The organism is Micromonospora sp. NPDC051227 (genome assembly GCF_044455385.1).
Classification (GTDB): Bacteria; Actinomycetota; Actinomycetes; order Mycobacteriales; family Micromonosporaceae; genus Micromonospora.
Genome location: NZ_JBITET010000024.1, coordinates 1 through 50,917 on the forward strand (window position 1 = coordinate 1; position 50,917 = coordinate 50,917).

Annotated in this window: 50 protein-coding genes and 2 tRNA genes; 18 read left to right on the forward strand and 34 right to left on the reverse strand. The window is 70.8% G+C overall.

What is annotated here, in order from left to right:
• Positions 1-525 precede the first annotated feature (525 nt).
• Positions 526-750: a hypothetical protein gene (locus ACIA47_RS31915; RefSeq protein ID WP_112584164.1), complete on the forward strand. Its 225-nt coding sequence runs from the start codon at positions 526-528 to the stop codon at positions 748-750.
• A gap of 3 nt (positions 751-753) precedes the next feature.
• Here ACIA47_RS31915 and ACIA47_RS31920 read toward each other — a convergent pair whose 3' ends face one another.
• From ACIA47_RS31920 to ACIA47_RS31945, 6 genes are all read right to left on the reverse strand, one after another.
• Positions 754-1,551, reverse strand: a complete 798-nt coding sequence (locus ACIA47_RS31920) for a carbon-nitrogen hydrolase family protein (RefSeq protein WP_396712123.1) — start codon at positions 1,549-1,551, stop codon at positions 754-756.
• A 138-nt stretch (positions 1,552-1,689) separates the two neighbouring features.
• Positions 1,690-2,985, reverse strand: coding sequence for an ATP-dependent Clp protease ATP-binding subunit ClpX (clpX, locus tag ACIA47_RS31925; RefSeq protein ID WP_030333537.1), 1,296 nt, complete (start codon positions 2,983-2,985; stop codon positions 1,690-1,692).
• Positions 2,986-3,194: 209 nt separating this feature from the next.
• Positions 3,195-3,857: an ATP-dependent Clp protease proteolytic subunit gene (locus ACIA47_RS31930; protein WP_030333536.1), complete on the reverse strand. Its 663-nt coding sequence runs from the start codon at positions 3,855-3,857 to the stop codon at positions 3,195-3,197.
• Positions 3,858-3,867: 10 nt separating this feature from the next.
• Positions 3,868-4,509 carry an ATP-dependent Clp protease proteolytic subunit gene (locus ACIA47_RS31935; RefSeq protein ID WP_007464111.1) on the reverse strand — a complete coding sequence of 214 codons (642 nt, stop codon included), beginning with the start codon at positions 4,507-4,509 and terminating at the stop codon, positions 3,868-3,870.
• Positions 4,510-4,731: 222 nt separating this feature from the next.
• Positions 4,732-6,078, reverse strand: coding sequence for a trigger factor (gene tig, locus ACIA47_RS31940; RefSeq protein ID WP_203120587.1), 1,347 nt, complete (start codon positions 6,076-6,078; stop codon positions 4,732-4,734).
• Between the two features lie 138 nt (positions 6,079-6,216).
• Positions 6,217-6,290, reverse strand: a tRNA-Pro gene (locus tag ACIA47_RS31945).
• Positions 6,291-6,609: 319 nt separating this feature from the next.
• Here ACIA47_RS31945 and ACIA47_RS31950 point away from each other — a divergent pair.
• Both ACIA47_RS31950 and ACIA47_RS31955 read left to right on the forward strand, forming a co-directional pair.
• A tRNA-Gly gene (locus ACIA47_RS31950) sits at positions 6,610-6,683 on the forward strand.
• A gap of 220 nt (positions 6,684-6,903) precedes the next feature.
• Positions 6,904-7,296 carry a hypothetical protein gene (locus tag ACIA47_RS31955; protein ID WP_203120600.1) on the forward strand — a complete coding sequence of 131 codons (393 nt, stop codon included), beginning with the start codon at positions 6,904-6,906 and terminating at the stop codon, positions 7,294-7,296.
• Positions 7,297-7,407: 111 nt separating this feature from the next.
• Here the strand turns inward: ACIA47_RS31955 and ACIA47_RS31960 are convergent, their stop codons facing one another.
• Together ACIA47_RS31960 and ACIA47_RS31965 are read right to left on the reverse strand one after the other, a co-directional pair.
• The gene (locus ACIA47_RS31960) at positions 7,408-8,238 is read right to left on the reverse strand and encodes a hypothetical protein (RefSeq protein ID WP_396712126.1); all 831 of its coding nucleotides are present in this window, start codon (positions 8,236-8,238) and stop codon (positions 7,408-7,410) included.
• Positions 8,235-8,744: a SigE family RNA polymerase sigma factor gene (locus tag ACIA47_RS31965; protein ID WP_396712128.1), complete on the reverse strand. Its 510-nt coding sequence runs from the start codon at positions 8,742-8,744 to the stop codon at positions 8,235-8,237. The genes ACIA47_RS31960 and ACIA47_RS31965 overlap by 4 nt, the downstream gene beginning before the upstream one ends.
• Before the next feature lie 179 nt (positions 8,745-8,923).
• Here ACIA47_RS31965 and ACIA47_RS31970 point away from each other — a divergent pair, with 179 nt between their 5' ends.
• Both ACIA47_RS31970 and ACIA47_RS31975 read left to right on the forward strand, forming a co-directional pair.
• Complete coding sequence (locus ACIA47_RS31970) at positions 8,924-11,071, forward strand: M14 family zinc carboxypeptidase (protein WP_396712130.1); 2,148 nt, start codon at positions 8,924-8,926, stop codon at positions 11,069-11,071.
• Between the two features lie 94 nt (positions 11,072-11,165).
• On the forward strand, positions 11,166-11,432 hold the full coding sequence (locus ACIA47_RS31975; protein ID WP_203120603.1) for a hypothetical protein: 267 nt from the start codon (positions 11,166-11,168) through the stop codon (positions 11,430-11,432).
• A 165-nt stretch (positions 11,433-11,597) separates the two neighbouring features.
• Here ACIA47_RS31975 and ACIA47_RS31980 read toward each other — a convergent pair whose 3' ends face one another.
• Positions 11,598-12,143 carry a hypothetical protein gene (locus ACIA47_RS31980; protein ID WP_203120604.1) on the reverse strand — a complete coding sequence of 182 codons (546 nt, stop codon included), beginning with the start codon at positions 12,141-12,143 and terminating at the stop codon, positions 11,598-11,600.
• 140 nt (positions 12,144-12,283) lie between these two features.
• Here ACIA47_RS31980 and ACIA47_RS31985 point away from each other — a divergent pair, with 140 nt between their 5' ends.
• The gene (locus tag ACIA47_RS31985) at positions 12,284-12,625 is read left to right on the forward strand and encodes a hypothetical protein (protein WP_203120605.1); all 342 of its coding nucleotides are present in this window, start codon (positions 12,284-12,286) and stop codon (positions 12,623-12,625) included.
• A gap of 11 nt (positions 12,626-12,636) precedes the next feature.
• On the opposite strand, the gene ACIA47_RS31990 is transcribed toward ACIA47_RS31985, so the two are convergent.
• The 4 genes from ACIA47_RS31990 to ACIA47_RS32005 all read right to left on the reverse strand — a co-directional run bounded on the left by ACIA47_RS31990 (position 12,637) and on the right by ACIA47_RS32005 (position 15,804).
• Entirely contained in the window at positions 12,637-13,104 is a 468-nt protein-coding gene (locus ACIA47_RS31990; RefSeq protein WP_112584153.1) for a ribose-5-phosphate isomerase, read from the reverse strand.
• An 87-nt stretch (positions 13,105-13,191) separates the two neighbouring features.
• On the reverse strand, positions 13,192-14,391 hold the full coding sequence (locus ACIA47_RS31995; RefSeq protein ID WP_203120606.1) for a DUF1015 family protein: 1,200 nt from the start codon (positions 14,389-14,391) through the stop codon (positions 13,192-13,194).
• Positions 14,392-14,480: 89 nt separating this feature from the next.
• The gene (locus ACIA47_RS32000) at positions 14,481-14,996 is read right to left on the reverse strand and encodes a hypothetical protein (RefSeq protein WP_396712134.1); all 516 of its coding nucleotides are present in this window, start codon (positions 14,994-14,996) and stop codon (positions 14,481-14,483) included.
• Positions 14,997-15,177: 181 nt separating this feature from the next.
• Entirely contained in the window at positions 15,178-15,804 is a 627-nt protein-coding gene (locus ACIA47_RS32005; protein WP_396712137.1) for a disulfide bond formation protein DsbA, read from the reverse strand.
• Between the two features lie 223 nt (positions 15,805-16,027).
• Here ACIA47_RS32005 and pepN point away from each other — a divergent pair, with 223 nt between their 5' ends.
• Entirely contained in the window at positions 16,028-18,577 is a 2,550-nt protein-coding gene (gene pepN, locus ACIA47_RS32010) for an aminopeptidase N (RefSeq protein WP_396712138.1), read from the forward strand.
• A 174-nt stretch (positions 18,578-18,751) separates the two neighbouring features.
• On the opposite strand, the gene ACIA47_RS32015 is transcribed toward pepN, so the two are convergent.
• The 14 genes from ACIA47_RS32015 to ACIA47_RS32080 form a co-directional block, all read right to left on the reverse strand.
• Positions 18,752-19,159 carry a DUF5130 family protein gene (locus ACIA47_RS32015; RefSeq protein ID WP_091405419.1) on the reverse strand — a complete coding sequence of 136 codons (408 nt, stop codon included), beginning with the start codon at positions 19,157-19,159 and terminating at the stop codon, positions 18,752-18,754.
• The gene (locus tag ACIA47_RS32020; RefSeq protein WP_203120608.1) at positions 19,146-19,442 is read right to left on the reverse strand and encodes a hypothetical protein; all 297 of its coding nucleotides are present in this window, start codon (positions 19,440-19,442) and stop codon (positions 19,146-19,148) included. Before ACIA47_RS32020 ends, ACIA47_RS32015 begins: the two co-directional genes overlap by 14 nt.
• Positions 19,443-19,516: 74 nt before the next feature.
• Positions 19,517-20,980, reverse strand: a complete 1,464-nt coding sequence (locus tag ACIA47_RS32025) for an amidase (protein ID WP_396712140.1) — start codon at positions 20,978-20,980, stop codon at positions 19,517-19,519.
• A gap of 180 nt (positions 20,981-21,160) precedes the next feature.
• Positions 21,161-22,162 (reverse strand): amidohydrolase family protein, encoded by a 1,002-nt coding sequence (locus ACIA47_RS32030; RefSeq protein ID WP_396712141.1) that lies wholly within the window; start codon positions 22,160-22,162, stop codon positions 21,161-21,163.
• On the reverse strand, positions 22,162-22,686 hold the full coding sequence (locus ACIA47_RS32035; RefSeq protein WP_091405434.1) for a 3-hydroxyanthranilate 3,4-dioxygenase: 525 nt from the start codon (positions 22,684-22,686) through the stop codon (positions 22,162-22,164). Before ACIA47_RS32035 ends, ACIA47_RS32030 begins: the two co-directional genes overlap by 1 nt.
• Positions 22,683-23,105: a RidA family protein gene (locus tag ACIA47_RS32040; RefSeq protein ID WP_396712144.1), complete on the reverse strand. Its 423-nt coding sequence runs from the start codon at positions 23,103-23,105 to the stop codon at positions 22,683-22,685. The genes ACIA47_RS32035 and ACIA47_RS32040 overlap by 4 nt, the downstream gene beginning before the upstream one ends.
• On the reverse strand, positions 23,102-23,875 hold the full coding sequence (locus ACIA47_RS32045) for a fumarylacetoacetate hydrolase family protein (protein ID WP_203125845.1): 774 nt from the start codon (positions 23,873-23,875) through the stop codon (positions 23,102-23,104). Before ACIA47_RS32045 ends, ACIA47_RS32040 begins: the two co-directional genes overlap by 4 nt.
• Entirely contained in the window at positions 23,872-24,936 is a 1,065-nt protein-coding gene (gene dmpG, locus ACIA47_RS32050; protein WP_396712146.1) for a 4-hydroxy-2-oxovalerate aldolase, read from the reverse strand. Before dmpG ends, ACIA47_RS32045 begins: the two co-directional genes overlap by 4 nt.
• Complete coding sequence (locus ACIA47_RS32055; protein ID WP_203125844.1) at positions 24,933-25,868, reverse strand: acetaldehyde dehydrogenase (acetylating); 936 nt, start codon at positions 25,866-25,868, stop codon at positions 24,933-24,935. The genes dmpG and ACIA47_RS32055 overlap by 4 nt, the downstream gene beginning before the upstream one ends.
• Positions 25,865-26,662 carry a 2-keto-4-pentenoate hydratase gene (locus tag ACIA47_RS32060; protein ID WP_112584140.1) on the reverse strand — a complete coding sequence of 266 codons (798 nt, stop codon included), beginning with the start codon at positions 26,660-26,662 and terminating at the stop codon, positions 25,865-25,867. The genes ACIA47_RS32055 and ACIA47_RS32060 overlap by 4 nt, the downstream gene beginning before the upstream one ends.
• A 20-nt stretch (positions 26,663-26,682) precedes the next feature.
• On the reverse strand, positions 26,683-28,164 hold the full coding sequence (locus ACIA47_RS32065) for a 2-hydroxymuconic semialdehyde dehydrogenase (protein WP_396712169.1): 1,482 nt from the start codon (positions 28,162-28,164) through the stop codon (positions 26,683-26,685).
• A 23-nt stretch (positions 28,165-28,187) separates the two neighbouring features.
• Positions 28,188-29,525: an FAD-dependent oxidoreductase gene (locus ACIA47_RS32070; RefSeq protein WP_396712149.1), complete on the reverse strand. Its 1,338-nt coding sequence runs from the start codon at positions 29,523-29,525 to the stop codon at positions 28,188-28,190.
• Positions 29,522-30,829 (reverse strand): kynureninase, encoded by a 1,308-nt coding sequence (gene kynU, locus ACIA47_RS32075; RefSeq protein ID WP_203125842.1) that lies wholly within the window; start codon positions 30,827-30,829, stop codon positions 29,522-29,524. Before kynU ends, ACIA47_RS32070 begins: the two co-directional genes overlap by 4 nt.
• 20 nt (positions 30,830-30,849) lie before the next feature.
• Entirely contained in the window at positions 30,850-31,752 is a 903-nt protein-coding gene (locus ACIA47_RS32080; RefSeq protein ID WP_203125848.1) for a tryptophan 2,3-dioxygenase family protein, read from the reverse strand.
• 148 nt (positions 31,753-31,900) lie between these two features.
• Between ACIA47_RS32080 and ACIA47_RS32085 the strand changes: the two genes are divergently transcribed.
• The 3 genes from ACIA47_RS32085 (at position 31,901) to ACIA47_RS32095 (ending at position 34,014) form a co-directional block, all read left to right on the forward strand.
• Entirely contained in the window at positions 31,901-32,365 is a 465-nt protein-coding gene (locus ACIA47_RS32085) for an Lrp/AsnC family transcriptional regulator (RefSeq protein ID WP_396712151.1), read from the forward strand.
• A 272-nt stretch (positions 32,366-32,637) separates the two neighbouring features.
• Entirely contained in the window at positions 32,638-33,162 is a 525-nt protein-coding gene (locus ACIA47_RS32090) for a hypothetical protein (protein WP_396712153.1), read from the forward strand.
• 75 nt (positions 33,163-33,237) lie between these two features.
• The gene (locus ACIA47_RS32095; RefSeq protein ID WP_396712172.1) at positions 33,238-34,014 is read left to right on the forward strand and encodes a class F sortase; all 777 of its coding nucleotides are present in this window, start codon (positions 33,238-33,240) and stop codon (positions 34,012-34,014) included.
• On the opposite strand, the gene ACIA47_RS32100 is transcribed toward ACIA47_RS32095, so the two are convergent.
• Positions 33,957-34,703 carry a MerR family DNA-binding transcriptional regulator gene (locus ACIA47_RS32100; protein WP_396712154.1) on the reverse strand — a complete coding sequence of 249 codons (747 nt, stop codon included), beginning with the start codon at positions 34,701-34,703 and terminating at the stop codon, positions 33,957-33,959. The genes ACIA47_RS32095 and ACIA47_RS32100 overlap by 58 nt on opposite strands.
• A gap of 81 nt (positions 34,704-34,784) precedes the next feature.
• On the opposite strand from ACIA47_RS32100, the gene ACIA47_RS32105 reads away from it, so the two are divergent.
• A complete protein-coding gene (locus tag ACIA47_RS32105; RefSeq protein WP_396712156.1) occupies positions 34,785-36,380 on the forward strand; it encodes a DUF6194 family protein in 1,596 nt (531 codons plus the stop codon).
• Between the two features lie 15 nt (positions 36,381-36,395).
• On the opposite strand, the gene ACIA47_RS32110 is transcribed toward ACIA47_RS32105, so the two are convergent.
• Complete coding sequence (locus ACIA47_RS32110) at positions 36,396-36,932, reverse strand: HNH endonuclease (protein ID WP_030333470.1); 537 nt, start codon at positions 36,930-36,932, stop codon at positions 36,396-36,398.
• A 590-nt stretch (positions 36,933-37,522) separates the two neighbouring features.
• Between ACIA47_RS32110 and ACIA47_RS32115 the strand changes: the two genes are divergently transcribed.
• From ACIA47_RS32115 to ACIA47_RS32125, 3 genes are all read left to right on the forward strand, one after another.
• On the forward strand, positions 37,523-38,581 hold the full coding sequence (locus ACIA47_RS32115; protein ID WP_396712158.1) for a mechanosensitive ion channel family protein: 1,059 nt from the start codon (positions 37,523-37,525) through the stop codon (positions 38,579-38,581).
• Positions 38,582-38,814: 233 nt separating this feature from the next.
• Positions 38,815-40,200 carry an MFS transporter gene (locus tag ACIA47_RS32120; RefSeq protein ID WP_203123473.1) on the forward strand — a complete coding sequence of 462 codons (1,386 nt, stop codon included), beginning with the start codon at positions 38,815-38,817 and terminating at the stop codon, positions 40,198-40,200.
• Between the two features lie 162 nt (positions 40,201-40,362).
• Positions 40,363-40,752: a globin gene (locus tag ACIA47_RS32125; RefSeq protein WP_396712160.1), complete on the forward strand. Its 390-nt coding sequence runs from the start codon at positions 40,363-40,365 to the stop codon at positions 40,750-40,752.
• A gap of 19 nt (positions 40,753-40,771) precedes the next feature.
• On the opposite strand, the gene ACIA47_RS32130 is transcribed toward ACIA47_RS32125, so the two are convergent.
• The 4 genes from ACIA47_RS32130 to ettA form a co-directional block, all read right to left on the reverse strand.
• On the reverse strand, positions 40,772-41,356 hold the full coding sequence (locus ACIA47_RS32130; RefSeq protein ID WP_396712162.1) for a YbjN domain-containing protein: 585 nt from the start codon (positions 41,354-41,356) through the stop codon (positions 40,772-40,774).
• A 131-nt stretch (positions 41,357-41,487) separates the two neighbouring features.
• Positions 41,488-42,225 (reverse strand): hypothetical protein, encoded by a 738-nt coding sequence (locus ACIA47_RS32135; protein WP_396712164.1) that lies wholly within the window; start codon positions 42,223-42,225, stop codon positions 41,488-41,490.
• Entirely contained in the window at positions 42,222-42,668 is a 447-nt protein-coding gene (locus ACIA47_RS32140; RefSeq protein WP_112584127.1) for a thioesterase family protein, read from the reverse strand. The genes ACIA47_RS32135 and ACIA47_RS32140 overlap by 4 nt, the downstream gene beginning before the upstream one ends.
• A 12-nt stretch (positions 42,669-42,680) precedes the next feature.
• The gene (gene ettA, locus ACIA47_RS32145) at positions 42,681-44,357 is read right to left on the reverse strand and encodes an energy-dependent translational throttle protein EttA (RefSeq protein WP_366332946.1); all 1,677 of its coding nucleotides are present in this window, start codon (positions 44,355-44,357) and stop codon (positions 42,681-42,683) included.
• Positions 44,358-44,566: 209 nt separating this feature from the next.
• On the opposite strand from ettA, the gene ACIA47_RS32150 reads away from it, so the two are divergent.
• From ACIA47_RS32150 to otsB, 4 genes are all read left to right on the forward strand, one after another.
• Entirely contained in the window at positions 44,567-44,851 is a 285-nt protein-coding gene (locus tag ACIA47_RS32150; RefSeq protein ID WP_203123456.1) for a hypothetical protein, read from the forward strand.
• On the forward strand, positions 44,848-45,240 hold the full coding sequence (locus ACIA47_RS32155; protein WP_203123454.1) for a hypothetical protein: 393 nt from the start codon (positions 44,848-44,850) through the stop codon (positions 45,238-45,240). Before ACIA47_RS32150 ends, ACIA47_RS32155 begins: the two co-directional genes overlap by 4 nt.
• 146 nt (positions 45,241-45,386) lie before the next feature.
• Entirely contained in the window at positions 45,387-46,787 is a 1,401-nt protein-coding gene (locus ACIA47_RS32160; RefSeq protein ID WP_030333449.1) for a trehalose-6-phosphate synthase, read from the forward strand.
• A 41-nt stretch (positions 46,788-46,828) separates the two neighbouring features.
• Positions 46,829-49,393: a trehalose-phosphatase gene (gene otsB / locus ACIA47_RS32165; protein ID WP_396712174.1), complete on the forward strand. Its 2,565-nt coding sequence runs from the start codon at positions 46,829-46,831 to the stop codon at positions 49,391-49,393.
• Between the two features lie 74 nt (positions 49,394-49,467).
• On the opposite strand, the gene ACIA47_RS32170 is transcribed toward otsB, so the two are convergent.
• Complete coding sequence (locus ACIA47_RS32170; RefSeq protein ID WP_396712167.1) at positions 49,468-50,754, reverse strand: hypothetical protein; 1,287 nt, start codon at positions 50,752-50,754, stop codon at positions 49,468-49,470.
• Positions 50,755-50,917: the final 163 nt, after the last annotated feature.

A 50,917-nucleotide genomic window follows, 5' to 3' on the forward strand; every position in this document is an offset into this window, starting at 1 on the left:
ACCAGCGCTATCAGCGCCAGGCACTTTTACTACGTTACCCGCTCGTTTCCGCCGTGTCAAACCGATATTTCGCGGTTCGTCGTGCTTCACCCGAAGAATGCGGATAGTGTTGCTTGCTCGAGTCCACGATGACGCACGTCGTTACCGACGTTCGTTTCTGTCGTGGGAAGCCGCAGACCGGCCGATCGCCGCTTCGCGGCTCTCCGCCCGGCTCCTGCCGGCTCCGAAACTCTACCCGGTCGGCTCCGCGTTCGCAACCCCGTTACCGGAGTAGTTCCGCACCGCCCGATCCTCAGTCCCGCTCGGCGTTCCCGCCACGGGCCTGGCGCCCGTTCTCGGCCGGTTTGTCCGGCCTCCCCCGTGCAGAGAGAAAGTTACGCGGACGGCCCGGAGAAGGCAAATCAGGGTTCATCACTGGTTCGAACGAAGAGCCCCCACCGCCCCCGGCACTGCCGAGGACCGAGCACCTCCACTCCCCGCCACAGCCGAGGACGCGGGCCACCTCGACGTGTCAGAGTGTCAGTCATGGATGAGTCCGGGCACGGCGCCAGGGTGTTCGCCGAGGAGGCGCTGCTCGGCCTCATCGGGCCGTTCTGGCAGGTGGTGATCGGCGCTGTCGTGCTGGTCGTACTTGTGCTCTCGGTGGGACGACTGGCCCGACGGGGCAGGTCCCGGATGACCACGGCGCTGCTGGTCACCGCGGCGGCCATCGCCGGGTTCGCGGTGATCGGCGTCCTGCTCGAGGGCTGAGGTTCAGAGCCGGCGGTTGGCCAGGCTGGGCAGCTCGGCGCGGATCGTGTCGAGCCGGTCCAGGTCCAGGTCGACGACGGAGACCCCGGGGCCGTCCGGCACCTGGCCGATGACCGTCCCCCAGGGGTCGACCACCATGCTGCGGCCGAAGCAGGTGCGACCTGGCTCGTGGTCGCCGGTCTGACCGGCCGCCGCCACGAAACACTGGTTCTCGATAGCCCTGGCCCGCAGCAGGACCTCCCAGTGGTCCCGGCCGGTGTGCATCATGAACGCGGCCGGAACCACCAGCAGCTGCGCGCCGCCATCCGAGGCGAGCAGCCGGTACAGCTCCGGGAAGCGCAGGTCGTAGCAGATCGACAGGCCGACCCGCAGCCCCTCGACGTCGACCACCACCGGTTGGACCCCGGGCGCGACACTCGCCGACTCCCGGTAGGAGACCCGACCGGGGATCTCCACGTCGTACAGGTGGATCTTGCGATAGCTCGCGGCCAGACTGCCGGAACGGTCGAAGACCAGGGAGGTGTTCCAGGTGTGGTCCGGGTCCGGGCCGGCCTCGTGGAACGAGCCGGCCACCAACCAGATCCCAAGCCGCCGGGCGACCCCGGCGAAGAAGCTGCCCACCTCACCGTCGACCGACTCCGGTTCGGGCAGCCCACCGGCAGGACCCAGATAGTCGACGTACTCCGGAAGGACGGCGAGATCCGCGCCGCCGGCGGCGGCGCGCTCCAGTAGGGCCTCCGCGGCCGCCAGATTGGCCTTACGGTCGTCCCGGGCGTTCAGCTGGCAGACGGCGACACGCATGAGCAAAGGGTACGGCTGGAGGGCTCTGACGGACAGCGACACAGTTCGGCCAGCACGGCCGGTGGTCACGGGCGAACAGCGCCGAACACGATCACGCCGGCCGCTCAGGATCGAACGGCCGGCGTGACGCGGGAAGGATCAGGCGGACTTCTCTTCGCGGTCGCGCCGAGCCCGGCGCCCGGTGAACTCACGCGGCACGATCGTCGGGTTGACGTTCTCCAGGACAACCTCGCGGGTGATCAGCACGCGGGCGGCGTCGGGGTTGCTCGGCACCTCGTACATCGCGGAGAGCAGAACCTCCTCGATGATGGCCCGCAGACCACGGGCACCGGTGCCCCGCAGCATCGCCTGATCGGCGATGGCTTCCAGCGCCGGCTCGTCGAACTCGAGCTCGACACCGTCCAGCTCGAACAGTCGCTGGTACTGCCGGACCAGGGCGTTGCGCGGCTCGGTGAGGATCCGAACGAGGGCGCTGCGGTCCAGGCTGCGAACGTTGGTGATCACCGGCAGCCGGCCGACGAACTCGGGGATCAGCCCGAACTTGAGCATGTCTTCCGGCATGACCTGGCTGAAGATGTCGTCGGTCGACCGCTCGGAGACCGACCGGAGTCGGGCGCCGAAGCCGGTGCCGCCCTGCCCGGTGCGGGACTCGATGATCTGATCGAGGCCGGCGAACGCGCCACCACAGATGAACAGCACGTTCGTGGTGTCGATCTGGATGAACTCCTGGTGTGGGTGCTTACGGCCACCCTGCGGCGGCACGTTGGCCACCGTGCCCTCGAGCATCTTGAGCAGGGCCTGCTGCACGCCCTCGCCGGAGACGTCCCGGGTGATGGACGGGTTCTCCGACTTGCGGGCGATCTTGTCGACCTCGTCGATGTAGATGATGCCGGTCTCGGCGCGCTTGATGTCGTAGTCGGCGGCCTGGATCAGCTTGAGGAGGATGTTCTCGACGTCCTCGCCCACGTAGCCCGCCTCGGTCAGCGCGGTGGCGTCGGCGATGGCGAACGGGACGTTCAACATCCGGGCGAGGGTCTGCGCCAGGTGGGTCTTGCCGCACCCCGTCGGGCCGAGCAGCAGGATGTTGGACTTGGCCAGCTCGACGGCGTCACTGCCGGAGCCCGGCGCGCCGGCCGCCTCGGCCTGGATCCGCTTGTAGTGGTTGTAGACCGCTACTGCGAGCGCCTTCTTGGCCTGATCCTGACCCACGACGTAGGTGTCGAGGAACTGGCAGATCTCCATCGGCTTGGGAAGCTCTTCCCACTTCACCTCGCCGGACTCGGCCAGCTCCTCTTCGATGATCTCGTTGCAGAGATCGATGCACTCGTCGCAGATGTAGACCCCTGGGCCCGCGATGAGCTTCTTGACCTGCTTCTGCGACTTGCCGCAGAAGGAGCATTTCAGTAGGTCGCCGCCGTCACCGATCCGTGCCACCTACGTTCTCCCTGCACTCATCGGCCGGAGACCCGGCCCTGACCTGCGGACGTTGCGCGCCGCCCGGCTTAGTTCGCGCCGCCGGCCCAACCGGCGAAGCGGTACGGACCCGACGTTACCCGCTGGCGGGGCATTCTCCGACCCCCAAAACGGGTGTGTCAGAGGTCGGCCGGGAACGGAGCCCCGGCCAACCTCTGACCCGGTACAGCTCAGCGGGCGGCGTTGGCCGCCAGCAGACCCTTCTTGCGGCTGGTCAGGATCGTGTCGACCAGCCCGTACTCCTTGGACTCCTCGGCCGTCATGATCTTGTCACGGTCGATGTCCTTGCGAACCTGCTCGATCGGGCGGTTGCAGTGGCGGGACAGCATGTCCTCCAGCTGCGTACGCATCCGCAGGATCTCCCGGGCCTGGATCTCGATGTCCGAGCCCTGCCCGTAGCCGCCCTCGGTGGCCGGCTGGTGGATGATGATCCGCGAGTTCGGCAGGGCCATCCGCTTACCCGGCGTGCCCGCCGAGAGCAGCACGGCCGCCGCACTCGCCGCCTGCCCGAGGCAGACCGTCGAGATGTCCGGGCGGACATACTGCATGGTGTCGTAGATCGCCGTCATGGCGGTGAACGACCCACCCGGCGAGTTGATGTACATGATGATGTCGCGGTCCGGGTCGGTGCCCTCGAGCGTCAGCAGCTGGGCCATCACGTCGTTGGCCGACGCGTCGTCCACCTGGACGCCGAGGAAGATGATCCGGTCCTCGAAGAGCTTGTTGTACGGGTTCGACTCCTTGACCCCGTACGACGTGCGCTCGACGAACGACGGCAGCACGTAGCGGTTGTGCACGGCCGCGAACTGGGGCGGCAGGCTCAGATCGGTCATCGTCAGCTCCTCAGCTCAGGGTCCCGGCGCCATCCGGAACCTGTGCGGCCCCGATGATCACCTTGTCGATGAAGCCGTAGTCCATGGCCTCCTGGGCGGTGAACCAACGGTCCCGGTCCGAGTCGGCCTCGATCTGCGACTGGCTCTGGCCGGTGTGGTGCGCGACCCGCTCCTGGAACATCCGCTTCGTGTAGAGCATCTGCTCCGCCTGGATGGCGATGTCGGACGCCGTGCCGCCCAGACCACCGGACGGCTGGTGCATCATGATCCGTGCGTGGGGCAGGGCGTACCGCTTGCCCTTGGTGCCCGCGCAGAGCAGCAGCTGACCCATCGAGGCAGCCATGCCCATCGCCACGGTCGACACGTCGTTGTCGATGAACTGCATGGTGTCGTAGATCGCCATGCCGGAGTAGACCGAGCCACCCGGCGAGTTGATCCACAGGTTGATGTCGCGGTCCGGGTCCTCCGCGGCGAGCAGCAGCAGCTGCGCGCAGATGCGGTTGGCGACCTGGTCGGTCACCTCACTGCCCAGGAAGATGATGCGTTCCTTGAGCAACCGGTTGTAGACCGAGTCGTCGAGGTTGCCAATGGAGTCGCCACCGCGCGCGTCAATCGCCCGGAGCGACTTCTTGGGGATGTGCATGTCGGTCATGGCAGCCCTTCGCTCTCCGTACCGTCTTTCCCGACACTAACCGCTGTGCGAGGCGGCAGAGTCCCGGTCGGGGCAGTGTTCGCTCTCAGCGCAGCTGTGTCGGGCGTACCCGCGGCGCGGGCTTCCGGGCGTACCCGGCAGTGCTTGCTGCCCGGGGCGTACCCCGGAAAGGGAGACGGCCGCCGTCCGCCGCTGAGCGGGGACGGCGGCCGCACCCGACGATCAGTGGTCGTGGTTGTGCTCCGCCTCGTTGGCGGCGCGCAGGGCGTCGAGGGTGATCCCGTTGCCGGCCGAGTCCTTGATCGTGATCTTCTCCATGACGGCCGCGAGCGCCTTGCCCCGCCGCACGTCGCCGAAGACCGCGGCGGCCGCGCCGGAGCGCACCAGCTGGTCGTAGTACTGCTGCGGGGCCATCCCGGCACGCTGCGCCCGGTGCACGATCTCGTGCCCGAACTCGTCGTCGGAGACCTGCACGTCCTCCGCGTCGGCGAGCGTGTCCAGCAGGAGCTGCACCTTGACGCCCTCGGTGGCCGCCTCGGTCAGCTCGGCGTCGATCTGCTCCTCGGTCTTGTCCTCGGCCGCGAGGTACTCCTCCATCGAGGCGCCGATCCGCTCCAACTGGTCGACCATCGCCTGCTTGCGGCTCTCGACCTCCTCGCGGACGACACCCTCCGGAGCCGGGATGTCGGCGGCCTCGACGAGCTGGGCCAGGGCCTTGTCCCGGGCGGCGTAGATCTGCTCGACCTGCTTGCCCTGGGTGACCCGGTTCCGCAGGTCGCCGCGCAGCTCCTCGATCGTGTCGAACTCGCTCGCCATCTGGGCGAACTCGTCGTTCAGCTCCGGCAGCTCCTTCTCCTTGACCGTGCGCACGGTCACCGCCACGTCGGCGTCCCGACCGGCGAAGTCGCCGCCGACCAGCTGGGTGGTGAAGGTGGTGTCGTCGCCGGCGGCGAGGCCGACCACGGCCTCGTCCAGGCCCGGCAGGAGCTGCTTGCTGCCCACCTCGTGGGAGATGTTGCTCGCCTGGCCGCCCGGCACGTCCTCGCCGTCGACGGTGGCGTTCAGGTCGATCTGGACGTAGTCGCCCTCGGCGGCGGCCCGCTCGACGGTCTTGAGGGTCGCGAAACGCTCCCGCAGGTTCTTCACCTGCTCGTCGATCTCGCTCTCGTCGATCTGCAGCTCGTCGACGGTCACCTCGATGGTGCTCGCGTCCGGGATGGTGATCTCCGGACGGACGTCGACCTCGGCCGTGAAGTTCAGCGAGTCGCCGTCGTTGAACTCGGTGATCTCGACCTCCGGACGCCCCAGCGTCTTCAGGTCGTGCTCACGCACCGCGGCGAGGATGTTCTCCGGGATGGCCTCCTGGACCGCCTCGTTCAGGACGGTGCCCCGGCCCACCCGCTGGTCGATCACCGCGGTCGGCACCTTGCCCCGGCGGAAGCCCGGAACCTGGACCTGCGAACCGATCTCCCGGTACGCCTTCTTGAGGCTCGGCTCGAGCTCGACGAACGGCACCTCGATGGCGAGCCGCACGCGCGTCGGGCTCAGAGTCTCGACGGTGCTCTTCACAGGCGTACTCCTTGACGGATCTCAGTTGAGTCTGGGCGTGATTCAGCCCATCGAGTGTAGGCGAGCCGGCCTGACGCTCCGGCATCGCCCGGGGGCCGCACTGGGCGGCACCCGGGGCGGCCCGGCCGCGGACGACAGTCGGGGTGGCGGGATTTGAACCCACGGCCCCTCGCTCCCAAAGCGAGTGCGCTACCAAGCTGCGCCACACCCCGTGGCGACGTGCAGTCTATGCCGTCGCCACGCCTCAGTCGGTGCCGGGGCATCCCCCACCCGGACACATCACCCGAAAATTACCATTCCGCTCCGTCCGCGTGCCGCCAAGATCCGCAGGGCGGCTTCAAATCCGCACACTTCACGGATGCAGGGGTCTCCTGGCACGGCGAGGCCACTACATCCCGCAGGTCGTGCGGATCTTGGGTCGCGGTACCGCCGGGTCGCGGACGACGCGGCACCGCGAGGCGGCGACGCGGTTACGCGTCGGGCGTCGACATTGGGTACGCTAGGGGCGCGTCCTGCTTCGGCGGGATGCACGCGGGCGTAGCTCAATGGTAGAGCTTCAGTCTTCCAAACTGACTACGCGAGTTCGATTCTCGTCGCCCGCTCCACGCACGAAGGCCCAGGTGGACCGCATGATCGCGGCACCTGGGCCTTCCCGTCTCCCCCATCCTGGATCTTGCGTGCCGCTACCCGGGCCGCGACCGGCTGCATTGTCGGTGAGGAGCAGCCCCTTGCCCCGCTGACAGCCGACCAGCCGCGGCGCCAGAAGTTCGGAGTTCGCCGATACGGCTCCTGTGCAAACGATGACGGGCGGCCGAGACTGTAGCGATGTCACCCGATGGTGAGGACGCCCCGCGCAGGCAGGTCCACACTGCCGCTCTGCTCATCGTCGCCGGCGTGCTCGTCCTCTTCGTCCCGGCAGGCGACGAGGGCAGGGTCCTCGTGCCCATCAGCGAGGGTCACGGGCTGTCCGCCGTCGACGGGATCGGCGCAGGGCTGCTGGCAGTGGGCGGCACCTGGCTGGAGGTGCTGGTGGTACGACGCCTGCCGCACCTCGCCCTCCCCCCGCGGGCCCTGTTCGCACTCGGCCTGCTGGCTGGCCTCGGCGTGGGGCTCCTGGTCGCCTCGGTGTTCGCCGGGTTCTTCTGGTGGTGGGCGGTCGGCGCCACCACCCTCGGAATTGCCCTCCTCGTCCTCGTGCCCCTCACTGCGCGCCGTTGAGAGAGACGCGCCGCAGCCCGTACGGGTCACGGCGGTTTTGACACACGGCAAGGCCCAGGTGGGCCGCCGGCGGCGGCACCTGGACCCACTCGGCGAGGCCGAGTCGCCGTGTCACTTCAGGTGGAACCGTTCGTCGACAGCGAGGGCCGCCAACTGCGGCACGGAGAACGGCAGCTTCGTCAACGCCGGCCGGCTCTCGTCCAGCCGCACGCCCTGTGCCACGAAGACCACCACGCCGTCCGGGTGCCGGTACGCCGACCACTGGTCGAGCCGGTCGTCGCTGCCCGGTCGGACCACCACGCCGACCCGGACGGCTCCGACGGTCTCGACCTGGCACTCGCCCCGCATGCCCCAGAATTTCTGGGCCAGGTCGCACGGCTCGGTCGGCAGTTGGTTGCCGGCGCCGTGCACCTCGACGATCACGCGACCGGTGCCCGTGCCCTGCGCCACGGCCACCGAGGACAAGTAGCTCCACACGTCGACGCCGTCCACCTTGGCCTCGAACTGCGCCTGGTGGGTCCGCAGCGTCCGCTCCTCGGCGGACCGGCTCGACGGGTCCTCCGGCGTGGTGTAGCCGGAAGGTATGACCGAGACAGCCTCGGTGAGCAGGTGGGCTCCCTGCTCGTACCTGGACCCGGCCCGCGCGGTCCGGTCCTCCTGCGGTCGCCCGTCCGGCCCGGTCGGCCACGGCTCCTTGGTGTCCGAAGAAGCCAGTGGCCCCTGGCCCGCCGGTTGGTAGACGTGGCCGTCCGGAGTGGCGACCGCCGCGAAGCCGGTGACCGCCAGCACCACAGCCGCCGATCCGAGGGACGCCCACAGCGCGCGTCGACGGAAGTGCGTCCGCCGTGCCGCGCCGAGCGCGGCTGTCGTACTCAATGGTGGTGGCGGGGTTGTGCCCGCCATCTCGCTGCGCAGCCCCTCGCGCAACTCTTCCTCGTTCATCGCTCCCCCATCTCGATCCCGCTGTAGGTGGGGCTCAGGAGGCCGCGCAACGTGTTGAGCCCGCGTGCCGCCTGACTCTTCACCGTCCCTGGAGAACACTCCAGCAGCGCCGCGACGTCCTCGATCGACAGGTCCTCCCAGTACCGCAGAACCAGCACGGCCCGCTGACGCGGTGCCACCCGGGCCAGCGCCTGCAGCAGCACCAGTCGGCTCTCCGGCGAGTCGGGCGGGGCCACCTGCTCGGCGTCCTCGCCACCCACTCGTTCACGCCGCCACCAGCCGCGACGGCGCTCGTCGAGGAAGGTCCGGATCAGGATCTGGCGCACGTAGCTGTCGAGCACCTCATGCCGGGAGATCCGGTTCCAGACCCGGTAGAGCTTGACGAACGCGGTCTGGACCAGGTCTTCGGCACGGTGCCAGTCGCCGCACAGCAGGTACGCGGTGCCGCGCATGGCACCGGACCGTGCCGCGAAGTACTCGGCGAACGCCTTGTCGCGATCGCTCATTCAGGCCTCCGATCCCCGTTTCGAGTTAGTCACGCGGGGTCTGGCTCCGGGGGTTGCTCCGGATCTCGCGGACATGTCACGGGATCAACGCCGGGAAGCCGCGAAGGACGCCTTGACAGTTGTCGATCTGTGCACTGGTGTAAGGACCAAGCACATCGACGTCCGTCACAGGAGGGCACATGATCGTCCGACGACGGTGGACAGCTGCCGCCACCACAGTGATCCTGTTCAGCGCAGTGTTGTCCCATCCGGCTTCCGGAGCGGCCGCACCCGCCGACCCGGCCGCCCCGATCTCTCTGAGTGCCACCGAAACCGCACTGGTCCGAGTCCAGCTCCGCGATCAGGCCCAACTGGACCGGCTCGTCGCCACCGGCGCGGACCTGGCCAACCGGCCCCGGGCGCGGGACGGCCGGATCCTCGCCGACCTGGTGCTCAGCGGCACGCAGCTCGGCGAACTGACCGCGCAGGGCGCGACGGCCGTGCAGATCGTGCAGCGCGCCGGGGACGGCAACCGGCACTACGCCGACAGCGTCCGCGCGGCTCAGGCCCGCACCGCCGCCGGGCTGCGCGCGCCGGCCGCAGGCCAGCGGTCCACCGCCGCCGCCACTGCCGTGGACACCCTCCAGGTGCAGCAGGCGTACTGGTGGACCACGACCGGACAGACCTTCCTGCAGGCCCAGGTGGCGACCACCGCCACCGACGACCCGGACGTGGAGATCACCGTCAGTTGGCGCACGGCGGACGGCGCCACCGGCTCGTTCCCGCTGTACCGGTTCGAGGACTCGGGCGAGTACCAGTACCACTACAACCTTCCCCAGCCGGTGCCGAACCGGCCGGTTCAGTTGACCGCCACCTCCAGCCTCGGCGGGGTCAGCCGGGTGGTCACGCCGGCGCTCTGGCCGAACGCCTCCCCGCCCCCGCTGCCGGCCGGCTACCAGAAGGACTTCATCGACGCGTACCTCACGCCGATCGACATCCAGGCGCGGATCAAGCGGCTGGCCCGCCAGTACCGGGACCTGGTGGACGTGATCGACCTGCCGAACAAGACCCAGGGATACCGACGCAACGCCGTCGGCTACCTGGGCGACCCCGCGGTGGCCGCCCTGGTGGTCGAGTCGGTCCGCTTCGGCGACCAGAACATGAACGGCGTACAGGTGCGAACGGTCGACCCGGGTCGGGCGAACCGGCCACTGACCGTCGGCTACCGCGACCGCGTCCTCACCGTGTCTCTGGCCACCGACACCGCGGGCAAGACGGTGAGCACCACCGACGAGGTCGCGGCGGCGATCAACGCCCGTCAGCCGGACCGGTTCCGGGCCACAGTCGAGGACGGCTCGGCCGGGCTGCCGATGCCCGTCGCCGGCCCCACCCGACTCGACGACGGCCTCCAGGGCACCGAGGTGCCGGCGCGGCCGTGGACGGTGCAGGCGCTGCGCCTCGGCGTACACCGCGACGGCTCCCGGGTCGGGGTGCTCGCGTACTCCCAGGAACACGCCCGGGAGTGGGCCACCCCGCTGGTGACGCTGGAGTTCGCCGAGCGGATGCTGGCCAACGCCCGGACCGACCCGGCCACCCGCGAGCTGCTGGAGCAGGTCGACATCTTCGTCATCCCGATGGTCAACCCGGACGGCGCGAACTACTCGTTCAACGACTTCAACTTCCAACGCAAGAACCTCGTCAACCACTGCACCGGCGCGGCCCGCGACCCGAAGAACCGCACCTCGTGGGGCGTCGACATCAACCGCAACTACACCGTCGGGTCGTACTTCGACGGCTACGTGGGCGCCAGCGCCAACTGCCTGTCCGGTAACTACGCGGGCACCGCCGAGCTGTCCGAGGCGGAGAGCGGCAACGTGATCGCGCTCGCTCAGGACCACCCGAACATCAAATTCGCGATGAACGTGCACTCCTACGGCGGGTACTTCATGTGGCCGCCGGGGGCGTACCGGGCCGACGGCAGGGTCACCCTGCCGCGACCGTCGATCGACGAGTCGACGCTGTTCCTCAACAGCGCCCGGCGGATCGTCGGCGCCATCGCCCAGGAGCGCGGCACCGTCACCTGGCCGTCGCAGACCGGACCGGTCGCCGACGTGCTCTACTCGGCCGCCGGCAACTCGGCCGACCAGCTCTACTACGAGCTGGGTATCTTCGCCTGGGACTTCGAGGTCGGCAACGACCGGTGGAACCCGGCGACCAACCAGTGGGAGGGCGTCGGCTTCCAGCCGCCGTTCGACGAGGCGCACGGCGAATCCCAGGAGTACGCCGGCGGGCTGGTGGAGATGGTCCGGGTGGCCCGCGACTACGCCGCCGCCGAATCCGCCGGCTGATCCCTCAGCGATGCCGCGTCCACTCGTCGGGGCGCGGCATCGCTGGCCGGGTTTCACCCGTTTCCGCCGGGTGCCTGGTGGGTAGGGCCCGTTCATGGACACAAACACCACGGCCCACCTGGCGGGCGGCCCCCGTGACGGCAGCACCCACGAGACCGGCAACGAGGCACTCGTCGAGGTGGAGATCGACGGCCTGATGCACCGCTACATCAAGACCACCAAGCAGCACGACGATGGTCGACCGCTCTACAACTACGACGGGGCGGTCGCCCCGGACGGCGGCGAGCCCGGCGTCGAGGATCCGGCCGCCCGGGTCGCGTCGCCCCGAGCCGACGCCGAGGGGCACGGCGGCACCCACTGACCGCCGCACCAACGGGATCACGCAAGCCCACGAAGGAGGTACCGGTCGGAGCGGCCGGCCACGGATGAACCGCGGCCGGCCGGGTAAGCGGCGACCTTGCCTGGTGGGGAGACGACCGGGTGCACGGGTGGGCGGTCTCGGACCGGCCCGCCCGTGCACGCCCGGTCAGTTCGAGGAGATCCAGTTCCAGACCGAGACAACCCACTCGGTCTGCTGGAGCCACGCCACGCCGAGGCCGACGAGGAACACCGCCGTCGCCAGGTGGGCACCTCGGGCGCTGCGCCGGACCCGGCCCAGCTGCCGCTCCAGCACCACCCGGCCGACCAGTCGGAACAGGGCGAACAGGCCGACCGCCACCAGCAGGCTGAGCACCAGCACCAGCAGCGGGCCGCTCAGGTCACCCTGACCGGCCAGCGCCCAGATCCCCCAACACACGAACGCGAAGAGGCCTGCCGCCGCGCTCCACTCACCGCCGCGCCGCAGCTGCGCCATCCGCGAGCTCAGTGAGCGGCGGGGCACCGGTTCGCCGGGCCAACCGGTGCCGGTCGGCTCCTGCTCGACCACCGGGAACGGCTCCGTCCGCGGGGTGCGCGGCTCGCCCACCGGAGCGACCCCCCGGCGGAACCCGTCACGCTGCGGCGGCACCCCGACGCCGGCCTGCGGTGGCACCTCCACGGTCCGCTCCGCCCACGGCTGCGTCTGGTCTGCCATCTCGTCCTCCCCCTGACCGACGGCAACAGCACCGCCTTGATTCGAGGGTAGCCAGCCGGCAAATCGGTCGCCGACCCCCGTCCGGGACCCGCGGCCCCGCGACGGTCCCGGATCGAACCCGACCAGGGTACGGTCGGCTGATGGGTGACCCCGACCGACGACGGCGACGGCTGCGCCACCACGCCGACACCGAGACGGCCAGACCGGGTGCGGACGGCCCGACGGTCAGCACGCCGGGCGTGCACGACGGTGACGAGCCCCCGCCGCGACGCAGAAGCACGGGCAGCGACGAGCGCGACGGCGAGCGGGGGCTGCGCGGGTTGGTCGGTTCCGGCTCGTCCCAGGTGGGGCTGAGCGCGGCGCTACGGGCCCGGGACGCGGCCCGCCCCACCGACGACGACCTGGCCGAGGCGGAAGCCCGGGTGGTGGTCGTCCGGCGAAACTGGGTGCCCCGCGAGGAACTGCCCCGCTCGCCGCGCTGAACGCCGCACAGTCAGGGCAGGTCGGGCAGCTTCCGGGTCCGCTCGTACTCGGCCACCTGGGCGATCCGACGAGCGTGCCGCTCGTTGCCGGAGAACGGCGTGTTCAGGAACGCCTCGACGATGCCGGTCGCCTCGTCCAGCGTGTGCTGGCGGGCACCGATGGCGACGACGTTCGCGTCGTTGTGCTGGCGGGCCAGCTGAGCGGTCTCGACGCTCCAGGCCAGCGCGGCGCGGACGCCGGCGACCTTGTTCGCGGCGATCTGCTCACCGTTGCCGGAGCCACCGATGACCACTCCGAGGCCCGTCTCGTCGGCCACCACCTGGTCGCCTGTGTGCAGGCAGAAGGTGGGGTAGTCGTCGTCCGGGTCGTAGCTGTGCGGGCCGACGTCGACCACGTCGTAGCCCTGCATGGCCAGGTGGTTGGCCAGGTGCACCTTCAACTCGAAACCGGCGTGGTCGGACCCAAGGTAGACGCGCATACCGGGCAGTCTGTCAGGCCGCGCTCGGGGACGTCACAGGGGCGGCGTCCCCGAGCCGGGTTCGTCACACGGTCGTGAGGATGGCACTCAACGCGGCAGCTCGGCGACGACCAGACCGCCGCGCGCCTTCGGGGTGAACCAGGTGCTCTTGCGGGGCATCTTCTCCCTGGCCAGGTTGACCGCGACGAAATCCGCCACGGTCACCGGCGCGATCAGGATGGCCAACTCGGCCCGACCGGCGTCGACCTCACCGGTGAGCCAGCTCGCCGGGTAGTCACCGCCGACATAGGTGATCCGCTTGTCACCCGGGTCCAGACCGAGCGCGTCGCGCAGCACCAGCCGCTCGACCAGGGCGTGGTCCAGGTTTTCCAGGCGGGCGGAGGCGGTGGCGGGCAGGCGCACCGCGTACCCCTGGCCGTCGAGGCGGAGGTGCACGGTGCCGCCGGCCGCCGGGACCTCGACCGGGCCGTCGATCGGCTCGACCTCGGCGCCCGCGGCCCGCAGCCGGTCGAGCAGCTCGGCCGGGGTGGTGGTCAGCTCGCTGACCAGTCGGTTGTACGGCTGGATGGCCACCGACGCGGGGGTGGTGACCACGGCCAGGAAGCGCGGCAGCCCGCCGGTCTGGGCGGCCAGGCTGCGGTGGTTGCCGTCCGCGACGACCAGGTCCCCGCCACCGGCGAGAGCGGTCAGTGTGGTCTGCTCCGGGCCGGGGCCGAGCAGCCAGATGGCGTGCGTGCGCCCCGCCTGGTCGGTGTCCGTCGCGGCGGGCGCGCCGGCCGTGTCGGTCGCCGCCGCGAGCGCGGCGTGCAGCTCGTCGCCACGCCCGGTCTGGAGCAGGAGTACGGGTGAGAGCAGGTGGCCCAGCGCGTCGGCCAGCGCCACCCGCTCGCGCACCTTTGCGATGAAGACGTCCTCGTTGCGGATGACCAGGCCGGGCTCGTCCGCCCGGGTGGAGATCTGGTCGGTGTCCACCATCGCGAACAGCCCGTACGCCGACTCCTCACCGGGTGCGCTGATCCGGTAGAGCACCACCACCTGCTCGGCGGGGGTGTAGCTGCCGTCGGCTTTGGCCTCGACGAGGCGGGCCACCGCGTCCGGCAGCGCGTCGAGGAACGACTTGCCCAGGCTCTGCGGGGCGCGGTGCGGCATCTCGATGCCGAGAGCGCTGTGCGGGTTCGACTCGATGATCGCGGTGATTTCCGCGTCGTCGGCGAACTCGTCGTAGTTTTGCGCGCCGGTGCCGCCAGTGGTGACCCAGGCCCGGGTGATCGGATGCACGACCGTCATGCCCACTGACGCTACCGGCGACGGTGTCGCCGCCGACGGGGACCCGCGGGGCGTCCACCAGATGAAAGCGCCCAATGGGGTCCCGGTGGTCAGCCGGCGCGGTCGGAGGTGCCCCGGCGGTGCCTACCCGCGCTCACCGGCCCACCGTTGCCACGCCGACCGGTCCCGATCGGCCCGGTGTTCAGGGCGCGGCGGGGCGACGCGGGCGGCCCCGGCACCGGACGGTCGGGAGGAGGCGTCGGAACGGGCCGCGGGCTCAGCGGCGGCGTCGGCACCGGGCGAGCAGGAGCCGGCGCCGGCGGCGGGGGCGCTGGTTCGGCCGGCGCCGCCCCCGACGGCACCAGCGCCGGCGCGTCGGTCGGCACCGCGTCGACGGGCGACGGCAGAGAGTCGACCGCCCTGGGCGGGGTGAGCCGGGACGTCACCGGGACCCGGGCCACGCCCACCACGATGGGCGGCGCGAGCAGATCCACCAGATGGGCGGGCAGGTCCGGGCGGACCGTCGGCCAGCGGGAGTCGTCGACGGACCAGTAGTCCCTGCCGGCAGTCTCGATCACCCCCTGCCGGGTCAACTGATCGTCACCGGACGCACGGTGCTTGGCCATCGGGATTTGCCTCCACGAACTGCGGCGTGCGGCCCTGAGGGTCGCTGCGGCGGACACCGAGGGAAACGACGCCGCCCGCCTCCCGGTGACGCCACGACCCTCCGCCGACCTCGGCACCCGACGAGAAACGCCCCCGTCCGCGCGACTGACGAAGCACGGACGGGGGCGCGCCGGTCGCCGCTCAGTCGAAGATCGGGTCCTGCTCGCGGGTGCGCTTGAGCTCGTAGAAGCCCGGGGTGCCGGCGACCAGCAGCACGCCGTCCCAGAGCCGGCCGGCCGCCTCCCCCTTCGGAGCCGGAGTGATCACCGGGCCGAAGAACGCGACCGGGGTGCCGTCCGGGCCGGGCGCGTGCACGACCGGCGTGCCCACGTCCTGCCCGACCGGGCGCATGCCCGCCTCGTGGCTGGCCCGCAGCGCCTCGTCGTAGTCGGTGCTGTCGGCGGCCGCGGCCAGTGCCGGGTCGAGGCCGGCCTCGGTGAGCGCGGCCACGTACAGCTCCGGACCCCGCTCCTGCTTCTGCAGGTGGATCCGGGTGCCGAGCGCGGTGTAGAGCGGGCGCAGCACGTCATTGCCGTGCAGTTGCTCGGCGGCGATGCAGACCCGCACCGGGCCCCAGGCGGTCTTCAGGAACTCCTTGTACTCCTCGGTCAGCTCGTCCCGGCCGTCGTTGAGCACGGACAGGCTCATCACGTGGAAGCGGATGTCCACGTCCCTCATCTGCTCGACCTCGAGCAGCCAGCGGGAGGTGATCCAGGCCCACGGGCAGGCCGGGTCGAACCACATGTCGGCGGTGACACGCTCGGTCACGGTGAGATCCTTTCGCGACGGGTGGCGCCGGCAGCGGTCGGCGTCTCAGGAGAATCCTCACCCCGCAGCGCATCGACCGGCACCCGAATGAGAGCGTGACCTCGGCCACCGCGGGCTGCCCGTACATGGAAGACTCGAATCGGGCCAGCCGTCACGAGCGGTAGGCGAACGGGCGCCGCCGGGCGTACGGCGACATGTGGGATGGAGACGAACAGTGCCGGGAGTGCGCAACCTGACGCAGGTCGAGGCGACCGAGCGGGCACGCCTGCTCAACGTGACGGGGTATGACATCAGTCTGGACCTGTCCAGCGCCGTGCTGGCGGCCGACGGCCGCACGTTCAGGTCGACGACCGAGGTCCGGTTCCGCTGCTCCGAACCGGGCGCGAGCACCTTCATTGAGCTGGCCGCCGAGTCGGTGCGGTCCGCGACGCTGAACGGCACGCCCGTCGGCCTCTCCGACTGGTCCGCCGAGAAGGGCCTGACCCTGTCCGGGTTGGACAGCGACAACGTCCTGGTGGTCGATGCCGACTTCGGTTACTCCAACAGCGGCCAGGGTCTGCACCGGACGGTCGACCCGGTGGACGGCGAGACGTACCTCTACAGCCAGTTCGAGACGGCCGACGCGCAGCGGGTGTTCGCCTGCTTCGACCAGCCCGACCTGAAGAGCGTCTACACCTGGCACGTCACCGTGCCGGCGCACTGGCGGGCGGTCTCCAACATGCCGGTGCAGCGGGAGGAGTCGGCGGGTGAGGCGCTCAAGACGCTGCACTTCACCGAGTCGCCCCGGATGAGCACCTACATCACGGCGATGTGCGCCGGGCCGTACCACGAGGTGCGCGACACGCACGACGGCATCGACCTGGGGGTGTTCTGCCGGGCGTCGATGGCACAGTACCTGGACTCCGACGACCTGTTCCTGATCACCAAGCAGGGCTTCGACTTCTTCCACGAGAAGTTCGGCGTCCGCTACCCGCTGCCAAAGTACGACCAGCTCTGGGTGCCCGACTTCAACGCCGGCGCGATGGAGAACTTCGGCTGCGTGACGCACGCCGAGTCGCACTACCTGTTCCGCTCGCAGGTCACCGACTTCGAGTACGAGCAGCGGGCCAACACGATCCTGCACGAACTGGCCCACATGTGGTTCGGTGACCTGGTCACCATGCGCTGGTGGAACGACCTGTGGCTGAACGAGTCGTTCGCCGAGTGGGCCAGCCATTGGTGCAACACCAACGCGACCCGGTTCACCGAGGCGTGGACGACCTTCCTGTCCATCCGGAAGAACTGGGGCTACCGGCAGGACCAGCTCTCCTCCACCCACCCGGTCTACACCGAGATGCCGGACATGGAGGCCGTGGAGGTCAACTTCGACGGCATCACCTACGCCAAGGGCGCGAGCGTGCTCAAGCAGCTCGTCGCGTACGTGGGTGAGGAGCCGTTCGTGGCCGGGCTGCGGGCCTACTTCGGCAAGCACGCCTGGGGCAACGCCACCTTCGACGACCTGCTCACCGAGCTGGAGGCCGCTTCCGGGCGGGAGCTGCGCAAGTTCGCCGCGCAGTGGTTGGAGACCGCGCAGGTCAACACGCTGCGGCCGGAGGTGACCATCGGGGCCGACGGCACGTACGAGCAGGTGCTGGTGCGGCAGGAGGCCCCGGCGGCGTACCCGACGCTGCGGACCCACCGGATCGGCGTGGGCCTGTACGACCTGACCAACGGACGGCTGGTCCGTCGGGAGCGGTACGAGGTGGACGTGACCGGCGACCACACGGATCTCGCCCCGCTGCGTGGGGTCCGGGCGGCCGACGTGTTGCTGCTCAACGACGACGACCTCAGCTACACCAAGCTGCGCCTCGACGAGCGCTCGATGGCGACAGTGGTGCAGCACATCGGTGGCTTCGACTCGTCGCTGGCCCGCGCTCTCTGCTGGACCGCCGCATGGGACATGATCCGCGACGCCGAGCTGTCCGCCCGCGACTACGTGGCGCTGACGCTGAGCGGGCTGCCCGCGGAGACCGACATCAACCTGGTCACCGCCACCCTGCGGCAGGCGACCACCGCGCTCACCCTGTACGCCGACCCGGCCTGGGCGCCGACCGGCTGGGCCGACCTGGCCCGTACCGCCCGCGACGCACTCGCCGCCGCCGAGCCCGGCAGCGGGTTCCAGTTGGCCTGGGCCCGTGCGTTCACCTCGGCGGTCCGCTCCGAGGAAGACCTGGCCACGCTGCGCGGTTGGCTGGACGGCACCGGCATGCCGGCCGGGCTGACCGTCGACACCGAGCTGCGCTGGTCGGTCCTCGCCGCGCTGGTGGCCAACGGTGCCGCCGGCACCGCCGAGATCGAGGCGGAGCTGAGCAGCGACCGCACGGCCAGCGGCGAGCGGGAAGCCGCGTACGCGCACGCGTTGATGCCGACGGCCGAGAACAAGGCCGCCGTGTGGGCCCTGCTCACCGGCCCGGACGCGCTGCCCAACTGGCGGCACCGGGCGCTGTTGCAGGGCTTCGCCCACCCGGCGCAGGTGGAGCTGGTCGCCCCGTACCGGGAGCGGTACTTCGCGGCGGTCGGGCAGGTGTGGGCCACCCGGGACAGCGAGCCGGCGCAGGAGTTCGCCCAGCTGGCGTACCCGACCTACCTGGTGGAGGACGACACGGTCGCGGCCACCGACGCGTGGCTTGCCGGTGACGGGCACCCCGCCCCGCTGCGTCGACTGGTGGCCGAGGGCCGCGACGGTGTGGTGCGGGCGCTGAAGGCCCGCGCGAAGGACGCCCAGAGCGCCTGAGCAGCGGTTGTCCCGGCCCCGGGGCCGGCGTGGGTGTGAGCCCGCGCCGGCCCCGGCCTGTCAGTTGGGAAGATCGTGCTCGAACATGGAAACAGGGGCCTCAGCCGCAGCCGAGACCCCTGTTTCCTGGATCGAGCACGATCATCGTGCCTGCCCGCACGCCGTTTGTGCAGATCAGCCCTTGCCGGCGTGGCTGGCGAGCTGGTCGAGGCCGTTGATGATGCCGCCGGCCAGGTCACCGCCGCTGAACGCGCCGACCATGGAGAGCGCGGCCAGCTTGGCGTACGTGTCGGGGATGCGCTTACGGGCGTACCGCCCGGTGATGATCTCCAGCTGACGCTGGTTGGGCGACACGGCGATCAGCACCGACTTGTCGGGCTCGGCAAGCTGACGGTGCAGCCGCTGGGCGTGCTCGCGGATCGGCTCGTCGAGACCACCGACGAAGACCGAGAAGACCAGGCCGGTGCCCTTGTCGGCCAGGCGCAGGGCCTCGTCGATGCGCAGCAGCTGGCGGGTCGAGAACGGCCCGTCGAGCACCTCGGGCGGATTTTCCGACCCGGTCTGCTTCTCACCAACGGTCACTTGCGCCTCCGGTTCCACCGGCCGGCGCATCGACGCTGGCCTGCTCAAGCTTGTGGCTGGTCAGCGCGGGCGCCTGCGCCCCCGCCGTCAGCGCGGTGCCGGCCGAGTCGGCCAGCTGCTCCGGACGGCCCAGGAACCAGACCGGAGTGAAGTCGAAGGGCCGGCCCGGGCGGTAGCGCTTGGCGCCACCGCCACCGCCGGTGCCACCCCCACTGCTCCCGACGTACGACAGGCCGGCGATGACCAGCACCGCGGCCAACGGGATGCCGACGAAGACCAGCAACGTCTCGGTAACAGACAATCCCAACGCCCCCAGGCGGAAGAAGGACGACCTTGAAAACCGGGTCGGATGGACGATCACACTGCCGACCGCCCGACTCCGTCGCCATTCACGTTAGCGGAGTCGGCGGCCCGCCAGATTGCGGGGTGCCGATCCCATCCGTCACTGGAGTTCTCCAGTTGCGCAGCGGTAGCGATAAGCCGCGCGTCGTCGCCGTACCGACCGGTGAGCAGCACCCCGACGGGCAGGCCGCCGGTCGTGGTACCCAGCGGCAGGGAGACGGAGGGATCGCCGGTGACGTTGAAGATGGCGCAGTAGGGCGAGAACCGGCGTTGCCGGTCGAAGTCGGCGGCCGGGTCCGCGTCGGCGGTGAACCAGCCGACCGGCGCCTGCGGGGTGGCCAGGGTGGGACAGAGGAGCAGGTCGCAGCCGGCGGTGCGGCGGGCACCGAGGCGCACCTGCGCCTGCAACTCCCCCAGGGTGGCGGACAGGGTGCCGGCGGAGAGTTCGGCGCCCCGGGCCCGGAGCAGCCGGGTCAACGGCAGCAGCTCCGCCTCCCGCTGCGGCGGCACCGGGGCGAGCGCCAGGACGTACCAGAGGATCTCGAACAGCGGCCACGCCGCCGGCCCGAGCGGCGGCGGCACCTCGACCACCTCGTGGCCGGCCGCCGTGAGCAGCGCGGCGGCCCGGTCCACGGCGGCCACGCAGTCGGGATGCACCGGTTCGTCGGCGAGCATCGGCGTGGTGAACCGGCCGATCCGCAGCGGGCCGGGCTCGGCCCGGCGCGCGACGGCCAGGTAGCCGCCGGACGGGGCGGGCGGCGGCAGGTAGGGTTCGCCAGCGACCGGGACGGCCATGACGTCGAGCAGCGCGGCGACGTCGGTGACCGTCCGCCCGAGCGGACCGCTGGTGGGCAGGCCGAACGCGCCGGAGCCGATCGGCCCACCGGAGACGAGGCCCCGACTGGGCTTGTAGCCGACCAGGCCGCAGAGCGACGCCGGGATGCGCAGCGACCCACCGCCGTCGGACCCCTGGGCGACCGGGACCAGCCCGGCCGCGACCGCTGCCGCCGCGCCGCCGCTGGACCCACCCGCGGTGTACGCCAGCTGCCACGGGTTGCGGGCCGGCGGCGCGACCCGGCCCTCGGAGTAGAGCGAGCAGCCCAGCTCGGAGGTGGTCGTCTTGCCCAGGCTGACCAGACCGGCGGCCTTGATGAAGCGGACCACGTCGGCGTCGACCGGCGGAACGAAGTCGATGAAGGCGGCCGAACCGAAGGTGGTGCGCACTCCGGCGGTGAGCGTCAGGTCCTTGATCGCGGTTGGCACGCCGTGCAGCGGGCCGCGCGCCTCGGTCGGCACCGCGTCTGCGGCGCGTGCGGCCTGCCGGGCGAGATCCGGCGTCACGGTGACGAACGCGCCCACTGTGTCGCCGAGCGCCGCCACCCGGCGCAGGGAGTGCTCGACCAGGTCGACGCTGGACAGCTCGCCGCGGGTCATCGCGGCGGCCTGCTCCAACGCGGTCAGGTCGTGCGGCTCGGCCATGCCGTCATCCTGCCGGCAGTCAGTCGTTCGCGCAGCCGACACGCGCTGGCGACCGGAAACGGACCAACCGGACGTCCAACACCGGCGCGCCCGACCCAGCCGCAGATCTTGGACAGTTTCCGTCCGCGGGGCGAACGAAAAGTGTCCAAGATCTACCCACGCCGGGACCCGGCGCTGTGCTCAGCCGTGCAGGAAGCGCAGGGCGTTGGCGGACAGGAGCTTGTCGCGCTGCTCGTCGGTGAGGAAGTCGGCCGCGTGAACCACCGCGCCGGCCGGTCGTTCGCCGAGCGGGTACGGGTAGTCGCTGCCGACCAGCACCCGGTCCTCCCCCAGCGTGTCGACCAACAGCCGCAGGGCGGGCGGCGCGAAGACCACCGAGTCGACGCTGAACCGGTCGAGGTAGCTGCTGGGCGGGCCGGCGGACGCGCCCCGGACCAGGTCCCCACGGCGGTGCCAGGCGTTGTCGGCGCGGCCGAGCCAGAACGGGAAACTCCCGCCGCCGTGCGCGAAACAGATCCGCAGCGTCTCGGGCACCCGGTCGAAGACACCGCCGAGGATCATCGCCAGCACCGACAGGTGCGTCTCAGCGGGCATGCCGGTGAGCCAACGGGCCATCCAGCGGTCCAGTCGCGGCCCGCCCGGCATGTCCCACGGGTGGACGAAGACGGGTGCGCCCACCTCGGCACAGTGCTGGAGGAAGGTGACCACACCGGCGTCGTCCAGGTCCCGGTCGCCGACGTGGTTGCCGATCTCCACGCCCACGTGCCCGGCGGCGAGGCTGCGGTCCAGCTCGGCACAGGCGGCGTCCGGGTCCTGGAGCGGCACCTGGCAGAACGGCACCAGTCGGTCACCTCCGGCCGCGGTGACCTCCAGGGTCAGGTCGTTGAAGATCCGGGCGACCTTCACCGCCTGGTCGGCCGGGCGGTCGTAGCTGAAGAAGACCGGGGTGGGCGAGACCACCTGCACGGCCACGCCGTCGGCGTCCATGTCGGCCAGTCGGCGCGACGCGTCCCAGCACTCGGCGCCGACCGGGCGGAACTCCGTCTCCCCCACCATGATCATGGCGGCGCGCTCGGAGTCGACCCGCAACCACGGCCAGCCGGACCCGCCGCACGCCGCGCCGAGGTCCGGCCAACCCTTCGGTACGACGTGCGTGTGCACGTCGACCACGCCTGCGGGCATCAGCCCTTGCCCGGGTGCAGGGTGCCGCAGTTGGCGCAGGTGCGCGCCTGCTCATCCTCGTAGAACGCCTGGAACACCGGGGGCAGATCGGCGGCGATGTCGCGGACCTGCAACTCGACCTCGTGCACCTTGCTGCCACACTCCGGGCAGTACCACTGGAACGTCTCCAGCGTGCCCTCCTCGCGGACCCGCTCGACGACCACGCCGATCGAGCCGGCCTCCGGCCGCTGCGGCGAGTGCGGGGTGTTGCGCGGCAACATCCACATCTGACCCTCGCGCACGTGCACCGTACGCGGCCCCTCCGGGGTGACCAGGTTGATGTGCATGTTGCCCTTGACCTGGTAGAAGAACTCCTCGTACGGGTCCACGTGGAAGTCGGTGCGCTGGTTGGGCCCGCCCACCACCATCACGATGAAGTCGTCCCCACCGGGGAACATCTCCTTGTTGCCCACCGGGGGCTTCAACAGGTGCTGGTTGTCGGCGATCCAGCCCGGAAAGCTGAACGGCTCGGCGATCTCACTCACGACTGACCTCCCGAGGGGAGAAGGGCCACGGCCTGGATTTCGATCAGCAGGTGCGGGTGCGGCAGCTGGTGCACCGCCACCGTCGTACGGGTCGGGCCGGAGGTGTCGAAGAACTCGGCCCACACCTCGTTGTAACCACCGAAGTCGTTCATGTTGACCAGGTACGTCGTCACCTGGACCAGGTCGGTGAGGTCCGTGCCGACCGAACGCAGCAGATCCCGCACGTTCTCGATGACGGTCCGTGTCTGCACGCGGATGTCGAGGTTGGTGGTCCCGAACCCGTCCACCTCGACACCGGCGAAGGTGTTGTCCGGGCGCCGCGACGACGTACCGGAGACGAAAACGAACCCGCCGGCGACCTTGACGTGCGGAAAGGCTCCCCGCGGGACGGCCTTCCCGGCCACCACACGGGCGGTCACGACGACGCCCGCAGCGAGGCAGTGCCGAGCTTCTCGACGACGGCACGGACGTGGGCGCCGGGACGCAGCGGCACAGCGGCGGTGGCGGCACCGGCCAGGAAGACCCAGCCGGACTCCAGCCGCACCCCGTGCCGGCCGGCCAGCCGGATGCCCTCGTCGAGCGCCCGGCGCGGATCACCGAGGATCGCCGCCGTCGAGCCGACCTGCGCCACCCGCCCGTCGACCTCCAGCAGGACGCCCAGGTTGTCCAGCCCCGCCGGCACCGGCGACCACGGCCCGATCACGAAGGCGGCGGCCGAGGTGTTGTCCGCGACCACGTCCGGCAACGAGAACCGGAAGTCCGCGTACCGGGAGTCGATCAACTCGATGGCCGGGGCGACCGCGCGGACCGCCGTGGCGAAGTCGCCGATCGGCTCGCCCGGCTCGGGCAGCCGGTCCAGCAGGAACGCCACCTCCGGCTCGACCCGGGGGTGGATGTAGGCGGCCGGGTCCACAGCGCCACCGTCGGGCACCCGCATCGCGTTGGTGAGCCGCCCCCAGATCACCTCGTCCACGCCGACCTGGGCCATCTTCGCCCTGCTGGTCAGCCCCATCTTCAGCCCGACGAGCCGCTCACCGGCGTTCAGCCGGCGTTGCAGCAGCGCGGCCTGCACGGCGTACGCGGTGTCCACATCGAGGCCGGTCTCGGCGGCGAGCTGAGGGATCGCGGTGGCCGTGTCGGCCGCCGCACCCAGCCTCTCGGCGATCCCGACGATGTCTACGCCGATCATGAATGCTCCTCCTGGTCGGCCAGGTCGAGTGCCACGTCCACGATCATGTCCTCCTGGCCGCCCACCATCCGACGGCGGCCCAGCTCGACCAGGATCGACCGGACGTCCACGCCGTACTTCGCCGACGCCCGCTCGGCGTGCCGCAGGAAGCTGGAGTAGACCCCGGCGTACCCCAGGGAGAGCGTCTCCCGGTCCACCTGGACCGGCCGGTCCTGGAGCGGACGGACGATGTCGTCGGCCGCGTCCATCAGCGCGAACACGTCGCAGCCGTGCTTCCAGCCGTGCAGCTCGGCGACCGCGACGAAGACCTCCAACGGGGCGTTGCCGGCACCCGCGCCCATGCCCGCGAGGGAGGCGTCGACGCGGACGGTCCGGCCGTGCACCGCGTCGGGGCCGACCGGCGCGGGCCCGGTGACCCTGCCGTGCTCGACGGCGAGCACGCTGTTGGCGACCCCGAGCGACAGGTTGTGGTGGGCGTGGATGCCGATCTGCGTCTCCGGGGCGAGGACCTGCCGGTACGCGTCGACCCGCTGCGCCACGTCGGACATCAGCAGCCGGCCGCCGGAGTCGGTGACGTAGACGCAGTGCGCCCCGTACGACTCCATCAGCTTGGCCTGCCCGGCGAGCCCGGCCGCATCGAACATGTGCGACATCATCAGGAACCCGGCCACGTCCATGCCGTTCTCCCGGGCCCAGGAGATGTGCTGGGCGGAGATGTCCGCCTCCGTGCAGTGGGTGGCGATCCGGACGCTTGTCACCCCGAGCGCCTTCGCGGCCTTCAGGTCGGCGATCGTGCCGATGCCCGGCAGCAGCAGGGTGGTCAGTTTCGCAGTGGTCAGCACCTCGGCCGCCGCCGAGATCCACTCCGCGTCGCTGGCGGCGCCGTGGCCGTAGTTGACGCTGGAGCCGGCGAGGCCGTCACCGTGTGCCACCTCGATGGCGGCCACCCCGGCGGCGTCCAATGCGGCGGCGATGGTGCGTACGTGGTCGACCGTGTACTGGTGGGCGATGGCGTGCATGCCGTCGCGCAGCGTCACGTCCTGGATGTACAGCTCGGTCATGGCGCGGCCACCTCCGAAGAACGCAGGGCGACCAGCCGCTCCGCGGTGCGCAGCGCGGCGGAGGTCATGATGTCCAGGTTCCCGGCGTACGCGGGCAGGTAGTGCCCGGCGCCGGAGACCTCCAGGAAGACCGACACCTGAAGAGCGGTGAGCCGCCGCCCGAGCGTCGGCAGGTACGCCTCGACCCGGTCGAACTGCACGTCCTGCTTGAGCCGGTAGCCGGGGACGTACTCCTGCACGGCCGCCACCATCTCGACGACCGAGGCGGCGATGGCGTCGGTGTCGGCGTCGGCGTCCGGGCAGAGGCAGTAGACGGTGTCGCGCATCAGCAGCGGCGGGTCCGCCGGGTTCAGCACGATGATCGCCTTGCCCCGCTCGGCCCCGCCCACCACCTCGATGGCGCGGGCCGTGGTCTCGGTGAACTCGTCGATGTTGGCCCGGGTGCCCGGCCCGGCGGACTTCGACGCGATCGAGGCGACGATCTCCCCGTACGCCACCGGGGTGACCCGACGTACCGCGGCGACGATCGGCACTGTCGCCTGCCCGCCGCAGGTCACCATGTTGACGTTGGGCTGGTGCAGGTGCTCGTCGAGGTTGACCGGCGGCACCACGTACGGGCCGAGCGCGGCCGGGGTCAGGTCGACCACCGTGCGGCCGAGGGCGCGCAACACCTCGTCGTGGCGTCGGTGCGCGCCGGCCGAGGTGGCGTCGAACACCAGCTCGACGTCGGCGAACTCGGGCATCGCCACGAGCCCGTCCACCCCGTCGGCGGTGGTGGCGACGCCGAGCCGGCGAGCGCGCGCCAGGCCGTCGGAGGCCGGGTCGATGCCAGCCATCGCCACCATGCGCAGGCTGTCGCTCAGCCGCAATACCTTGATCATCAGGTCGGTCCCGATGTTTCCCGATCCCAGCACCGCCACGTCAGTGGTCACTGGCCGCCCCTGTCGCTGAAGGATGTCCGCACCGAGCCGAGCCCGGAGATCCGGGCCTCGTACGCGGCCCCCGGGGTGACCGGCACCATCGGACCGAGCGCTCCGGAGAGCACCACGTCCCCGGCGCGCAGCGGGTCGCCGGCGCGGGCCAGGGTGCCGGCCAACCACTGCAGGGCGTGCAGCGGGTTGCCCAGGCAGGCGGCGCCCGCGCCCACCGAGACCGGTTCGCCGGCATGCTCCAGCACCATTCCGCACAGTCGCAGGTCCACGTCGGCGAGCCGGCGCGGCGTGGTGCCGAGCACGAAGAGCCCGCTGGAGGCGTTGTCGGCGACGGTGTCCACGATGGAGATGTCCCAGGCGGCGATCCGGGAGTCCACGATCTCGATCGCCGGCAGCACGTGGTCGACCGCGCGGATCAGGTCGACAGTGGTGAGCTGCGGGTTCGGGAGATCCTTGTCGAGCACGAAGGCGATCTCCGCCTCCACGCGGGGCTGGAGCAGCCGGTCGATGGGCACCTCGACCCCGTCGCCGACCGCCATGGCGTCGGTCAGCATGCCGAAGTCCGGCTGGAACACCCCGAAGGTCTCCTGCACGGCCCGGGAGGTCAACCCGATCTTCGCGCCGACCCGGCGTTCGCCGCGGCCCTGCCAGGCCCGCGCCTGGAGTTGCTGCACCCGGTACGCGGCCTCGACGTCGCCCTCCGGCAGCAGCCGGCCCCGAAGCGGCGCGCACGGCTTGCCGGTGCTGCGGGCGTCGGCCAGCTCCCGGTTGGCGGCCTCGATGTCAGCTTCCATGCCCGCTCCCTCGCTATGGCTCACGACAGGTCCACGCAGACGTTCGTGAGTTCGGAGTAGAAGTTCAGCGAGTGCACGCCGCCCTCGCGACCGATCCCGGACGCCTTCACCCCGCCGAACGGGGTACGCAGGTCACGCAGGAACCACGTGTTGACCCAGACGATGCCGGCGTCGAGCCGGGTGCCGGCCCGGTGCGCTACGCCCACGTCCCGGGTCCACACGGTCGCCGCCAGGCCGTACTCGGTGCCGTTGGCGAGGGCGTACGCCTCCTCCTCGGTGTCGAACGGCGCGACGTGCACCACCGGGCCGAAGATCTCCTCCCGGTTGGTGCGGGCGTCCGGGCCGAGCCCGGTGAGCACCGTCGGCTGCACGTACGACCCGCCGTCGCGGGTGTCGCCGAAGGTGGGCGTGCCGCCACCGGTGAGCACCTCGGCGCCCTCGGAGCGGGCCAGCTCGTACGCGCCGAGCACCTTCGCCCGGTGCTGGTGGGAGATCAGCGGCATGGTGGCGGTGGCCTCGTCGGTCGGCCAGCCGTACGCCAGCTCGCCGGCCCGCTTCGCCAACCGGGCGGTGAACTCCTCGAAGACCGGGCGCTGCACGTAGATGCGCTCGGTGCAGAGGCACACCTGGCCGCCGTTGGTGAAGCTGGACCGCACCGAGCCGGCCACCGCGGCGTCCAGGTCGGCGTCGGCGAAGACCAGGCCGGCGTTCTTGCCGCCGAGTTCGAAGCTCACCGCCTTCACCCCGTCGGCGGCGGCCCGCATGATCGCGCCGCCGGTGGCCGACTCGCCGGTGAAGGTGATCGCGTCGACGCCCGGGTGACGGGTGAGGAACTCGCCCGCCGAGTCCGGCCCGAAACCGTGCACCAGGTTGAACACCCCGGCCGGTACGCCAGCGGCGGCCATCACCTCGGCGAGCACCGTCGCCGAGGCGGGAGTCTCCTCGCTGGGCTTGACCACGACGGCGTTGCCGCAGGCCAGCGCCGGAGCCACCTTCCACGTGAGCAGCAGCAGCGGCAGGTTCCACGGCACGATGACCGCGACCACGCCGACCGGCTTGCGCAGCGCGTAGTTGAGTGCCCGGCCGCCGGTCGGGGTGACAGTCGTGAACGACTCGGTGGGGGCGGTCGCCACGATTTCCGCGAACGCCCGAAAGTTCGCCGCGCCGCGCGGAATGTCCAGGGTGCGGGCCTGCGCGATGGACTTGCCGGTGTCGGCGACCTCGGCGGTGACCAGGTCGTCGAAGCGGCGCTCCAGCTCGTCGGCGACGCGGCGCAGCACCTCGGCACGCTCGCGCTCCCCCATCCGGCCCCACGGCCCCCGCAGTGCCGCCCGGGCGGCGGCCACCGCGTCGTCCACAGTGGACTGCGATGCCTCGTCCACCTCGAAGACCTGCTCTCCGGTGACCGGGCTGGCCTTGGCGAACGTAGACCCGCCGTCGACGAACTCGCCGGCGACGAAGTTACGCAACCGCTGCGGGCCACTCGGCGCGTGGCCGGCCATCAGCCGCGGATCCCAATTGCCGGTCATGCCCGCCTCCCTCGGCTCAGTGCCGCACCGATCGCGCCGACCACCAGCAGCGCGGCCCCGCCGACGACCGCTCCGAGCACCCGGTGCTGTCGGCGCACCCGGCGGCGAACCTCCGCGTACGGGGTGGTGGAGAACGACACCAGCTCGTACTGGGAAACGTACCGGCCGGGCAGTGCCCGTTCCAGTGCGTGCTCCACCCGCCGCCGGGTCTGGAAGACCGGGGAGGCGACCTTGTCCCGCATCTCCACGAAGTTGGTCAGCGCCATCGTCGCGATGGCCTCGGCGTTCTCCTGTCGGCGCCGCTGGAACAGCGGCAGCGCCGCCAACCAGTCGTCGGCGCACTCGTCCAGGCAGTGGTCCAGCTCCACCACGTCCTCGAAGGCGCAGTTGGCGCCCTGGCCGTAGAACGGCACGATGGCGTGCGCCGCGTCGCCGAGCAGGCCGACCTTCCCGTTGACCTGCCACGGGGTGCAGCGCACCGTGCCGAGCACGCCCACCGGGTTGTGCTGGTAGTCGTCGACCAGGTTCGGGGCCAGCGGGACCACGTCCGGGTAGTGCTCGGTGAAGTGCCGTTCGATCTCCGCCGCGCTGGTCAGCGAGGCGAAGCTGCCGGCACCGTCGTTGGGCCAGAACAGCGTGCAGGTGAAGGAGCGGTCCGGGTTCGGCAGCGCGATCATCATCGAGGTGCCGCGCGGCCAGATGTGCAGCGCGTCCGGGTCCAGGGCGAAGTCCCCGCCCAGCGGCGGGATCGTCAGCTCCTTGTAGCCGTAGTCGAGGAAGTCCACGCTCTCGTCCAGCAGCCCGTACGCCAGCAGTTGCCCGCGCACCGCGGAGCCGGCGCCGTCGGCACCCAGCACGACCGATGCCTTCGCCGCGACCGGGCCCCGCGGGGTCTCGAAGCTCAGGGCGCCGTCGGTCGGGTCGAGCCCGACCAGCCGGTGGTCGAAGACGACCCGAACGCCCGGCAACGCGGCGGCCTCGTCCAGCAGGGCGTTGTTCAGGGCACCCCGGCTGATCGAGTTGATCGCCCGGTCGCCGGCCGCGCTGTACGACTGGAACTGCTGCTCACCCTCGACCGGATGGATCATCCGGCCGCGCATCGGCAGCGCGTCGGTCATCACCTGCTCGGCCAGCCCGATGCGGCGCAACGCGTCCAGGCCGCGCTCGGAGAGCGCCAGGTTGATCGAACGACCGCGTTCGGTAGTGCCGGCGCGCGGGTCGGAGCGGCGCTCGTAGAGGGCCACGGGGTAGCCACGCCGGGCCAGGAAGCAGGCCGCCAGACAGCCGGCCAGCCCGGCACCGATGATCGCGATCTCGTCGCGCCGCGCGGTCATGAGGTCGCCCCCACGGTGGCAGCGAGCGCCGCGGCGGCACGCCAGCAGTCGAGGTACGTGGAGTACAGCGGCACCGGGGCGAACCGCACGACGTCGGGCTCGCGGGCGTCGGCGATGACTCCGTGTTCGTACCGTAGGCGTTTGGTCAGCTCGTTGGCGCTGCCGGAACCGATGCGCACGGAGAGCTGGCAGCCTCGGCGGGCCGGGTCGCGCGGGGTGACCACCCGCAGCGGCCGGCCGACGGTCACCTCGTCGAACAGTGACTCCAGCCAGCCGGTGAGGCGCTGGCTGCGCGCGCGCAGCGCGGTCATCCCCACCGCGTCGAACAGCTCCAGCGAGGTACGCACCGGGCCCATCGCGAAGATCGGCGGGTTGGAGATCTGCCAGGCCTCCACAGTGGCCGGTGGCCGGGACACCGGCGTCATCTCGAACCGGGTGGCCGCCGCGGTGCTCCACCACCCCTCGAACCGGGGCAGGTTCTCGTCGCCGAGGTGCCGCTCGTGCACGAAGACGCCCGCCAGCGCACCCGGGCCGGAGTTGAGGTACTTGTAGGAGCACCACGCGGCGAAGTCGACGTCCCAGTCGTGCAGGGCCAGCGGCACGTTGCCGACCGCGTGGGCCAGGTCCCAACCGACCACCGCTCCGGCGGCCCGGCCGGCAGCCGTGATCGCCGGGATGTCCAGCAGCTCACCGGTGAGGTAGTTGACCCCGCCGAGCAGCAGCAGCGCCACCCGGTCGCCCTCGGCGGCCAGGTAGTCGGTCACGTCCTCGGTGCGCAGGGCGTCCTCACCCGCGCGCGGACGCAACCGGACCACTGTGTCGTCCGGGTCCAGACCGTGGAACCGGGCCTGGCTGCGCACGGCGTAGCTGTCCGAGGGGAACGCGGCATCCTCGATGACGATGCGGGTGCGCGCGCCGGCCGGTCGGTAGAAACTCACCATCAGCAGGTGCAGGTTGACAGTGAGCGAGTTCATCACCACGGTCTCCGCGGGCCGGGCGCCGACCAGCCGCGCGGCCGGCCCGGTCAACAACTCGTGGTACGGCAGCCAGGGGCGCTCCGCCTCCAGGTGCCCCTCCACGCCGAGCCGCCCCCACGCGTCCAGGTCGGCCAGGAGTTCGTCGCGGGTGGCCCGAGGTTGCAGGCCGAGCGAGTTGCCGGCCAGGTACGCCGACTCGGGGTGGTCGCCGCCGTCGGCCGGCGGCACGTGGAACAGGTGCCGGTGACCGGGGTCGGCCTCGTCACGGCGATGCGCTTGCGCTTCGCCAGCGGCGAAGCCCAGCAGCTCAGCTTCTGGGGTCGTCATTGCTTCTTCTCGCTCTCCGGTCACATCGCGGTGCGGGCTGACCACAGCTCCGGGAAGACCACCCGGGCCATGCTGCGCTGCAACCACGCCAGGCCGGCGGAGCCTCCGCTGCCGACCTTGGCGCCCATCGTCCGCTGCACCGCCTTGACGTGGTTCCAGCGCCAGTCGCCGAACTCCTCGGCGACAGCGCTCAGCGCCTCGCCGAGCAGCCGCAGGTGATTGTCCGGGCTGGCGTCGTCGTAGATCCGTACCCAGGCCGCCTCGACCAACGGGTGCGGGTCATGCTCGACGGCCACGTCCCGGTCGAGCAGGTCGGCGGGAAGGTCGAAGCCGCGCCGGGCGAGCAGCGCGAGCACGTCGTCCCAGAGGCTCGGGGTGGCCAGCGCGGCGCTCAGCTCGGCATGCACCTCGGCCTGCCGGCGGAACGGGCGGATCAGCGTCGGGTCGCGCAGCCCGAGCAGGAACTCCAACTGCCGGTACATCGCCGACTGGAAGCCGGAGGCCTCACCGAGCAGATTGCGGAACCGGTTGAAGTCGGCCGGGCTCATCCAGCGCAGGCCCTGCCAGGCGGCATTGAGCCCTTCCAGGTGCAGCTTGGCTCGGCCCAGCGGGGCCAACGCCTCCCAGATCTCGTCGGCGCGGATCAGCCGCTGGGTCTCCCGCAGCTCGTGGCAGGTCAGCCCGAAGTACAGCTCCATGATCTGGCTGACCATCAGGAAGGACATCTCGCCCGGGTCGCTGCTGAGCGGGTGCTGCATCTTGTGCAGGGCGCTGGCCTGCACGTACGCGTCGTACGGCACCATGTCGGCGAACTCCAGGGTCGGTTCGCCACCGGTGCGCTCCGCCTGCGCGACGCGCTGCCCGGGGGTCACCGGTTGCACCGTGGCACGGCGGTTCGGCGCCCGCCGCTCCGTCTGATCCACCATCTCGTCTCCCTCCCCCGGACTGGCCGACGTCATGATCTCGCGGTCGGAACGGCCTGCGGAATGCCGAATCAACGGCTCTCGGCCCCTTCACCTGGCGAACCAAAGGCAACTAGGCGAAGTCGGTTCACGAAAGTAAGGTCTGAGCGTGGACGACATGGACTGGGCGCTGCTGCGCGAGTTGCAGGCCGACGCGCGGCTCTCCTTCAGCGAGCTGTCCCGGCGGGTACACCTGTCGCCACCGTCCGTCGCGGAGCGGGTCCGCCGGCTGGAGGAGGCCGGGATCATCACCGGCTACCACGCCCACGTCGACCTGAGCCGCGCCGGCCGTACCGTGGTCGCGCTGATCCGGATGTCCTGCTACGGCGCGCGGTGCATCCTGCACGACCCGGCCGTGGCCGACTGGCCGGAGATCCTGGAGATCCACCGGATCACCGGGGACGCGTGCAGCGTGCTGAAGGTGGCGGCCGGCTCGATCGGCGCGTTCGAGGGGGTCATCGACCGTCTCGCCCCGTACGGCCAACCGTCGAGCACGATGGTCCTGTCCTCCCCGCTGAACTGGCACCCCGTCACCCCCCTCCCCACCACCGGGCCCATCCCCCACCCGCGCTGACCCGCGCTGACCCGCGCTGACCCCGCCCCGGCCCCGGCGACCGGCCCCGGCGACCGGCCCCGGCGATCTTGCAGTTTCTGTTGGTGAAATGTCGGCTAAGCGCTGGTTCGTCGGTGCAGAAAGTGCAAGATCGCGGGCGTGGGTGGGGGGCGCGTGGGCGGGCGTGGGCGGTGCAGGGCGGGTGCGGGGCAGGTTTGCCCCCGCGCCAGCGGGAAAGCAGCCCGCGTGCCCAGGGGAGGGTTCCGGCGGTCGTCGCCGGTTGGGGGGAAATCATGCAGGCAATCCGCACGATCAACCGCGCGCTCTCGTCCGTACTGACACTGGTGGGGCTGGTCGGGGCGTTCGTCCTGTTGTCGGTCGCGCCGGCGCGAGCCGGCGAGAACGTCTTCGTCGAGGTGACACCGAACAGCGCCCAGGCCGGCAGCCGGGTCAACATCAAGGCGAGCTGCGACAACGACAACAACAACCGACAGTCCAGCGTGCACTCCGACGCGTTCGGGCACGTGATGCTCAAACCGGACAAGGGCTTCCTGACCGGGCAGGCAACCATTGCGAGGGACAAGCCCGCCGGTGACTACCCGGTCGACCTGCGCTGCGAGAACGGCCAGACGTCCTCGACCACGTTGACCGTGTTGAACATGGCCTCACCCAGCAAGGGCCCGGCGACCGGTGGCGGTGGGATGGCCGGCGGGCGCGGCACCGGCTCGCTGCTGGTGCTCGGTGGCGTGGCGTTGGTGGCCACTGCGATCGCGCTCGGGATGGCCGGCGGCCGACGTCGACCGGGAGCCGGCTCCTGAGCCGGATCACCCATGATCCGCAGATCCGCGCGTGCGCGGCGGGATCGCCGCGCCCGCCTCCGGGCCGGGCCGGCGCTGCGCGCGTCCGGCCGGCTGGTGGCCCGCGTCTCCGGACGGCTGCGCCGGGTCGCCGGGCAGGCCGTGTCGGCCAGCGTCACCACCACGGATCCGGCCGCCCGCCCGCTGCCGCCGCGGCGCGCGGCCGGGCCGCCGTCGGCCCGGCACCGATTCGGTACGAGTCCCGGGTTGCCGGTGCTGGCCATCGCCGCGCTGATGGTGCTGATCGTGGCGATGCTCGGCGTCGAGCAGGTGACCGGAATGAGCCTGTTGCCGGACCGGCTCAGCGCCGGACTGCGACCGCCGCCGAAGAAGTTCCCGGTGCTGCCGGCCAGCCAGCCGACCAGCCTCGCCATCGAGAAGATCGACGTGCGGGCGCCCGTACACGACGTCGGCATCGCCCCGGACGGCACGATCGCCGTGCCGGACGCGGCCCGCGCCCAGGAGGCCGGCTGGTACGACCAGGGGCCCACCCCCGGCCAGTACGGCCCAGCCGTGATCGTCGGGCACGTCGACACCACCAGCGGGCCGGCGGTCTTCCACAAACTCCGCGAGCTGCGCTCCGGTGACGAGATCGAGGTCACCCGCACCGACCAGCGCGTGGCGGTCTTCGAGGTCAACTCGGTGGAGAAGTTCGACAAGGGCCGACTGCCGGTGGACGAGGTGTACGGAGACTTCAGCCGCCCGAGCCTCCGACTGATCACCTGCGGCGGGCAGTGGGTCGGCGGCGAGACCGGCTACGCGGACAACGTGGTGGTCTTCGCCTCGCTGGTCAAGGCACGTTCAGGCGGCTGACCGGCGTCGACGTATTCGGCCAGCCGCGCAGCCCCGGTGAGCATGGCCCGGCCTCGCTCGGTGAGCCGTTGCCGCCACTGGCGCAGCGAGGCGGCGAGCGGTTCGGCACCGCCAGCGTCGCGCACTCGGCGCAGCACGCCGGTGATGTGGTCGAGCCGGTACCCGCCGCGGCGCAACAGGTGGGCCAGTTCGGCGTCCCGGACGTCGTCGGGAAGGTAGAGCCGGTAGTGGGTCACCGGATCACGTACCGGTCGCAGCACCCCGGCCCGCTCCCATTTGCGCAGCGTGGCCGGCTGTAGACCGAGCCGGTGAGCCAGCACACCGATCGGCACGGCTTTCTGGCTCTGCGGTTGCGGTCCCGTTCCGGTGAGCGTCGCCACCGCCGCCTCGACCGCGTTCAGGGTTTCCCGATCGCGCTGGAGCAGGGCATGGCCCTGGTCGATGGTACGCAACGCCGTGTCGATCTCACCCCGGTTGACGGCCCGCATGATCTCGCCGCTGGCCGCATAGCCGTGCCCCGGGATCAACGCGAGGTAGGCACGCAGCGCCTTGGCGTGCAGCTCGGTGAAGCGACGGTAGCCGTTCGGCGTGCGCTGGGCCGGCGGCAGGATGCCGTCTCGTTCGTAGTTGCGCACGGCCTGTGCGGAGAGACCGTGGGCGCGCGCGAGGTCGACCGGTCGGCGTACCACTGGGTTTGAAGCTTTTGTGCCTGTCACCGCGCTCCACCGCTCGTGAGTTTCAACCGCTGGTTCAACGATACGGTTCATGGAATGCCACCTTTTCTCAACCTGCTGGCGGTATCCTCGGAGCTGCTCGCGCTCGGCGAGCCGACGCACGGTGAGTCCGCCTTCCTCCAGCTTCGCAACGAGGCCTTTCTGTCGCTGGCGGAGCACGGTTACCGCTCGATCGCCGTGGAGAGCGACCGGACGGCCGGGCTGATCGCCGACGACTTCGTGCAGGGCGTCGCCGCTGTGACGCTCGACCGGGCGCTCGCTGAAGGGTTCAGCCACGGATTCGGAGCGGCCCCGGCCAACCGCGACCTTCTGCTGCGAATGCGGGAGTGGAACGCCGGACGGCCGGCCGCCGAGCGCCTGACGTTCCACGGCTTCGACGCCCCGGTGGAGTTGGAGAGCGCCCCGAGCCCGCGCCGCCACCTCACCCGGGTCTGCCAGTTCCTCGACCTGGACCGGGCCGCCGAGATCGACGACCTGATCGGGGACGAGGTGCGGTGGAGTGACACGGCCGCGATCTGGGAACCCGGCCGATCGGTCGGGCGCTCGACCGACGCCCAGCGACTGCGGGTGCTCGCCGACGACCTGCTGACCGAGCTGTACCTGCGGGCGCCGTGGAAGTCAGCGGGCTGGCCGGCGGCGTTCGTGCACGCCACGGCCGCTGTCGCGTTGCTGCGCTACCACGCCGCGGCCGCCGCACCACTGGCCCAGGAGGAACGCTTCGCCCGCCTGGCCGCGGTCCGGGACGCGCTGATGGCCGAGAACCTGCTCGCGATCCGCTCGGCCGAGGCACACCGCGGGCCCACACTGGTCTTCGCGCACAACACGCACCTCCAGCGTCACGTGAGCACGATGACGCTGGCCGACACGAAGGTGTCATGGGCCGGCGCCGGCGCCATCGTCGCGTCGCTGCTGGGCGACCGGTACGCGGTGATCGCCGGCAGCCTGGGCGCGAGCCCGGCGCTCGGCATCGGGCCCCCCGCCGCCTCGACCTACGAGGGCCGACTCCAGCAGGAGACCAGCCTTCCCCGGTACCTGCCGACATCCGACATCGCAGCGGCCGAGCAGCGAACGCACGACTACCGCTACTTCCCGCTGGACCAGGCCACCATCGAACACGCCGACGCGGTCCTGCACGTCCCGACCGGTGTCGACACGGTCGTGCTCGCCGATCGGATCGCCGCACTGCCCGGCGTCGAGCAGGTCGTGGCGAGCGAGGAGAACGGATCACCCGAGGCGGCCTGGGGCGACCGGTTCTTCTTCGTCGGCCCGGACCGCCGCCAGCCGTTCGCCACCATCGTCGAGCACGACGTGCCCGGCTTCGACGAGGCCGCACAGCTTGACCGCCCCGGCGTCTTCCGCCTCAACCTGGACCTGGGCCGGGCCGAGTTCGAGCGGCTGTTCGGCTTCCCGCCCAAGGCGTTCGAGGAGCACCGGCACGAGTTCGACTTCGCCCGGCTGGACACCCTCGTACCGCACCCGGGCTACGCACAGTACGGCTTCGCCAGCGTCGTCATGCCCGGTCCGCAACTGCTGCCCGAGATCGACCGGCTACTCGCGATCGCGCACCGCCGAGCTGTCGACCGCCACGAACGCGCAGCGCGCCGGGCAATCCGCCCGGAATCCGGAGCCTGACCACACCCTGCGGGGTCAGGCGGCTGCCTCGGGCTCCCGCAGGTCCAGCCAGTCGGCCCAGCGGGGGTCGGGGGCGCGGTGGCCCAGCACCCGCCAGGCGGTGCCCTTCGGCGCGGCCGGCAAGGCGTGTAAGCGCCACCCCATCTCGGCCGGGGTCTTGTCGCCCTTGGTGTGGTTGCACCTGGCACACGCCGCGACCACGTTCTCCCAGGCGTGCCGGCCACCCCGGCTGCGCGGAAAGACGTGGTCGATGGTCTCGGCCGGGCCCCGGCAGTAGGCGCACCGCCACCCGTCCCGGGCGAAGATCGCCCGGCGGGACAGCCCGACATGCGTTCGGTACGGCACCCGGACGAAGCGCGTCAGCCGGACCACTGATGGCACCGGGAGTGCGTCGCGGGCGCTGTGCAGGATGCCGTCACCGTCGGCGACGCAGACCGCCTTGGCGGAGAGGACGAGGATCGCGGCGCGACGCACCGACACGACACACAGCGGCTCGTAGGTGGCGTTGAGGACCAGCGCGCCGGAGCCCACCGTGGGTCGTATGTCAGGCATCGCGCTCACCCTCCCGGTTCAGCGGCTGCTGGGGACCGCCGCCGACCGGGGCCGGGCACAAGGGCCCACACGGTCGACGCCGGGCCGATCACCGACGTCCGTTGCGCCAATAGTCCCTGATCGGACCCCGGATTGCACGTACTAATCCCTCATGGGGTATGAGGATCATCCGCATCCGGGCGGATCGCCGCTCTGGACCGGGCGAACCCTGCCATGCCGGGGCGGACAGGCCGCTAGACCGTGGTTTCCACGGCGGGCACTCGCACCGCCATGTGCCGTGGGTGAACGTGCTAGAGGAAGGGCAGTTCCTCCCGCAGCCAGTTCGTCACGTGCTCCTGCTGTTCGGAGGAGTCACCGTCGCGAGCGAGCAGCAAGCGCTCCTGGTCATCGAGATCGCCCTGTATGTACACCGAGGCGTCCAACCACGGGTCGAGTTCGTCTCGGATGATGCCGGTGCCCTCGACCCAGACGAAGTCGGTGTCGGCAGGGATGGTGATCGATCCAACTCACCAGCGAGCATGCCACGCCATGGTCTGTCACCGCCCGACCCTCACGCCGGCCGGTGGGTCGGCGGCGGGCGCTCGGGCCCCTTGCGGTACGAAGACAGGGTGAGTGCCGCCAGTGTGACGCCCCTAGCCCTGTCCGACGCCGTCTCGGTGAGCTGCCAGGGCAGCACCTCCTGCGAGTGGATCTACCGGATCACCGGGTCGGCATGGTTCGCCGAGGGAAGCTACTGGATCCTGCTCAAACCGCTTCGGGTGCTGCTGATCCTGGCACTGGCGATGGTGGCCCGCTGGGCGCTGCACCGGACGATCAACCGATTGGTCCGGACGACCACCGACGGTGCGGTGCCGACGATGCTGCGGCCGCTGCGCGAGCGGGTACCCACCGCCGCGGTCGACCCGGCCGAGTTCGTGCCCGAGCGACGGAGGCAGCGGGCCGAGGCGATCGGGTCGGTGCTGCGCAGCCTGACCACCGCGTTCGTCTTCGGCATCGCACTGCTGATGATCCTGCGGGAGTTCAGTTTCGACCTGGCTCCGCTGCTTGCCAGCGCGGGGATCGCCGGCGTCGCGCTGGGCTTCGGCGCGCAGAGCCTGGTGAAGGACCTGATCGCCGGCCTCTTCATGCTGATCGAGGACCAGTACGGCGTGGGTGACAACGTCGACCTGGGCGAGGCGATGGGCGTGGTCGAGTCGGTCGGCCTGCGGGTCACCACCGTGCGCGACGGCCGCGGTGTGCTCTGGTACATCCGCAACGGCGAGATCATCCGGGTGGGCAACAAGAGCCAGGGTTGGGCCCTCGTGGTGGTGGACCTGCCCATCGGTTTCAACAGCACCGAGGAGGCCACGGCGGTGCTACGGACCGCTGCCGCCTCGATCGCCATGGACCCGGAGCTGTCACCGGAGATCGTGGAGGCGCCCGAGGTGCTGGGTGTCGAGCAGGTGACGGTCGACGGCGCGGTCATCCGCACCGTGGTGAAGACCACCGCGGACGGGCAGTTCGCGGTGGGCCGGGAACTGCGTCGGCGTCTCGCCGAGGCGCTGGAAAATTCGGGGATCACCGCACAGATCGCTGCGGCCCGCATCTATCCCGGTCTGTCGACCCGGCCGTTGCCCGAGAGTGAGACCGGTCAGGGCGGCGCCACCTGACACCGCCGACACTGTCCGGCAATTCAGGGGTCGCGAGCCGGCCGGCCCCTCGGGTATCGTCCGTTCGTTCAGTCGGGGAGGCGACGAACGGCCCGTTCGACCTAGCTAGTTGTCAGACAATCGGGCAGAATCCGGAGCACGCGTTCCCACCAAAGCGTGATCACATCCTCGCTGATCCGTAGATCTGACGAGCGCTTCCGGCCGGGCTGCCACGAGCGGCCGAGCCGGGGCCGATGGAGGCGACGGTGCCTGACGAGCGACCTTCCGCGGAAGGCCCCGCCACATTTCGCGAAGTCTTCGCCCAGCACGAGTTCCGGGCTGTGTTCGTGGCTGGCGCTCTCTCCTGGGTCGGCGACTATGTCGCGAAGGCCGCCGTAACCCTGCTCGTCTATCAGCAGACCCGGTCCGTCGCGCTCTCCGCGGCTGCCTTCGCGGTCAGCTTCCTGCCCTGGCTGCTCGGCGGCCCCGTGCTCGCCGCACTCGCGGAGCGATACCCGTTCCGACGGGTGATGGTGGCATGCGACATCATCCGAATGGCGCTGATGCTGCTCATCGCCATTCCGGGCCTGCCCTACCAGGCGGTGCTGGTGCTCATTTTCGCCGCCACGCTGGCCAACCCGCCGAGCCAGGCGGCGAAGTCCGCGCTGATCCCACAGTTGCTCACCGGGGACCGACTGGTGCTGGGGCTGTCGCTGAACAGCAGCGTCGGGCAGGCCGCCCAGGTCGTGGGGTACGTCTTCGGCGCCGCTGTCGCCGCTGTCGACCCGGAGGCGGCGCTGCTGTTCAACGCTGTCACGTTCGGTTTCTCGGCGCTGCTGGTTCGCCTCGGTGTGCGTCACCGCCCGGCGGTGATGAACCCGGAGCACCGCAGCCACCTGCTGCAGGAGACCCGGCAGGGGTTCGGCATCGTGTTCCGCACACCGGTGCTGCGGGCCATCGCGGTGCTGGTGTTCAGTTCGATGCTCTTCTCGATCGTTCCCGAGGGCCTGGCCGCAGCCTGGGCCAACGATGAGAGCCGTGGCGCGGTGAGCGCGGGCACCGCACAAGCAGCGATCATGGTGGCCAACCCGATCGGCTTCATCCTCGGTGGCTTGCTGGTGAGTCGCCTGTTCGGGCCGGCTCGCCGCCTGAAGCTGATGCGGCCGCTCGCGGTGATCGCCCCGTTGATGCTCGTACCGGTGCTACTCGACCCCCCGCCGCTGGTGGTCGCGCTGCTCGCCGCGCTCTGCGGGTTCGCAGTCGCCGGCATGATGCCGATGGCCAACGGGTTGTTCGTCCAGGCGCTGCCCAACGGCTTCCGAGCCCGCGCCTTCGGGGTGATGGCCACCGGCATACAGGTCATCCAGGGCCTCGCGGTGCTGGTCACCGGCATGCTCGCCGAACGGTTCCCCATTCCGATCGTGGTGGGGGTCTGGAGCGCAGCCGGGGTGGTGCTGATGGCGGTGGCCACGCTGCGTTGGCCGGACCGGCAGACGGTGGACGACGCGATCACCGCCGCCTCGTTGGCCAACGCAGATCCGCCGCCATCCGGGCTCGGCGATCCGGCCAGCGACCGCCCGGTGGAAGGCACGTCCGACCCGCATGCCGGTGACGGCCACCGCCGGCACGCGGTCACCTGACCGTCGGACCGACCCCCACCCGCGCAGGCCGGGTGCCCCATATTCGGGGTTGTCGACCCGGCGTGATCCGACGCACGCCGTGCGGGTCGGGTCGGCACCGGACGCACCTGGCAGGATGGAACGGTGACTTCCGCAGGTGAATCCGACCGTCCCGGTGCGTCGATGACCCTCTTCGAAGCGGTCGGCGGCGAACCCACCTTCCGCAAGCTGGTCGACGAGTTCTACACCGGCGTCGCCACCGACCCCCTGCTGCGACCCATGTACCCGGAGGAGGACCTGGGCCCGGCCGCGGACCGGATGACCTTGTTCCTGATGCAGTACTGGGGCGGGCCGAACACGTACTCCGCTCAGCGCGGGCACCCGCGGCTGCGGATGCGCCACGCGCCGTTCCGGATCGGCGCGGCCGAGCGGGACGCCTGGCTGCGGAACATGCGCCGCGCCGTGGACCGGCTCGACCTTGAGCCGGAGATCGCCAGCACCCTCTGGGACTACCTGGAGCGGGCCGCGTACTTCATGGTCAACGTCGAGGACGACCCGGCCAACGGCCGCTGATCCGCCCCACGGAGCGGCGTCAGAGCAGCGCGCCCTCGTCGTGCAGCCAGTCCACGAAGCTGGTGGCGACCGCCGCGCCGCAGTCGAGCATCTCGACCAGGAGCGCGTCGTGGGTGCCGGCACCCAGGGGCACCTGAAGCTCGGCGTAGATCGGTAGCTGACCGCGCTCGGTCGGGTCACCGATGTACGCCTTGCAGAACCGGCGGGTGTGGTTCCACTCGTTGACCACCCGGTACGCCCGGTCGGCCCAGTCCGGCGGGACCGTGGCGTGCGGACGTGCCCGCATGACCAGGATCTCGTCCTCCGGCCCTTCGAGGGTGACCAGCACCGCGTGCCGCTCCCACATCGCCAGCAGGTTGCCGTCGCCGTCGGCCAGGTAACGCACGTCGAGCAGATCGAGCGCGTCACAGACCCGGCGCAGACTCACCGGCTCGACGGTGGCGGGCATCTCGGTCAGCACGGGCCGCTCGTTGGACGGGCAGTCGTCCCCCGGTTGGCGAGGGCTGGGCGGCCCGATCCGGACCGCGCTATCGACTGTGATCCCGCTTCGGGTTTCCGGATCGCCGCCTTCGGCGGGACCGGGGCGCCATGACCACCACGGCATCGCTCGCGCACCTCACTCCCCAGCGGATCCAGTCGCCTACGGTGCGTTGGATCCGAGGATGGACGGTACCCGGACAGCCGGGTTGAAGCACCCCCCCAACGACCGCCCCTGACCAGAAGAATGATCTGGGGTCATCCGTTCGGACGAGCGATCAGGGGTGTCACGGCAAGATCCGTGGCCTTCTGCAACCAAGCCGCTCCGTGCGGTCCCACCAGGCCGACCCAACGACCGGCCACCCGCACCTGAACGGCGCTCCCGCCCTCGCCAGCCGCCGAGCCGTCGGCGGCGCCGAGGAAGCCCATCCGGACCACCCCCTGCACCAACCGCTGCGGCACCTCGACCGGCGCGGCGGGCGTGCCGTCCGGGGTGATCAGCACCGCCACGTGGTCGAGCAGCGCGTCACGCAGGGCCCGCTGGCCCACGGCACGGCCGGCCACACCCTGCGCACTCGCCGTCCGCAGGGTGCCCGCCGCCGCGTCGGCGATCCGTCGCAACTCGGCAACGGGCAGCGTCTCCACCTGGCGGCTCCGCGTCGGCGGCAGCGGCCACCGCCACTGGGCGTCCCGGCGGGTCGGCAGGGTCGTGCCGCCCCGCTCCAGCTCGGCGAGCAGGTCCGCGGCTGCCACCGTGACGTCCTCCGCGACGCCGTCGGCCGGCCCACCGGCAACCGTGCGGACCACCAGGACCTGCCAGGGCAGCCGGGCCCACAGGGCGACCCGGCCCGGTGCGCCGGCCGGCCGCAGCCGGACCGGCGCGACCGGATCCAACCGGACCAGCCGGGCCAGGAAGGCGCCCGCGTCCGCCACTCCGGTGACACCGTGGGTGTGCGCCGCCGTCCGGCCCGGCTCGGCGGTGCCCGGCCGGGTCACGCCACACCGCCCTGCGGCGCGTACGTGAGCAGGAAGTCCCGTTCCTCGGTGGTGATCCGCCGGGGCACCTGGCGGGTCAGGTCGAACGGCACCAGCACCGAGCGGGCCCGGCTGGCCAGCACCTCGCCGTCGTACAACTCGTAGGCGACGGTGAACCGGGAGGCCCGAATCTCCTCCACCCACAGCTCGATCCGCACTGTGGGTGCCGCCTCCGCGGTGGCCCGGCCGAGCGCGTAGTCGACCGGGCGCAGGTAGTCGACCTCGTGCCGGCGGATCACCACCCCGTCGGCGAACGAGCCGACGCCCCAGGCCCGACCCCCGGCGAACATCAACGCCACCCGCGCCTCCTCGTACAGGGTGAGGAAGCGCGAGTTGTTGACATGGCCGTACGCGTCCAGGTCGGACCAGCGCAGGGTGCAGTGGTAGACGAAGCGGTCAGACACCTTCTCGGCCGGTCAGTCGCGGGTCAGCTTGCGGTAGGTCACCCGGTGCGGCCGGGCGGCCTCCGCGCCGAGGCGGTCGATCTTGTTCTTCTCGTACGCCTCGAAGTTGCCCTCGAACCAGAACCACCTGGACGGGTCCTGGTCGTCGCCCTCCCAGGCCAGGATGTGCGTGGCGACGCGGTCCAGGAACATCCGGTCGTGCGAGATGACCACGGCGCAGCCGGGGAACTCCAGCAGCGCGTTCTCCAGGCTGGACAGCGTCTCCACGTCCAGGTCGTTCGTCGGCTCGTCGAGCAGGATGACGTTGCCGCCGATCTTCAGGGTCAGCGCCAGGTTGAGCCTGTTGCGCTCACCGCCGGAGAGCACCTTCGTCGGCTTCTGCTGGTCCGGGCCCTTGAAGCCGAACGCGGCGATGTACGCCCGCGACGGCATCTCGACCTTGCCCACCATCAGGTAGTCCAGTCCGTCGGAGACGACCTCCCAGACGGTCTTGTCGCCGTTGAGGCCCTCACGGTTCTGGTCGACGTACGACAGCGAGACCGTCTCGCCGACCCGGACCGACCCGCTGGTCGGCTCCTCCAGCCCGACGATGGTCTTGAACAGCGTGGTCTTGCCGACGCCGTTGGGACCGATGATGCCGACGATGCCGTTGCGCGGCAGCGAGAACGACAGGTTGTCGATCAGCAGCCGGTCGCCGAAGCCCTTGCTGAGGTTCTGCGCCTCGATCACCGTGCTGCCCAGGCGCGGGCCCGGCGGGATCTGGATCTCCTCGAAGTCCAGCTTGCGGGTCTTCTCCGCCTCGCTGGCCATCTCGTCGTACCGGTCGAGGCGGGCCTTGGACTTGGTTTGCCGGGCCTTGGCGTTGGAGCGGACCCAGTCCAGCTCCTCGGTGAGGCGCTTCTTCATCTTGGCGTCGCGGCGGCCCTCGACGGCCAGCCGGGCGGCCTTCTTCTCCAGGTAGGTGGAGTAGTTGCCCTCGTACCCGATCGCCCGGCCGCGGTCCAGCTCCAGGATCCAGCCGGCCACGTTGTCGAGGAAGTACCGGTCGTGGGTGATCGCCATGACGGTGCCGGCGTACTTCGCCAGGTGCTGCTCCAGCCAGGAGACGCTCTCCGCGTCCAGGTGGTTGGTGGGCTCGTCGAGCAGCAGCAGGTCGGGCGCCTCCAGCAGCAGCTTGCAGAGCGCGACCCGGCGACGCTCACCACCGGAGAGCTGGGTCACGTCGGCGTCCGGCGGCGGGCAGCGCAGCGCGTCCATGGCCAGTTCGAGCTTGGAGTCGACGTCCCAGGCGTCGAGGTGATCAAGCTCCTCCTGGAGCTTGCCCATCTCCTCCATCAGCTCGTCGGAGTAGTCGGTGGCCATCTGCTCGGCGATCTTGTTGAACCGCTCCAGCTTGGCCTTGGTCTCGGCGACCGCCTCCTCGACGTTGCCGAGCACGGTCTTGGCCTCGTTGAGCGGGGGCTCCTGGGCGAGCATGCCGACGGTGTAGCCGGGCATGAGTCGGGCCTCGCCGTTGCTCGGCTTGTCCAGCCCTGCCATGATCTTGAGGAGGCTGGACTTACCGGCGCCGTTCGGACCGAGCACACCGATCTTGGCTCCCGGCAGGAAGCTCAACGTGACGTTGTCGAGCACGACCTTGTCGCCGTGCGCCTTGCGCGCCTTTTCCAGGACGTAGATGTACTGGGCCACGGTGCGGGCTACCTCCGTCGGTTGCTGTCGCTGATCGGCGGCGCGGCGCGGGCTGCGAGGACCGCCCGCCGCCGCCGGCCGGGAGCCGGCCGCGCGCACGCCATCGTCAATCCTGACAGGTACGGCGCGCTTCGCCCACATCACCCCGCCCCAGGGGTACGCGGGCGAGCCTCCTTGCCAGAGCCGGTAAGGCAAATTACGGTTTCGGTATGACCAAGAAGATCACCATCAGTTTGCCCGACGATCTTGCGGAGAGACTCGCACTGGAACCTAACGTGTCCGCCTTCGTGGCGGACTCCTTGCGGAGTCGGGTAGCCGGGGAAAAGACCCGGGAGATCCTCCGAAGCGTTGGCTTCAAGCTGACCGATGAAGGCTTGGCGCGTGCACATGCGGAGATGGAGCAGGCCAAGGCCAGCATCACCCCCGAACTGCGCGCCCAGGCCGCTCAATTGCAGGCAGAGATCGAAGCGGCCCGTGCAAGGGTCCGCCGGTGACGACCTTCGGCCTCGCGCTCGACACAACTGCACTACTCGCCTATTCCGCGACAACCCAGGAGGTGGGGCACCGGATCGCCGAAGTCGCCGACCACGCTCTCGATGTACTCGTGCCGGCGCTCTGCCTCGCGCGGGCACACCAGCAGGCGACTCCCGAGCAATGGGAACTACTGGAACTGCTCTCGGCGCTGCCGAACATCCGGGTCACACCAGTCGAAGCCGACATGTGCGCCATCCTCGGTGGCTGGTCTCGCCGAATGGACGGGCGCATGGATCTCGCCCAGCTCGCCATGGAGGCTGCGTCGCGCCCCCTCGTACCGATCATGACTGATCGGCGGGAGCTGCTCGGCGAGGTGCTGCCCAAGGAATGGCCGATCATCGACCTCTGACCCGCAGGCTGTCGACAAGATCACCTTTAGGATTCGGTCGCACCGAGGCGGGTAGGAGACTCCGGCACGGGGCACAAGACGCCGCAGCTACGCTCAGTACGCTCATCGCGGTGGACCCGTCAGTACGTACCCGGAGGTGGCCGATCGTGACCGTCCGTAGCTCCTTTGTCGTAGTGGCGAACCGTCTGCCGGTCGACGAGGTGAGCACACCCGAGGGCCGGCAGTGGCGACGCAGCCCTGGCGGGCTGGTCACCGCGCTGCATCCCGTACTCGCCGAACACAAGGGCACCTGGGTCGGCTGGGCCGGTGGCACCGGCGCCGCCCCCGAGCCGTTCGACCTGGAGGGGATCCGGCTGCATCCGGTCCCGCTCAGCGCCGAGGAGTTGGAACGCTACTACGAGGGCCAGTCCAACGCGACGATCTGGCCGCTCTACCACGACGCGGTGGAGACGCCGGCCTACAAGCGCCGGTGGCGGGAGGCGTACCGCCTGGTCAACGCCCGGTTCGCGGAGGCCGCAGCCGACGTGGCGGCCGAGGGCGCGACGGTCTGGGTGCAGGACTACCAGCTCCAGTTGGTGCCGGCGATGCTCCGTGAGCTCCGCCCGGACCTGCGGATCGGGTTCTTCCTGCACATCCCGTTCCCGCCGATCGAGCTGTTCATGCAGATGCCGTTCCGTACCGAGATCCTGCGCGGTCTGCTCGGCGCCGACCTGGTCGGTTTCCAGCAGCGGCTGGCCGCGCAGAACTTCGTCCGGCTGGCCCGGCACCTGCTCGGGCTGCGCTACGAGGGGCAGATGATCCAGGTCGACGGTCGGCAGGTGAAGGCGGGCGCCTTCCCCATCTCGATCGACACCCAGGAGATGGAGCGGATGGCCGCCGATCCGGCGATCCAGGCCCGGGCCAAGCAGATTCGCGCCGAGTTGGGCGACCCGAAGACGATAATCCTGGGCGTGGACCGGCTGGATTACACAAAGGGCATCGAGTTGCGACTCAAGGCCTTCCGGGAGCTGCTGGCTGACGGAAAGTTGACAGTTCCCGACGCGGTCATGGTTCAGGTCGCCACACCCAGCCGCGAGCGCGTGGAGCACTACCAGGCACTACGGGTGAAGGTGGAGCGCGAGGTCGGTCGGATCAACGGCGAGTTCGGCAGGGTCGGCGTGCCGGCGGTCCATTACCTCCATCAGTCGTACAGTCGCAGTGAGCTGGCGGCGATGTACGTTGCTGCCGACGTGATGATGGTGACCCCGCTGCGAGACGGAATGAACCTCGTGGCGAAGGAATACGTAGCATCACGTGCCGACCAGGGTGGTGCGCTCGTACTCAGTGAGTTCGCCGGCGCCGCCACCGAGCTTCGCCAGGCATTTTTGTGTAACCCGCACGACCCGGACGCGGTCAAGGACGCCCTCCTCCGGGCAGTGCACGTGGAGAAAACCGAGGCACGCCGCCGGATGCGGACAATGCAACGTCACCTGCGTACCCACGACGTGGGCCACTGGGCCAAGTCTTTCCTCTCGGAGCTCGGAGTTCCCGAGGCGGAGGCCGAGTGAACACGTTTGTCAATGATGGGGCGGCAATCGCCACCGGGGTCATGGACCCTGAGTTGCGTTCCGCCATCGGCCGGATCGCCCGGGTCCCCCAGCTCCTGGTCGCCTGCGACTACGACGGCACGCTGGCGCCGATCGTGGAGGACCCGAGCACCGCCGTGCCGCTGCCCGAGTCGGTGGCCGCGGTCCGCGCGCTCGCCGCGCTGCCGCAGACCACCGTGGCGGTGGTTTCCGGTCGGGCGCTGCGCGACCTGGCCGCGCTCTCGCGGCTGCCCAGCGAGGTGCACCTCGTCGGCAGCCACGGCTCCGAGTTCGACATCGGCTTCGTCGAGCGGCTCTCCCCCGAGCTGGTCGCCGTGCGGACCCAGGTCCGCAACGCGCTGCGTGAGATCGCCGCCCAGCACCCGGGCATCCGGCTGGAACGCAAACCGGCAAGCGTCGCGATGCACACCCGTGGGGTCGACCCGCAGATCGCCGCCGCCGCCATCGAGGCGGTCCGCAACGGTCCGGCCACCTTCGACGGCGTCACTGTGACCCAGGGCAAGGAGGTCATCGAACTCTCCGTGGTGGCCACCCACAAGGGCACCGCACTCGACCAGTTGCGGACCCAGCTCGCCTCCAGCGCGGTGCTGTTCATCGGTGACGACGTCACCGACGAGAACGGGTTCGCTCACCTGCACGGTCCCGACCTCGGCATCAAGATCGGCCCTGGCGACACCCAGGCCAGCTACCGGGTGGCTGACCCGCTGGAGGCCGCCCGGGCGCTGGCGCTGCTGCTGGAGACCCGGCGGCACTGGCTGTTCGGTGAGCGGGCGGTGCCGATCGAACGGCACTCCATGCTGGCCAACGGTCGTACCGTCGCTCTGCTCACCCCCGAGGCCAAGGTGAGCTGGCTCTGCCACCCCAAGCCGGATTCGGCGGCGATCTTCGCCGACCTGGTCGGTGGCAGCCCGGCCGGCCACTTCAGCATCACCCCGGAACGTGGCGGCATCCCGCTGGGCCAGCGTTACCGCTCCGGCACGATGACCGTGGAGACCCGCTGGTCCGGGCTCACCGTCACCGACTGGCTGGACAAGCCGGCCCGGGAGACCACCCCGGACGACAGCCCGGCGGTCATCACCGGCGACTCGACCCTGGTCCGGGTGCTGACCGGCAGTGGCAAGGCCAAGGTGGAGTTCGCGCCGAGGCCCGAGTTCGGCCAGGTGGCCGTGCAGTTGCAGCCGCTCGGCGACGGCCTGCTGGTGCTCGGCTCCAACGAACCGGTCGCGCTCTACGCACCTGGCCTGGAGTGGGAGGTCGGCAACGACGGCGGTTACGAGACCGCCAAGGCGATAGTCGACCTCTCCGCCGCCGGTGGCCAGGTCGTGCTGGAGCTGCGCTTCGGCACGCACAGCCTGGAGCACCACCGGGTGCCGATCCACGAGCGGCAGGCCGCCGCCGAGCAGCCGTGGAAGGACTGGGTGGCCTCGCTGCGGCTGCCGTCCACCGCCCGGGACCTGGTCGCGCGCAGCGCCCTCACCCTGCGCGGGCTCTGCCACGAGGCCACCGGCTCGATCCTGGCCGCGGCGACCACCTCACTCCCCGAGGAGCTGGGCGGCGTCCGTAACTGGGACTACCGCTACTGCTGGTTGCGCGACGCCGCGCTGACCGCCCGCGCACTTGTCGACCTGGGCTCCGTCGAGGAGGCCGAGGCGCTGCTGCGCTGGGTGGACGGCTGCATCGAGCGCACCGGCGGGCACCCGGAGCGACTGCACCCGCTCTACACCATCGACGGCTACGAGCTGGGCGCCGAGGCGGTCATCGACACGCTGCCCGGGTACGCCGGCTCCCGGCCGGTCCGGGTCGGCAACCTCGCCAACCACCAGTTGCAGCTGGACGTCTTCGGCCCGATCGCCGACCTGATCGCGGCCGTTGCCGACGCTCGCGGTTCGGTCCGTGACGACGAGTGGCGGGTCCTGGAGAACATGGTCGAGGCGGTCCGCCGCCGCTGGCACGAGCCCGACCACGGCATCTGGGAGGCCCGGCTGCCGCCCCGGCACCACGTCTTCTCCAAGGTGATGTGCTGGATGACCGTCGACCGCGCGCTGCACGTGATGCGCGAGCACGGCGGCGAGGACCGGCCCGAGTGGAAGGACCTGCGCGACCGGATCGGCGCCAACGTGCTGGAGCACGGCTGGCACTCCGACGTCGAGGCGTACAGCGTCGCGTACGGGGACGAGGACATGGACGCCTCGTCGCTCTGGATCGGCCTCTCCGGCCTGCTCCCGGGTGACGACCCGCGCTTCCTGTCCACCGTCCTGCGGATCGAGGCGGACCTGCGCAGCGGCCCGGTCGTCTACCGCTACCACTGGGACGACGGCCTGCCCGGCCGTGAGGGCGGGTTCCACATCTGCACGGCGTGGCTGATCGAGGCGTACCTACGCACCGGCCGCCGCACCGACGCCGAGGAACTGTTCGCGCAGATGGTGCTGACCGCCGGCCCGACCGGGCTGCTCCCCGAGCAGTACGACCCGCTCGCCGAGCGGGGCCTGGGCAACCACCCGCAGGCGTACAGCCACCTCGGACTGATCCGCTGCGCCCTGCTGCTGGACAACATGCTCAAGCAGTAGTCGACCGCTCGTACTGACGGGGCCGGAGCGCATGCTCTGGCCCCGTCAGTCGCTGCCACGCCCGCAGACGTCAGTCAGTGCGGGTACGGCAGGCTCGGTTGCCACCCGTACAGGTGGGCGCCAAGGTCGGTGGGCACCGTCCAGTGCACGTACGGCAGCACCGCGCTGCTGCCGGTGTGGATCAGGCGCAGTAGTGGGGCGTCGCCGGTGTGGTCGAGCGCCAGCTTCGGTTTACGGGCCGCGCCGACGCCGCCGAGGCCGAACAGGACAACCGGGTCCTGGACCGGAAGCCGTTGTGCCTGTCGGGCGTCACGCCAACCTCGGTACGCCGCGTCCAGCCGCCAGGGCGCGAGGTCGGCGAGACCGCGGTACAGGTTCGCCACCCAGGTCGGGGTGAGTTCGGCGTCGGAGAGCCGGTACGGCACCCCGGTCAGCAACGCGTCGAGCTCCGGATCCGTCTCCACCCCGGCGTTGGTCAGCGCCTCGGGCAACGCGCCACGGCGGACGGCCGCGACCGCAGGGGCGGCCAGCTCGACCCGATCGACCTGCCAGCGAAGCCCTGCCGGGGTGTTCGCCTGTCGGCGGTCCCACAGCCAACGGGCGTTGTCCCAGCGGTGCCGCTGGTTGGCAGGGATCAGGTCGTCGATGCCGATGACCAACCCCTCGCCCTCGACCCGTGCGGTGAGCCACCGGCCCCGCAGGTGCGGCCGCTGCTCGCCGTAGCCGGCCAGTGCGACCACTGCGGACCGCAGGTAGGCGCCGGTGTTCCCGCGCGGGAAGTGCCAGCACAACGAGGGCAGGTCGAGGGCGTCGAGGTCGGCGGCGGCCTCGTCCGACACCACGCCGACCCGGACCGGTGGCGATGCCGCACCGGCCTGGCGATGGTCGAACTGTCGACGGTCCCGGCGCTGACGCATCTCGGCCCGCTCGACCGACGGGCTGACCGAGTACGCCGCCTTCTTCCCGGCCCACCGCAGCACCTCCGCCCCGGCCTCCTGCGGGTCACCGAAGAGCCGGAACGCCAGCAGCTCGGGCTCGTCGGACCCGTCGTCCTCGGTCACCTGCAGCTCGTACACCAGGTCGCCGGGCGAGTCCAGGTCGTAGGCGGTGTGCGGGTCACGGCCGAACTCGTTGCCAACGAGCGAGTCGCCCGGCTGTCGGCGATGGCCACGGACCACCGTGACCAGGACCGCCCAGGAACCGTCCACGTCCGTGCACCGCAGAGCCCGGACCGGAGCACTGCGCCATCCCGAGGGGACGTCCTCGAAGGTGGTGCTCAGTCCGGGGCTTCCGCACCGCAGCGCGACCGGTGTGAGCAGTTCCGTTCGCCACGTCTCGTGAGGATCCTTCACGGTGAGCATGGTCGACATTGTGTCGACAGCCACCGACAACCGCCGCAGCTGGCAATCTTGGACAGTTTCCGTTAGCGCGTAACTATTCAGTCCCATGACATCTGTCAGTGATGAAGTCCCGATACATGTGTCACTTGGTAGGGATCTTGGGTGTGCTGGTACACGGTGCCTG

Excerpts from the sequence above, each read along its gene's own strand:
- ACIA47_RS31915 (WP_112584164.1), top strand. The coding sequence starts at position 526 with ATGGATGAGTCCGGGCACGGCGCCAGGGTGTTCGCCGAGGAGGCGCTG.
- ACIA47_RS31920 (WP_396712123.1), bottom strand. The coding sequence starts at position 1,551 with ATGCGTGTCGCCGTCTGCCAGCTGAACGCCCGGGACGACCGTAAGGCC.
- ACIA47_RS31930 (WP_030333536.1), bottom strand. The coding sequence starts at position 3,857 with ATGACCGATCTGAGCCTGCCGCCCCAGTTCGCGGCCGTGCACAACCGC.
- ACIA47_RS31935 (WP_007464111.1), bottom strand. The coding sequence starts at position 4,509 with ATGACCGACATGCACATCCCCAAGAAGTCGCTCCGGGCGATTGACGCG.
- ACIA47_RS31955 (WP_203120600.1), top strand. The coding sequence starts at position 6,904 with ATGTCACCCGATGGTGAGGACGCCCCGCGCAGGCAGGTCCACACTGCC.
- ACIA47_RS31960 (WP_396712126.1), bottom strand. The coding sequence starts at position 8,238 with ATGAACGAGGAAGAGTTGCGCGAGGGGCTGCGCAGCGAGATGGCGGGC.
- ACIA47_RS31965 (WP_396712128.1), bottom strand. The coding sequence starts at position 8,744 with ATGAGCGATCGCGACAAGGCGTTCGCCGAGTACTTCGCGGCACGGTCC.
- ACIA47_RS31970 (WP_396712130.1), top strand. The coding sequence starts at position 8,924 with ATGATCGTCCGACGACGGTGGACAGCTGCCGCCACCACAGTGATCCTG.
- ACIA47_RS31975 (WP_203120603.1), top strand. The coding sequence starts at position 11,166 with ATGGACACAAACACCACGGCCCACCTGGCGGGCGGCCCCCGTGACGGC.
- ACIA47_RS31980 (WP_203120604.1), bottom strand. The coding sequence starts at position 12,143 with ATGGCAGACCAGACGCAGCCGTGGGCGGAGCGGACCGTGGAGGTGCCA.
- ACIA47_RS31985 (WP_203120605.1), top strand. The coding sequence starts at position 12,284 with ATGGGTGACCCCGACCGACGACGGCGACGGCTGCGCCACCACGCCGAC.
- ACIA47_RS31990 (WP_112584153.1), bottom strand. The coding sequence starts at position 13,104 with ATGCGCGTCTACCTTGGGTCCGACCACGCCGGTTTCGAGTTGAAGGTG.
- ACIA47_RS31995 (WP_203120606.1), bottom strand. The coding sequence starts at position 14,391 with ATGACGGTCGTGCATCCGATCACCCGGGCCTGGGTCACCACTGGCGGC.
- ACIA47_RS32000 (WP_396712134.1), bottom strand. The coding sequence starts at position 14,996 with ATGGCCAAGCACCGTGCGTCCGGTGACGATCAGTTGACCCGGCAGGGG.
- ACIA47_RS32025 (WP_396712140.1), bottom strand. The coding sequence starts at position 20,980 with ATGGCCGAGCCGCACGACCTGACCGCGTTGGAGCAGGCCGCCGCGATG.
- ACIA47_RS32030 (WP_396712141.1), bottom strand. The coding sequence starts at position 22,162 with ATGCCCGCAGGCGTGGTCGACGTGCACACGCACGTCGTACCGAAGGGT.
- ACIA47_RS32045 (WP_203125845.1), bottom strand. The coding sequence starts at position 23,875 with ATGATCGGCGTAGACATCGTCGGGATCGCCGAGAGGCTGGGTGCGGCG.
- dmpG (WP_396712146.1), bottom strand. The coding sequence starts at position 24,936 with ATGACCGAGCTGTACATCCAGGACGTGACGCTGCGCGACGGCATGCAC.
- ACIA47_RS32060 (WP_112584140.1), bottom strand. The coding sequence starts at position 26,662 with ATGGAAGCTGACATCGAGGCCGCCAACCGGGAGCTGGCCGACGCCCGC.
- ACIA47_RS32065 (WP_396712169.1), bottom strand. The coding sequence starts at position 28,164 with ATGGCCGGCCACGCGCCGAGTGGCCCGCAGCGGTTGCGTAACTTCGTC.
- ACIA47_RS32070 (WP_396712149.1), bottom strand. The coding sequence starts at position 29,525 with ATGACCGCGCGGCGCGACGAGATCGCGATCATCGGTGCCGGGCTGGCC.
- kynU (WP_203125842.1), bottom strand. The coding sequence starts at position 30,829 with ATGACGACCCCAGAAGCTGAGCTGCTGGGCTTCGCCGCTGGCGAAGCG.
- ACIA47_RS32090 (WP_396712153.1), top strand. The coding sequence starts at position 32,638 with ATGCAGGCAATCCGCACGATCAACCGCGCGCTCTCGTCCGTACTGACA.
- ACIA47_RS32105 (WP_396712156.1), top strand. The coding sequence starts at position 34,785 with ATGCCACCTTTTCTCAACCTGCTGGCGGTATCCTCGGAGCTGCTCGCG.
- ACIA47_RS32110 (WP_030333470.1), bottom strand. The coding sequence starts at position 36,932 with ATGCCTGACATACGACCCACGGTGGGCTCCGGCGCGCTGGTCCTCAAC.
- ACIA47_RS32120 (WP_203123473.1), top strand. The coding sequence starts at position 38,815 with ATGGAGGCGACGGTGCCTGACGAGCGACCTTCCGCGGAAGGCCCCGCC.
- ACIA47_RS32125 (WP_396712160.1), top strand. The coding sequence starts at position 40,363 with ATGACCCTCTTCGAAGCGGTCGGCGGCGAACCCACCTTCCGCAAGCTG.
- ACIA47_RS32130 (WP_396712162.1), bottom strand. The coding sequence starts at position 41,356 with ATGCCGTGGTGGTCATGGCGCCCCGGTCCCGCCGAAGGCGGCGATCCG.
- ACIA47_RS32150 (WP_203123456.1), top strand. The coding sequence starts at position 44,567 with ATGACCAAGAAGATCACCATCAGTTTGCCCGACGATCTTGCGGAGAGA.
- otsB (WP_396712174.1), top strand. The coding sequence starts at position 46,829 with ATGGACCCTGAGTTGCGTTCCGCCATCGGCCGGATCGCCCGGGTCCCC.
- ACIA47_RS32170 (WP_396712167.1), bottom strand. The coding sequence starts at position 50,754 with ATGCTCACCGTGAAGGATCCTCACGAGACGTGGCGAACGGAACTGCTC.